We start from the raw sequence: 57,671 nt of genomic DNA on the forward strand, positions 1-57,671 counted from the left end.
CCGCCCTAAACATTCTTGCGCTTGGGCATAAGCGTCTAGCAGTAGGAATCCCCTTGCTTTAGCTAGGGGAAGATGTCAATGAAATACATCAATCAGATTATCCAGCGCATCCGGTTTGCTGTTTTGTTTTTGCATATCTGGAGGATTTGCATTATCCGGAACCAGGATTTCTTCTCCGGGCAAGTCGTCAAAGTCGCTTTCCGGTGCGCGCACTGGGGCAGCAGGTGCCGGACGGTACAATGGACGAGCCAAAGGTGGAGAGGAGCGATCTGTCTGGACGGGTTCACCTATAGTAATCGTCTGGTTACGATTGGCTGGTGCTTTGGCATTTTTGTCAAAATGTACCCAGGCTGCGGGTGTACCTTTTAAGGCATTGCCCATAAAGTTGGTCCAGATTGGCAAGGCAGCAACACCACCGTATTCCCGACGGCCTAGTGTAGTTGGTTGGTCAAAACCAACCCATGCTACAGTCACCAGTTTGCCATTAAACCCTGCAAACCAGGCATCTTTGGCATCATTGGTGGTTCCTGTTTTACCGCCAATATCATCACGGCCAATTCTGAGTGCGGCACGTCCGGTACCATGCTGAATCACATCACGCAGAATATTGGCCATGTCATATGCCGAGCTTGATTTCAAGATACGCTGTGCCTGACGGTACTGGCTCTTCGTTTCATCCAGCTCAAGTTGGGCCAGCTGTTTTTCTTCTGGCAGCGTCTGATTGGTGACATTAATCACTTCATCATCAGGGGTCACGGGTTCTGCAGATGCAGTTTCTTCATCATTTTGATTGATGCAGGAAATACACGCATATTCCGGATTGCTTTGATAAATCACTTTGCCATAGGCATCTTCAATACGGTCAATAAAATGTGGCTGAATGCGGTAACCGCCATTGGCGAAAGTGGCATAGCCTGTAGCCATTTGAATAGGAAGAACTTGTGGTGTACCTAAGGCAATCGTGTAATTTCGCGGGATCTGATTTTCATGCAAACCAAAATCCATCAGTAATTGTCGGGTACGCTCGATGCCCACCGTTTGCAGCAGGCGAACCGATACCGTATTTCGCGATAAATACAAGGCACGACGTAATGGAATTATGCCAAGATAACGACCATCGGAATTTTTTGGTGACCATTTGCCAATGGTGATCGGACTGTCATTGACCATGCTATAGGGGGTCATACCACGTTCAAGTGCCAATGCATAAACAAAGGGTTTAATTGTCGAACCGGGTTGACGCCAGCCTTGTAAAGCACGGTTGAATTTGGACTGATAAAAATTGTATCCACCAACAATTGCTTCAATTGCACCATTGTTCGGGTTTAATGCAATCAGCTGGCCTTGTGCTTTAGGAATCTGTACCAGTGCCCAAGAGGTTTTATTGTCATTCGGACGTAAGCGGATAATATCGTTTATTTTTACGATTTGTGCAGCTGTACGCGGAGCAGGACCAATGCTATTGGCATTTCGATAGGGAGCAGCCCAAGACATGCCTGACCAGGGCACAGTCACTGTAGAGCCATCTTGCATCAAAGCTTCAAAAGAGTTTTTCTCGACTTTAACCACCTTGGCAGGATAGGTATTTGCATAAGGGATGAAATCGTTCAGTGGTTTGTCATGTGCCTCGGCACCTCTCCAGCCGTGTCGGCGGTCATAGGCTTCGAGACCTTCCTGTACAGACTGTTCTGCGAAGGCCTGACGCTGGCTATTGATCGTGGTATAAACTTTATAGCCAGAATCAATTGCTTGTTCACCAAACTTTTCCACCAATTCTGAACGGACCATTTCACCGACATAGGGATATTTGTTATTGATGCCGCGGTCTGGCATATCGAGGTTAACCGGTTCAGCAATGGCCTGTTTATACTGAGTCTGATTGATATAACCCAACTGCAGCATACGACCCAGAATCCAGTTGCGGCGTTCTAAGGCACGGCTAGGATTGACGACAGGATTGTATTTTGAGGGTGCTTTAGGTAGGCCAGCAATCATGGCCATTTGAGCAATACTGAGCTGATCCAGATTTTTGTTGTAGTAAATTTTTGCAGCAGCAGCAATCCCGTAGGCATTTTTACCCAAGAAGATTTTATTTACGTATAAGGTAAGAATTTCTTCTTTGGTCAGGTTTTGTTCAATTTTGCGTGCCAGAAAAATTTCAGTCAGTTTGCGTTTTAATGTACGTTCAGGGGTTAAATAATAGTTTTTTGCCACTTGCATGGTAATGGTGGAACCACCAGTTTGCACATTGGAGCCGGTGATGGTTTCACTCACCGCACGACCTAAACCTTTAAAACTGATGCCGCTATGTTCAAAGAACGATGAATCTTCTGCAGCAAGAAAAGCAGAGATAAAAGGTTTGGGAATCTGTTTGTATTCCACCGGGACAGATAACTTTCCGCCATACTCGGCAATCAGCTCATTATCTGCACTATATACTTGTAAAGGTTTTAATAATGGCGCCTTTTTTAAGGTGGTCATTTTAGGCAGGGATGGGGCAATATAGAGATACATACCATAAAATCCCATTGGAATTGAGACCAAAACTATAATTATGATCAAAAAAAATGGATGAACATGGCCCGAACAAGATAGCTTTTTCATAACAAGTAAGTTTTAATAAGAGCTAATGGCAAACTAATTGGCGGTCAGTATAGCCTTTACACATACAGATTGTTAGATGAGTTATTGTATCTGTATAAAATTATAGACCATCACTGATTAGTAAGTTACTTTTATTGGGGATAAAAAAATAATAGGAATTATATTGTGCTCAGGTTATATCGTAAGCCGAATAAGGGATTAATAGGAGTAGATATTAGTTCTACTTCTGTTAAATTGTTAGAACTTTCTGTTAAGAGCGGTAACAGGTATTGGGTAGAAAGCTATGCGCTGATTCCTTTGCCTGAAGGTAGTGTTGTTGAAAAAAATATTTTAAATCCAGAAGCAGTGGGTGATGCGCTAGAGCGAGCACTCAATCTTGCCAATACTCAATGTACAGCTGCAGCGCTCGCAGTCCCAACTTCACTGGTCATTACCAAAACCATTGAAATGGATGCGGATATGACGGATGACGAACGTGAAGTCCAGATTCGCATGGATGCCGAGCAATATATTCCCTTTCCTCTGGACGAAGCCAGTCTGGATTTTGAAGTATTGCCGGATCGTTTAGCCAATCCGAATCGGGTGAATGTGCTTTTAGTTGCAACGCGTCTTGAAAATGTAGAAGCACGTGCTGAAGTGCTGGAACTGGCTAACCTGACACCAAAAATTGCCGATGTTGAAAGTTTTGCGCTAGAAAATGCTTATAAAGTATTTTCCGATACTTTACCAATAGGTGTGAATACGGTGGGTATTTTGGATATTGGTCATACCATGACGACCTTATCTGTCATGCAAAATAATAAAGTGATTTATACTAGAGAACAGGTGTTTGGCGGTAAACAGCTGACTCAAGAAATTCAAAATCGTTATGGTCTGTCTTTTGAAGAAGCGGGCCGTGCCAAGAAAACCCGTTCATTGCCCGATGACTATGATGTTGAAGTCTTAGAGCCGTTCTTGGAAGCTGTAGTTCAGCAAGCAGCAAGATCACTGCAGTTCTTCTTCTCGTCTTCACAGTTCAATGAGATTGACCACATTTTATTGGCGGGGGGGAATGCGAATATTCCAGGACTCGCGAAATTACTACAACAAAAACTGGGTTATCGCGTCACGATTGCCAACCCATTTTTGCAAATGGGGTTTTCTCCACAAATCGATATTAAAAAAATAGAGAATGATGCTTCCTCGCTCATGGTGGCATGTGGTCTGGCATTGAGGAGTTTTGATTAATGGCAAGAATTAACTTGCTCCCTTGGCGTGATGAGCTGAGAGAGAAACGGAAAAAAGAATTTATAGCAATTTGTATTGGGGCGGCATTCGTTGGCGCTTTGGCGGTTACATCCTCATGGTTTTATTATGACCATAAACTTGAAGACCAGGAACAGGCCAATCAGCTGATTACCAGCACCAATCAAAATCTTGATGTGCAATTAAAATCTCTGGAAGGTTTGGAAGCGCAGCGTAATGCTATTATTGAGCGTATGAAACTGATTCAAGGCTTGCAAGGGCAACGTCCGATTGCGGTGCGTCTGATTGACGAACTGGTTCGTGTTACGCCAGCTAATTTGTACATTACCAAATTTGTGCGTACAGGCGATAAATTCACCATTGAAGGCAGAGCTGAAAGTCCAAATACCGTGGCAGAGTTTTTGCGTAATTTAGAAGCATCTGCCTGGTATCGCAACGCTTTCATGAATTCTTTTTTAGCAGTTGAAGAACAAAAAGATAAAGCGCCAAGTTCCGTGATTCCGCGTATTGAAGAGGGCTATGGTTCATTTGTGGTGACTGCCGACCTGGATGAAATCGCCCAGCCTGCTGCACCAGAAACACAACAACAAGCACCATCCAATACAGCTAATTCAACCGTGGAGGCAGCCAAATGAGTCTCGATGAATTTGATGAATTAAATCCAAATGAAGCTGTAGTACGTAAAAAGAAAATGACGCTGGATAAGTTTCTTCAGCAGTTCAATACCTTAGATCCAAATAATTATGGTGGTTGGCCCTTATCAGTCAAAATCACCTGCTGGATTGCAATTGTGCTGGCGATTGGGATTCTGGGTTATTTTTTAACAATTAAAGGTAAATTGGAAGATATTTCCAATGCTGCTGCTCAAGAGCAAAACCTGCTTAACGAGTTTCGTGAAAAAGATTCTAAACTTCGCAATTTGCAGTTGTTGCAAGCACAGTTACAGGAAATGGAAGCGAATTTTAATCAGCAATTGGAACAATTGCCTAAAGAAACTGAAATTCCAGGACTGGTCGAGGATATCAACGTCACTGGTGTAAATTCTGGTCTGAAATTCAAAAATATCCGTTTAGAAAATGAAATAAAACAAGAGTTCTTTATTGAACAGCCAATTGCGATTGAGGCAACCGGTGATTATCATGCTTTTGGTTCTTTTGTAAGCGGGATTGCTGCACTGCCACGTATTGTGACTTTGCATGATTTTGAGATTACCGCCTCGGAAAATAAAGAGAAAAAATCTGATATTCCTCAGGTGAATTATAACGTTAAAGCAAAAACATACCGTTATATCGGTGCTGCGGATGCTCAAGCGACAGAAACGCAAGCTGTGAATGCAAATTCAACTGCTACGGCTGGAGGGAAATAGTAATGAAAATGCAAAAAATCTCTCTAAGCTTGATGTTGGGTTTATTGTTGGTGGGCTGTGATTCACGTATTGATGCCGTGAATGAGGAAATGGCCAATATTCGCAACCAGCCGCCATTGCCGATTGAACCTGCACCGGTTTTTCCACCTGTACCGACATTTGATTATGCTGCACACCAGCTTAAAAGTCCTTTTTTACCGAGTTCACTGGCTGCTGAATTAAAAATTATGTCAGGAAAACGTGTCTATCCTAATTTATCACGTCAACTGCAACCTTTAGAAAGCTATGCAATTGAATCCTTGAATATGAAGGGAAGTATGCGTAGCCAGTCTGGACAGATCTTGGCATTGATTCAAACCCCGGATGGTGAAATTGAGCGGATACAGCGCGGCAGTTATATGGGCATGAATCATGGTCGTGTGGTCAATATCACGCCTACACAGATTGATCTCGTGGAAATTGTTCCAGATGGGCGAGAAGGATACGTGGAGCGTCCAAGAAGTCTAGTATTAATTGGACCGGCGCCTTAAGTTTAAAAGGAATAAAAATGAATAATAGGTTTAAAGATTTTATATTTGGGGATGGCAATACAATGAACCATTTGTTTCGTCAATTTTCTATGGGTGCTGTTGCGATTGCGATCATGCAGGTTGCAAATGCACAGGTGAGTATGACCAATATTGTACCGATGCAGATTGCAGGCCAAGGTACAGAAATTCGTGTCATGTTTAATGGTTTGCCGCCACAACCTCAGGCTTACCAGCTAGAGCAGCCTTCACGTCTAATTCTTGATTTTGATAAAGCCCAACAAAATTTAAAACAAAATAGCATTCCCGTTGCAACGAAAGAAGCAACTTCCATCGATGTGAGTTCTGATGCCCAACGTTCACGTTTAACCGTGAATTTGGCTGAAGCGGGTGCCTTTACCACGCGTGTTGAAGGCAATACTTTTATTTTAAAAATTAATTCTGCGGCTGCTAATGCATTTGCCTCTCAGCAAGTGGTTGCCCAAAAAGCTGCGCAAGGTATTTCTAATATTGGTTTCCAGCGCGGTAGTCAGGGTGAAGGTCAAATTGTTGTGGATTTATTGGGGAGCAATACTCCGGTAGATGTACAGCAACAGGGCAGTAAAGTCGTAGTGCGAACTCTGGGTAATAAAGTTCCTGCACACTTGGCGCGTCGTTTAAATGTCAATGATTTCGCAACTCCAGTATCTACGGTTGATGCTACCAATAATGGTGGCAATGGCGTGATTACGATTCAAACTTCTGGCAGCTATGAATATATGGCTTATCAGACGGATAACAAACTGACTATCAGCTTAAAACGTCCTGAAGATAAAAACCCATTAAAACCTAAGGCAGCCAGTGCTTATACAGGTAAAAAGATTTCATTAGATTTTCAGGATATTGAAGTACGTCGTGTACTGCAATTGCTGGCAGATTTCACTGGCATCAATATGGTGGCTGCGGATAGTGTTCAAGGCAATATTACCCTGCGTTTAAAAGATGTACCATGGGATCAGGCTTTAGATATTATTTTAAAAACCAAAAATCTGGATAAGCGCCGTAACGGAAATGTCATCTGGATTGCGCCGGTATCAGAGCTAATTAAGGCGGAAGAAGAAGAAGCCAAAGCACTGGCTCAAAGTGTGAAATTGGCGCCAATACAAACAGAGTATATGCAACTCAGCTATGCAAAGGTTGCTGATATTCAAAAGTTGATTACCCAAACAAAATCATCGAATAATAGTAATTCTGGTAGTGACAATAATAATTCTAGTGAAACCCTATTAAGTTCACGTGGTTCAGTTTCGGCTGATGTACGTACCAATACCCTAATTGTTAATGATACGGCTCAACATATTGATAAAATACGAAAAATGGTTGATTTGCTCGATATTCCGGTCAAGCAAGTCATGGTTGAAGCGCGTATTGTTCGTGCTTCCACAGAGTTTAGTAAAGAGATGGGGGTGAAGTGGGGTATATTGTCGCAAGGCATTAATCAAAATAATGATTTGCTGGTCGGAGGTAGTGATACAACTTTATGGGATTTAAAAACACCTAGTGATGACGGTAAATATACCATTCAACGTCCACAGAACTTAAATGTGGATTTAGGTGTCACCAGTCAAGGTGCGAGTCGTATTGCTTTTGGTTTAATCAGTTTGTCTGATTTTATGCTGGATTTGGAGCTCTCAGCCTTACAAGCAGATGGTTATGGGGAAGTGATTTCCACACCTAAAGTCCTAACTGCAGACAAGCAGATGGCTAAAGTTTCATCTGGTACACAAATTCCATATCAATCATCGCAAGGTGGCGGTGCAAATGCAGTTTCAACAACTGAATTTATTGATGCGACTTTAAGTTTGGATGTGACCCCAAGTATAACACCTGACGGTAAAGTTCAAATGCTACTCAACATTACTAGCGATACTCCAGGAAACCCAACACCTACCGGTCAATTGACGATTAATAAAAATCAAATCAATACCAATGTCTTGGTTGATAATGGAGAAACTGTGGTACTTGGTGGTATTTTTGAACAAGAGACGCGTAATGCTCAAACCAAAGTACCATTCTTGGGTGATATTCCTTACGTAGGCCGTTTATTCCGTAAAGATGTGAAGTCGGATAACAAGCGAGAGCTATTGATTTTTGTTACACCACGAATTGTTAATGACAGTGTTTCAAGAAATCATTAATATATTTTAAATTTAGCAAAATAAATAGGTGACTCCTTGCCAAGCAATGAGTTTGAAACCCTACCAAATGTCTATTTGGTAGGGCCAATGGGGGCTGGGAAAACAACTGTTGGTCGTCATTTAGCGGAACTGTTGGGACGAGAGTTTCTTGATAGTGATCAGGAAATTGAGCGTAAAACAGGTGCGACAATCCCTTGGATCTTTGAAAAAGAAGGTGAAAAGGGATTTCGTAACCGTGAAACAATGGTGATTGATGAACTCACAGCCCGTTCACACTTGGTTGTTGCAACCGGTGGTGGAGCAGTAACCCAGCCACTTAATCGCGAATTCTTAAAACAACGCGGAATTGTTGTTTACCTCTATACTCCTGTCGAAATCCAATTACAGCGCACTTATCGGGATAAGAACCGTCCTTTACTGCAAGTTGAAAATCCTGAACAAAAATTACGTGATTTATTAGCAGTTCGTGATCCTTTATATCGTGAAATTGCAGATTATATTATTGAGACAAATCAGGGTGCTGCTCGAGATTTAGCGCAAAAAATCTTACAAATGATTGTTTCTGAAGAAACAAAACTAGTCTAATTAACGGTTTTAATTTCATGCAAACTTTACATGTTGAACTCGGTGATCGCCGTTATCCTATCTTTATTGGCAGTGATTTGGATCCTCAATCATTGCTTGAGCCGTATATTCGCGGAAAACAGGTCATGCTGGTCACCAATACCACGGTTGCGCCTTTGTATCTGAAACATTATGTGACTGCAATCGAGCATTTGGGAAAAACAGTCGCAACATGTATTTTGCCGGATGGTGAGCAATATAAAAATATTGAACACCTGAACCTGATTTTTGATGCCTTATTGGAAGCGGGTTTTAACCGTGATGCCACAGTACTTGCTCTGGGCGGTGGCGTGATTGGGGATATGGCAGGTTTTGCATCTGCCTGTTTTCAGCGTGGCGTTTATTTTATTCAGGTGCCGACAACCCTGTTGTCGCAAGTGGATTCCAGTGTCGGTGGGAAAACAGGGATCAATCATCCACTCGGTAAAAACATGATCGGGGCTTTTCAGCAACCTCAGGTTGTACTTGCTGATATGTCGCAGCTATCGACCTTACCCGACCGTGAATTATCTGCAGGTCTGGCAGAAGTAATTAAATATGCCTTGCTGGGAGACCGTAATTTTCTGGTCTGGCTTGAACAAAATATGGATGGTCTGGTTGCGCGAGATGCGCAATTGCTAGCCGAAGCTGTTTATCGTTCCTGTGCCCATAAAGCACGCATTGTGGCGAATGATGAAAAAGAACAGGGCGAACGTGCCTTATTGAATTTAGGTCATACTTTTGGTCATGCAATTGAATCCTACCTGGGTTATGGGGTCTGGCTGCATGGCGAAGCTGTGGCTACCGGTATGGTGATGGCGGCTGATTTGTCACAACGTATGGGCTGGATTTCACTGGAAGATCTGGAACGTACAAAAAAAATCATTCAACGTGCACATTTGCCAGTAAAATGCCCAGCTATTCCACTGCAAGAATTTCTTGGCTATATGGCACATGATAAAAAAGTGCTGAATGGGCAATTACGTTTGGTCCTGATGAAATCGCTCGGGCAGGCTGTGATCAGCAAAGAATTTGATGTGGAATTGATGAAACAGGCGATTTTAGCGAATCAAGAAAAGGCATAAATCATGGCAACCTTCCGGACACAATGGCAACGTATTCAAAACTATATCTGGCTGGTGTGTGGGGTGGTGTGCCTGTTTGCAGCACTGATCTTTTGGGCGATTACCGACAGTGATGCTTTGGTTGAGGTAGAAAAGTCTGCTGAAACTGAATCTGAACTGCAAATTCAGCCGGAAAAGGTTGCTGCGACCAGCCTGCTGGGTGCGCTTCAGGAAGAGGTGCGCCCTTTGCAAATGACTACACGTGTGGTGACTACAGGAAGTTATGAGCCAGAATTTCGTGGCAGCAAATTTATTAATGATAATAAAAATGCAAGTACCATCGAATTGTTTCGCACAACTAAAGATGATGTGATTCGAAGCTTTCTGAAAAAACAGGCGAATCGCAACAACTTTTTTTATATTCGTTTGAGTGGCGAGAACCAGATTGAACAATATGTACTTCTTTATGGTATCTATCGAAATAAAGATGAAGCTCAACGTGTATTAGAACAATTAGCGCTACAATTTCCCAAGACTGTTCAGCCCAAAGTGCAGGATATTGAAAATTATGTTTCTTTAGTCAATGACATGGGCGCAGATGAAATGGGCAGCAATCATAAGTTGTATGCAGTCAATCTCAAATCAGTCCCTTTGCCAAAAGTGGATGAAAGTTTGCTGGTTTTGCCGAAGCCTAAGCCGGCTGCAGCTGAGACTGATCCTAAAAATGCAACCACGACCACCACCGTAACCCGGCGTGATGAACAGGGTAATGTGGTAGATATCCAGCAGTCACATTCAGGTGCGGATATTGCACCGAAACAAGGCGGAAACAAGATTCCGGAAAAAGAAATTAATGACCCATTTAATTAAAAATATAGTTCTAAAATAGAGCAATTTGAGTTATAAAATTATTTATATGCACAAATATAGTGCGAAATATGTTTCTTGAAAATTAATCTAAAGTTAATGAAATTTTAATATTTCTATATTTAAAACATTTAGCACTCTAATTTTTAAATTGGCATATTTTTTGCTTTATTGGTGCATGAATTGAGTTGATGTCCCTGTTTTGGCGCGAAAAGATTCAATGAGTGTGCGAAATTGTCAAATTTACCTGCTTTAAAAGAGTGCGTAAACGAAGCAAAACATTTTTGCAATTCATCCATGTACAAAGATCAAAATCAGACTATCTTAGACAGGATGAAGAAGTTTTGCTCAACATTGATCTTGATGTGAGTGAATTGGACTAAATCGCAAAGAAGTTATTTGATTGTTAGATGCCCGTTTTATGGGCCATGTTGAAAGAAGGGTACGCTATGCACATGCCATCGCCTAATACTGTAGCTCCCGCTCAAGGTTTATACCAACCGGATGAGTTTAAAGATAACTGTGGTTTCGGTTTAATCGCCCATATGCAGGGTGATGCAAGCCATGATCTCGTTAAAACCGCTATGCACAGCCTTAGCTGCATGACCCACCGTGGTGGTATTGCCGCAGATGGTAAGACAGGGGATGGTTGTGGCCTGCTTTTGGCAATGCCGAAAAAATTCTTCCGTGAAGAAGCCAAAAAACTCAGTGATATCACTTTAAGTGAAATTTTTGCTGTCGGTACGGTATTTTTAAATCTAGATCCGGCGATTGCTGCACATTCTAAACAAGTGCTGGCTAAAGAGATTGAATCTGAAGGCCTTACAGTTTTAGCCTGGCGTGTTATCCCAACCAATAATGATGCGCTTGGTGAAATTGCAATGCAGTCTTTACCTGCATTCGAACAGATTATTGTCAATTGCCCGATGGGTGTGACTGAGGTTGAGTTTAACCGCAAATTGTTCCTGGCACGCCGTCGTGCAGAACAGCAGTTAAGCAATGATCCATCATTCTACGTGACGACTTTGTGTTCTACAGTGATTAGCTATAAAGGCTTGATGATGCCTGAAGCGATTGCTGATTTTTACACCGATTTGGCAGATGAACGCCTGGAATCCCATATTGTGGTGTTCCATCAACGTTTCTCGACCAACACATTACCACGTTGGCCTTTGGCACAGCCGTTCCGTTATCTTGCGCATAATGGTGAAATCAACACCATTACCGCAAACCGTAACTGGGCCATGGCACGTACACCAAAATTCGAAAACCCGTTATTGCCAGGTTTAACCGACCTTAATCCGATTGTGAACCGTACCGGTTCAGACTCTTCAAGTCTGGATAACATGCTTGAGATTCTGGTCGGTGGTGGCATGGACCTGTTCCGTGCACTGCGTATGCTGGTTCCACCAGCTTGGCAAAATGTTGAAACTTTAGATGCTGACCTGCGTGCATTCTATGAATTCAACTCTAAGCATATGGAAGCCTGGGATGGTCCTGCTGGCCTGGTTATCCAGGATGGTCGTCATGCCATCTGTATGCTGGATCGTAATGGTTTACGTCCGGCACGTTGGGTCATTACTAAAAATGGTTACATTACCCTTGCATCAGAAATTGGTGTGTGGGGCTATGAACCTGAAGATGTGATTTCTAAAGGTCGTGTAGGACCGGGCCAGATTTTGGTGATTGATACCTTCACTGGCAAATTGCTGGATACCAAAGATGTCAGCAATCATTTGAAAAAAATGCGTCCTTACCGTGAATGGTTGCGTGAAAATTCTGTACGTGTACAAGGTAGCCCAGAACTTGAAGAATATTTATGTGATCAAGGCTTAAAAGGCGACGAGCTAAAAGCTTCACAAAAAATGTTCCTGGTGACTTTTGAAGAGCGTGACCAACTGCTTCGTCCAATCGCAGAAAGCGGTCAGGAAGCTGTGGGTTCAATGGGTGATGATACGCCAATGGCAGTGTTATCTCGCCAGGTACGCCATGTATCAGATTACTTCCGTCAGCAATTTGCGCAGGTGACCAACCCGCCAATCGATCCACTGCGTGAATCGATTGTGATGTCGCTGGAGACCTGTTTTGGTCGTGAACAAAATGTATTCGAGCAAAGCCCTGAGCATGCTGATCGCCTGATTGTCTCAAGTCCTGTGCTGTCAAATTCCAAAATGCATCAAATTCGTACCCTTGGGCGTCCAGGTTATGAAATTGCTGACATTGATTTGAACTATGCAGAAACTGAAGGTTTGGAAGCTGCCATCACACGTATTTGTGAAGAGGCTGCTCAAGCCATTCGCGATGGTAAAACTTTATTGGTGCTTTCAGATAAGAAAATCCGTCAAGGTTTCTTGCCAGCCAATGCACTCATGGCAACAGGTGCGGTGCATCACCACCTGATCAATGTTGGCCTGCGTACCGATGCCAACATTATCGTTGAAACCGGTCTGGCGCGTGATCCGCATCAATTTGCAGTCATCTTGGGCTTTGGTGCAACTGCAATCTACCCTTACCTGGCTTATGACGTCATCAATGACCTGATTGCCAAAGGTGAATTGTTGGGTGACCCGATTCATGCACAGGCGAACTTCCGTAAAGGGATTGAGAAAGGCTTGTTGAAAGTCCTGTCTAAAATGGGTATTTCGACTGTTGCCTCTTACCGTGGTGGCCAGTTATTTGAAGCCGTTGGTCTATCTGAAGAAGTGGTCAATAAATGCTTCACAGGTGTACCAAGCCGTATTAAGGGTGCAACCTTTGCCGATCTTGAAAATGACCTGAAAAAACTGGCTGATACTGCGTGGAAATCGCGTAAGCCAATCGATCAGGGCGGCATGCTGAAATTCGTATTCGACAAGGAATATCATGCCTTTAACCCGGATGTGATCAATGCTCTGCATAAATCGGTTCGTTCAGGTGAATACGCTGATTTTAAAGAATATGCTGAATTGGTGAACAACCGTCCGGTTGCAACCATTCGTGACTTGTTGAAACTTAAAACTGATAATTCAATTCCACTGGATCAAGTGGAATCTGTAGAAGATATTCTGCCGCGTTTCGACTCTGCCGGGATGTCTTTGGGTGCCTTGTCTCCTGAAGCGCACGAAGCGATTGCGATTGCCATGAATACCATTGGTGGTCGTTCCAACTCTGGTGAGGGCGGTGAAGATCCAGCGCGTTATGGCACCATCCGTAACTCGAAAATCAAACAGATTGCTTCAGGCCGTTTTGGTGTAACACCTGCTTATCTGACTTCTGCAGAAGTATTGCAAATTAAAGTGGCACAAGGTGCAAAACCGGGTGAAGGCGGTCAGTTACCGGGTGGTAAAGTGAATGGCTTGATTGCACGTTTACGTTACTCTGTACCGGGTGTAACCCTGATTTCACCTCCACCGCACCATGACATCTACTCGATTGAAGATTTGTCACAGTTGATCTTTGACTTGAAACAGGTCAACCCTCAAGCGATGGTGTCTGTGAAACTGGTCTCTGAACCGGGTGTAGGAACCATTGCTGCCGGTGTTGCAAAAGCTTATGCCGATTTCATTACCATTTCCGGCTATGATGGCGGTACAGCAGCTTCTCCATTATCTTCAATTCACCATGCCGGTTCGCCGTGGGAATTGGGTCTAAGCGAGGCACATCAAGCGCTTCGTGTGAATGATCTGCGTGGCAAAGTCCGTGTACAAACCGATGGTGGTTTGAAAACAGGTCTGGATGTGGTGAAAGCGGCAATTTTAGGTGCAGAAAGCTTCGGTTTTGGTTCAACACCAATGATCGCGCTTGGTTGTAAATACCTGCGTATCTGTCACCTGAATAACTGTGCGACCGGTGTGGCAACTCAGCAGGATCATTTACGTCAGGAACACTATATTGGTGAGCCTGAAATGTTGATCAACTTCTTCCACTTCATTGCGGAAGAAACTCGTGAATGGCTGGCAGCACTAGGTGTTGCAAGCTTGAAAGACTTGATTGGCCGTACTGACTTACTAGAAATGTTGCCGGGTGAAACTGAAAAACATGCTCACCTAGACTTAAGTGCATTGCTTGAATCCCATCCTGCAGCGGAAGGCAAGGCGCAATATTGCCAGGTTCAAGGCAATGCACCATTTGACAAAGGTGTTCTGGCTGAGAAGATGGTGGCAGAAATGTTGCCAGCGATTGAAGCAGGTGTCAGCGGTGAATATAGCTTCACGATTGGTAACTGTGACCGTTCAATCGGCGCGCGTATCTCTGGTGAAATCGCACGCCGCTATGGCAACCTCAGCATGGAAGCGCATCCTGTTAAAGTCAATTTGACTGGTACTGCGGGTCAGTCTTTAGGTGTATGGAATGCTGGCGGTTTACATATTAAACTTGAAGGTGATGCCAACGATTATGTGGGTAAAGGTATGGCGGGCGGTCGTGTGTCTATCTTCCCACCTAAAGGTTCACCGTTCCAGACTCAAGAAACAGCGATCATTGGTAACACCTGCTTATATGGCGCGACTGGCGGTAAACTGTTTGCTGCAGGTACAGCGGGTGAGCGTTTTGCAGTACGTAACTCAGGTGCGTTTGCTGTGATCGAAGGTGCTGGCGACCACTGCTGTGAATATATGACTGGCGGTATTGTGACTGTACTGGGTAAAGTGGGTCACAACTTCGGTGCAGGTATGACCGGTGGTTTTGCTTATGTACTTGATTTGGATAACGACTTCGTTGACCATTACAACCATGAGTTAATTGAGCTCAACCGTATTTCTACAGAGGTGATGGAAGAACATCAAGAATTCTTGCTTCGCATTCTGGATGAACATATTGCTGAGACAGGTAGTGCTTGGGCGTACAAGATCCGCAATGAGTTTGATTATTACAGCCGTAAATTCTGGCTTGTAAAACCAAAAGCTGCTAATTTGCAAACGCTTTTGAAAACAACCAAAGCTGATCCACAATAATTCCACTACTTGCAGATATATAGGCAGGTGTAGCAGCTAAATAAACCGGCTACACCTACCCACGGAGAGAGACATGGCAGAGCGCCTAAACAATGACTTTCAATTCCTGGATGTCCCACGCCAAGAGCCAGAGAAAAAAGATCTAACTGTCCGCAAAGCAGAGTTTGTGGAAATTTATAAACCGTTTACAGCGGAAATTGCGGCCAACCAGACGCATCGCTGTTTAGGTTGTGGTAACCCTTATTGTGAATGGAAATGTCCAGTACATAACTACATTCCAAACTGGTTAAAATTAATTGCTGAAGGTCGTATTTTCCAGGCAGCTGAATTGTGCCATCAAACCAATACACTGCCTGAAGTGTGTGGTCGTGTTTGTCCGCAAGACCGTTTGTGTGAAGGGGCTTGTACCTTGAACGACGGTTTTGGTGCAGTGACCATTGGTAATGCAGAAAAATACATTAATGATACCGCTTTTGCTCTGGGCTGGCGTCCAGACATGTCACACGTGAAGTGGACAGATAAAAAAGTTGCCATCATCGGTGCGGGTCCTGCGGGTCTGGGCTGTGCGGACATTCTGGTACGTAACGGTGTTAAACCGGTGGTATTCGATAAACGTCCTGAAATTGGCGGTTTGCTGACGTTTGGTATTCCTGAATTCAAGATGGAAAAAGATGTGATGAAACGTCGCCGTGAAATTTTCACCGGCATGGGTGTTGAATTCCGTCTCAATACTGAAATTGGTACTGATGTTACCATTGATCAGCTGCTTGCAGACTACGATGCCGTGTTTATGGGTATGGGGACATACACGTACATGAAAGGTGGTTTTGCCGGTGAAGATCTGGATGGTGTTTATGATGCACTGGATTTTCTGATTGCCAACGTTAACCGTTGCCAAGGCTGGGAAAAAGATCCTGCTGAATACATCAGTGTAGAAGGCCAAAAAGTGATTGTACTTGGCGGTGGTGATACAGCGATGGATTGTAACCGTACTTCTATCCGTCAAGGTGCTGAATCAGTGATTTGTGCTTACCGCCGTGATGAAGAAAATATGCCAGGTTCTCGCCGTGAAGTGAAAAATGCACGCGAAGAAGGTGTGGAATTCCAGTTTAATCGTCAGCCAATCGAAATTGTTGGTGAAAATGGCAAAGTGACAGGCGTTAAGTTTGTAACTACACAATTGGGTGAGCCAGACAGCCGTGGTCGTCGTAGCCCTGAACCTGTACCGGGTTCTGAGGAAATCTTGCCTGCTGACGCAGTTCTTTTAGCATTCGGTTTCCGTACCAGTCCTGCTGATTGGTTTAATGATGTGAAAATTAATCTAGATGGTTCAGGCCGTGTAGTTGCGCCAGAACAGCAAGAGTTTAAATTCCAGACTTCAAATCCGAAAATCTTTGCTGGCGGCGATATGGTGCGTGGTTCCGACCTAGTGGTGACTGCAATCTGGGAAGGTCGTCAGGCTGCTGAAGGTATTCTTGATTATCTGGATGTTTAACCTTTAATTAAACATGAATAAAAAACCCGCTTCGGCGGGTTTTTTATTGCAGGAAATAAGATAAATATGAATAAATAAATTAAACAAAACTGCAGCTAAATATGTTTACAATAAAAATATTTAAACAAATACAAATAAATAATAGAGGAATAGCACAATGAATTTTATGAAAAAAACCGCAGCGACAGTGGTACTGGCAAGCACGTTAACCTTAACTGGCTGTGGCTATAATACTTTACAGGTGAAGGATGAGGCGGTTACCGCTTCCTGGGCGGAAGTACAGAACCAGTATCAACGCCGTGCCGATTTGGTGCCCAATCTGGTCAATGTGGTAAAAGGTTATGCCAAGCATGAAGAGCGGGTATTGACTGAAGTCACTCAGGCACGTGCTAACGTGGCAGGTTTAAAAGTGGATAAACAAGTGCTGGAAGATTCGGCTTTATTCCAGAAATATCAGCAAGCTCAGGCACAGATGACCAGTGCATTATCACGCTTAATTGCCATTTCAGAAAATTATCCTGACTTAAAGGCGAACGAGCAGTTCCGTGATTTACAGGTGCAGCTGGAAGGGACTGAAAACCGCATTGCGGTTGCACGTAATCGTTATATTGCCTCAGTTCAAGACTTTAATGCCTATTCACGGCAGTTCCCGCAAGTGATGACGGCTAAAGTTATCGGTATGAATCCGAAACCGAATTTCAGTGCAGAACAGGGTGCACAAACAGCGCCTAAGGTTTCATTTGATTAATCGGGTAGCTGCATAAAAAAGGATGTGCTGATGTCTGCTCCAGAAAATAAAAGTACTCTCGCTCTCATTGTGCAACTGCTAGTTTTGTGTTGTGCAATATTGTCCAGTTCATTCGCTTTAAGTGAGGTAGCAACAGCCACGGATAATGAAGATGCCGTGATTGTAGGGAAGGTCATTCAGGAGCAGCAACAAGCCAATCAAAACCAGCAAAAACCTTCATTACAGACACCTGTTCAGCAGCCGAAAATTGCTAATGATATGGCCGAAGATGAGTCTATCCGTGGACTGCCGACTTTAAATGAGCCGGTTGTGGATCAGGCTAATTTACTTAGTGCGGGTGAAAAGCAGGAGATCAGTCAGAGGATTATCAAGCTGCATGAACAGGGCAAGGCTCAAATTGGTGTGGTGATTGTTCCAACGACGGGACAGGAAGATATTTTTGATTTCGCCATGCGGGTGGCTGAGAAGTGGCAACTTGGATCTGCAAAACAGGATAATGGACTACTCATGGGGATTGCGGTGAATGACCGACGTATCCAGATTTTAACCGGCTATGGTCTGGAAGGTGTACTGCCTGATATTGTCGTAAGCCGAATCATTCTTAATCAAATGACCCCTTATTTTAAACAGGCTCAATATGCACAAGGTATTGATGCCGGTTTGGCGGAAATTGAACGGATTTTAAATATGGATCCTGAAGTTGCCGCCAATGCAGCGCAGGAACAGAAAGAACGTCAGGAAAAAGCCTTGCATGAACAGCAGGCCAAAGAGAAAACCTTGAGTACTGCCTTGTTTATTTTAATCGCCGGGATTATTGGTTCATTTATTGTCGGTAAACCGCTAAGTGCTTCTACGGCAGCTGTCGCGGGTACGGTGGCTGGGCTGGTCAATGGGGCTGGCTTGGTTACCAGTTTATTGATTGGCGGTGGGATTTTCTTTTTACTCATTACTGCAATTGCGCAAACCATTTTTCAGCTGGTACTTTCATCTGCGGGTCGTGGCGGTGGTGGAGGACGAGGAGGTGGTTTTGGTGGCGGTGGATTTAGTGGTGGCAGTGGCGGCTTTGGCGGAGGAGGAGCATCAGGATCATGGTAACAACAACAGATACGACAGAGATTGTCACACAAGCTAAAACAGCAGAAGTGAATCAGCCAAGTTTTAAGCGTTGGCTAAAGCATTTTTTATATATGCCTGCAACTAAACGATACTTTTCCAAACAGGATCAGGCGGCGATTTCTCAGGCAGTCGCTGAGGCTGAGTATGATCATGTGGGTGAAATTCAGGTGGTGATTGAAGGTCATCTGCCTGTAAAGCAGGCCTATTTCCAAAATACCCGTATGCGTGCCCGCCAGCTGTTTGCAGAACTTGGGGTATGGGATACTGAATATAATAGTGGTGTGTTGCTCTATATCAATTTATGCGAGCGTAAAGTTGAAATTGTCATTGATCGGGGGATTCAAAAATCTACAGAACAAGCCGTTTGGGATGAAATTTGCCAAAAGATCATTGCTCAACTGGTTCAGAAACAATTTAGGATGGCTGTATTAACAGGGGTGATAAGTATAGGTGAAGTACTCAACCAGTTTTATACCCACTCACTCAAAGAACAAAATAATGAATTGGGGAATGCACCTATTGTTCTAGGATAGAAAATAAGTGGATTAGTGACACAAAATGTCACTTTTTTACTAAAAAAAACATTAAAACCACATTGTAACAATTTTATTTTTTTAAAGTGCTGTTTTTTATGTTAATTTTATTATAATCAGTTTTGGCACAATTAGTGCTAAATATAAATAAGCTAAATTAGCTTACAAAGCTTATAAAAAATTAACAAAACATTTGTGGAGAATGTTATGAACGCTCAAAAAGGTTTTACTCTTATTGAATTAATGATCGTTGTAGCGATTATCGGTATTTTGGCTGCAATTGCGATTCCTGCATATAGTGATTATATTGCTCGCTCACAAGCTTCAGAAGGTATTTCATTAGCTGGCGGTTTAAAAACAGCTTCTGCTGATAACCGTCAAAATGGTACATGTGGTGCAGATTCAATTGGTGGTAAATATGCAACTGTTACGCTTGTTCCTACTATCAATGCAACGAAGGGTTGTGATGTTAATGTGAAATACCACGCAGGTATTTCGGACAAAATTGCTGGCGAGACTTTGGCGTTAAGCATTCAATCTAATGGCGTAATTGGAATCAAGACTCCTAATGCTAACCTTACTAAATATCTTCCTAAATCTTTAGCAGCAGCTCAATAATATTGAATAAAAAAAAGCGGTCTTCGGGTCGCTTTTTTTACGCTTGTAATTTTTTTTAAATATATGAGTAATTAATGGTTACTAGAAAGTGGGGTGTTAGCTTTAGCCTAATCTCTTTGTTGATTCTTACAAGTTTAGTCTATTTGCCTGGATTAAAAGGGGGTTTTCTTTTTGATGATTTCAGTAATTTAGGACAAATGGATTTATATGGAGATATGAGTCATTGGGAAAATGCAAAAAAATTCATCATGAATGGTATTGCAGGGCCAACAGGTCGTCCAATTGCTCTGTTGACTTATGTTCCGCAAGCAGAAGCATGGCTGATTCGGGATGCTTATCCATTTAAAGTTGTTAATTTAATTATTCATTTAATCTGTGGGGTCTTACTGTACTTTGCAACACGTTTAGTTTTGGTGGCTTATGGTGAATTAAAAAGCAATAAAATACGATATGTTGCAATTGTAATAGCAGGTCTGTGGATGCTGCATCCATTGATGTTGTCGACAACCTTGTATGTCATCCAACGTATGGCTCAACTACCACTTTTATTTACGCTTTTAGCGATCATTGGGTATTTAAAAGGGCGTAGCTATATCAATATTCATAATATTCGTGCTTATTTATGCATGTCATTGTCTATAGGTTTAGGCACATTGTGCGCAACGTTCAGTAAAGAAAATGGAGCCTTACTTCCATTATTAATATTGGTCATCGAATTTTGTAACCCTGTTAAAGAAAATAGACCTTTGTGGCAATGGCGTGCCATTTTTCTCTGGCTGCCTTCCGTTATTATTATGATTGCTTTAATGAAGCATATCAATTTTTCAGATAATCTTTGGCCAAATAGAAATTTTAATCAAGCTGAGCGATTGCTTACGGAATGTAGAGTTGTTGTTAACTATTTAATGCAATTATATATTCCAAGAATAGAAGGTTATGGTTTATTTCAAGATGGGTATTTAGTTTCTAAAAATTTAACCACACCTATTACAACTTTATATTCCTTAATATTCCTGACTGTTCTTTTTATTGGTGCTCTAATTGTTAGAAAAAAGACACCTTTAATCAGTATGGCTATTTTATTCTTTTTTGCAGCACATCTCATGGAGTCAACGGTCATAGGTTTAGAGCTGTACTTTGAACATCGTAATTATGTCGCAGCGATTTTTATCTTTTTACCATTGGCTTTAGGGTTGTATTGGTTATCAAATCATATTAAACCAATTCTGATTATTTTCTTAACAGTATTAATATTGGCTTTCCTCAGTTTCCTGACTTTTCAGCGGGCTGTATTATGGTCAGATAATATCAAGTTAATGCTTTATTGGGCACAAAATAGTCCGAACTCTGCTAGAGCACAAAGTGTACAGGCAGCAATTTTATCTAAGGAAGGTCAAACAGATCAGGCTAAAAACACGCTAGAAAGAGCCATTAAGCAAATACCGAATGATGGAATGCTGATTTATCAGTTATTACAATTAAAAATTGTAGACCAATCAGTTAAAAAAGAAGATTTCTTATCTACTTTGAGTGCGATTAAGTACCATAAAGCTAATCCTCAAGCTATTATCGGATTACGTGATTTAGTTGATGAGAGTGTTAAAAATTCAAGTGTTATAGGGAGATATGAAGTTGAATTACTTGAAATTATTGATGAAGCTTTAAGAAATCCAACTTATGGCATAAATCCAGATTTTAATAAACTTGCTTATTTTTTCAAAGGGCAAATCGCCGTTGCTGCACATAATCCTGAAGAAGCTTATAAATATTATCTAATGTCCTTGCAAGCATCTACAGATGTTGAAGATGGTTTGAATATGGTTGTTGTAATGGGTAATGCGGGTTATTTGCCACAAGCATTAAAACTATTAGATGAAACCGAAGTGGTTTATGATAAGCAACCTGAGAATACTTTAAAAAAATCAAGAATTTATTATGATGAGACTATAAATCAGACAAGACATGATATGTTAACTGATTTAAATGCTGGATTAAGTAAGGTGGCATCATGAAAGTTAGTGTGGTATTGCCTGCTAAAAATGAATCTGCAGCAATTGAACAAACAATTAAAAAAATTAAGCAACTGAATATAGCTGATGAAATTATTGTAATAAATGATGGTTCTACTGATGCAACACAACAGGTCGCAGAACAGGCAGGTGCAAAAGTTATCTCACATCCGTATTCGAAAGGGAACGGTGCTGCAATTAAGACAGGGGCACGTAACGCTTCAGGTGATGTCATTGTATTTATGGATGCTGATGGCCAGCATGATCCGCAAGATATCCCTCGCTTACTGGAAAAAATTGAGCAAGGCTATGACTTAGTCGTAGGAGCTAGACAAAAAGGCTCACAAGCCAGTGTTGGTCGTGGTATTGCCAATACACTCTACAACAATCTTGCAACGTATATGACTGAACAAAAAGTAGAAGATCTCACCTCTGGTTTTCGTGCTGTCCGCGCAGACAAATTCCGTGAGTTTTTATATTTATTACCAAATGGATTTTCATACCCAACCACCAGTACTATGGCCTTTTTCCGTGCAGGTTACTCAGTGACTTATGTGCCAATACATGCAGCAAAACGTATAGGTAAAAGCCACATTCAACCTTTAAAAGACGGGGTACGCTTCTTTCTAATTATATTTAAAATTGCAACATTATTTTCTCCTTTAAAGATGTTTCTCCCAATAGCGGTTCTTTTGTTTATGATGGCTACAGGTTGGTATGGCTACACTTTGTATGAATATGGCCGTTTTACGAATATGAGTGCTTTATTGTATACCGGCAGTATTATGGTGTTTTTAATGGGGCTCATTTCAGAGCAAATTACTGCTTTAATGTATAAAAAAGATGAGTGAGATAAGTATTGTTTAATTTGCTTAAAGGAATTTGGTCGATTCTAACCCCTTTAGATAAACGTAAATTATTTTATGTTTCGATAATTGTTATTATTATGACATTTATTGAGTCTGTTGGTGTAGTTTCAATAATGCCATTTTTAGCTGCTTTAGCTAGCCCTGAAAGTATAGAAACTAATCTTTTACTTAAAAAACTTTATATATTATTAAATGCAAAAGATCAAAGAACATTTATAGTAATATTAGGTCTTATTTCTTTAGGAATAGTGGTTTTATCTGCAATATTCAAAATTATTACACAATATTATTTAAATAGATTTTCAAATTTACAGCGTCATTATTTTTCAAGTAGATTGTTAAAGATTTATTTGCAACAAGATTATAGTTTCTTTATACAAAGAAATAGTTCAGAACTTACTAAAAAAATTTTAGCAGATGTCGATCAAGTAGTCTGGGGTATCATTCAGCCATTACTTACCATCGTTTCTTATACATTAGTGTTAATCGCGATGGTGTCTTTAATTATTGTTTATGATCCAATTATGGCATTAACAATAGCCGTGGTCTTATTTGCTTTTTATAGTTTGATGTACCTATTCATTCGTAAATTTATGGCTAAAATTAGCAGTGAATTTTCAAAGGCGAATTATGAAAGGTACCAAAGTTGTCAGGAAGTCTTTGGTGGTATTAAAGATGTAATGATTAATAATGTACAAAATTATTATTTTAAAAGGTTTGATGAAAACTCAAGAATATACGCAAGGCATTTAGCTTCACAAAACTTATTGGGTCAAATTCCTCTACATATAATTGAAACTATTGGTTATGGATGCTTAATCCTTCTCGCTATATTTTTAGTATTAGACAATAATCCTATTACAGATATATTGCCTGTAATAGGTCTTTATGGTGTAGCAGCATATAGAATGCTGCCAGCAGCACAGAACATTTTTCGATCTATAAATTCAATTAAATTTTCTGCACACATTTTAAATGAAGTTGTGGCTGAATTTAAGCTTAATAACAAAGAGAAAAAGTCGAATTTAAGCCAATCTAAATTGGATTTTAAACATAAAATTCGATTAGCTGAAGTAAGTTTTTCGTACCAAGGTGATCAATCTAAACCAGTATTAAGCCATTTTAATTTAGAGTTAGAAAAAAATTCTAGTTTGGGTATTGTTGGCAAGAGTGGTTCTGGCAAGAGTACTTTAATGGATGTGATGTTAGGATTACTCACACCAACATCTGGAAGTATATGGATTGATGAGATAGAACTCACTGAGCGCAATCTTCATGACTGGCAGAACATTGTGAGTTATGTACCTCAATTTATTTATTTGGCGGATACTACGATTGCTGAAAATATTGCATTTGGGATGGAAAAATCTGAAATTGATTATGATTTGGTTCGGAAATCAGCTGAATTAGCTCAGATTCATGACTTTATAGAGAATGAGTTACCAAATGGGTATGAAACAAAAATTGGTGAAAGAGGAATTTTGCTTTCTGGTGGACAGAGACAGCGTATTGGTATTGCACGGGCGTTGTATAAACAGCCAGAAGTATTGTTTATGGATGAGGCGACCAGTGCTTTAGATATTGAAACTGAATATGAAGTTAATAAATCGATAAAATATTTGAGTGGTAAAATAACAGTAATCTTTATATCACATAGACTAAGTGTTTTTGAAGGTTTTGATAAAGTAATACAGTTGGATCAATTTAATGAGTCGTAATATTATTTTTGTATGTGATCATCTTCATGGGGGAGGTGCTGAGCGTATAAATATTGAGATAGCAAGAAAATTTTTAAAAAACGGATTTAAAGTAAGCTTTATATTATTGGATGGTTCAAAATTCGGTTTTGAGGATTTGGAAAAATTTGATATATATGATTTGAATATTAAATTCAAAGGTAGCTTATTTAGAGAAAAAGGAAAAAAAATTTGTCCATCTAAAATTGAATATATAAAAAAAATAGAGCAGGATTTACATCCTGAACTTATAATATTTAGTTTTGCTTTTGCTTATTGGCTTAAAAAATATTTTTCTTCATCTAATAAATGGCTTTGGGTACATAGTGAACTTACATTTTTTAATGCTAGGAAGCGTTCTAGTAATATTTTTTCATATTTAAATGAAATAAGAAGAATTTATATTGAAAAGAAATGCTTCTATAGAATTTTTAATAATGAAAAAATTCTTGTTGTAAATACAGATTTAATTAATTTTTATTGTGAATATAGTAACCCTAAAGAAATACATTTTTTGCCTAATGGTGTGAATGTTGAAAATATCGATGTTGTTGAAATAAAAAGAAAAGAATTTGCAATAATTTATGTTGGGAGACTGAGTGAGGAAAAAAGAATTGATGTTGCTATTAATGCTTTTATTGATAGTAATATTGAAGGAGTGATGGCTATAGTGGGTGATGGTCCATTAAAGAATGATTTGATGAATTTTGTTCGAAATAAAGGTTTAGAGGATAAAGTTTTATTTCTTGGTTGGAGAAATGATCCTGAGAATTTCATAAAAAAAAGCCATATGTTAGTATTGACTTCTAGAACTGAAGGATATGGTTTAGTTGTATCTGAAGCTATATGTTTGGGGATACCTGTGGTGGCTTATAATACTTCATCTGGTGTTGAATATCAGCTTTCAGTTGGTGAGTTAAATAAGGGTTTAGTTAAATTAAATGATTATTCTGATTTAGTTTATAAATTAAAGAGTGTATACGCTGATCCTTATAAAATTACAGCTCAAGATAAAAATAGACTATCACTGGAAAACACTTTCTTGAGACTTATTGATATAACTGGGATCGATTGAATATTTTTTATTTATTAGATATTGGTGTAAATATCTGTTTTAGTGCTAATTTATTTATTGGTATAATTATTTTATACGGTTAATCATTAATGTTTTAAGTTGTATTTTAATTGAATTTTAAAATATTTATGGAGGTAGGATTGAAGATTTATTTAATTTCTCTTGAGGAAGATGTAGAACGTCGTACTAAATTGTTAAATAATTTTCCAGTGAATTATAAGAAAATGGAATGGATAAAAGCAGTTAATGGTAAAAAATTAAATGCTAAAGATTATTTTTCATATGTGCAAGAATATTTTTCCTCTCATCAAAAAGTAATCACTCCAGGTGAAGTTGGATGTACCTTGAGTCATATTAAGGCATTAGAAGCATTCTTGAGCACGGAAGAACAGTTTTGCTTAATTTTAGAAGATGATGTACAAGGGCAAGATAAAGATATAGAAAAATTAACAGTATTTTTTTCCAATACTAATTTAAGGGGAGTTTTTTTACTGCGAGATCAAAATAATTTTGGATATGAAAAATATATATTTGGTAAAAAGAGGTCAGATTTTTATGAAATTCCAAAATTTTCAATTAAATTTATGTTTGGTGCTTGTTCTTATATTGTTGATCGTGAGTCAGCTAGAGCTATTTTAAGTCACCATGATCTAAATTTTGAAATAGCAGATTTATGGTATAAAATTTTAGATAATTCAAAAACAAATTTTTATTATTCTCCTATATTTATTCACCCTAAAGATTTATCTGATAGCAATATTGAAGATGAACGTGCAAATTTTTATATTAATGAAAAAAACTTTTTTAAGCGTGTCTATAAGCAAGGTGTATTTTGGAAAATAAGTAATCGTATTAGTAATGACTTCTGTTCTTTCATACTTTTTTTAAAAGGATATAAGCATATTCATAGGGACGGAACTAAATGAGTATTCTCATTAGTGTAATTATACCAAGTGCGGGCCGACGTCCAGATTTATTAAAAAAATCGATTCAAAGTGCATTAATTAATGAGCAAGGGATAAAAACAGAGATTATAGTAGTTTTAAATGGTAAAGATGGAATGACATTTGATTTATCAAATTCTTTTCAACATCCATTATTAACCTATCATAAAATAGAAGAAGGAAATGTTTGTAAAGCGAGAAACTTTGGCTTATCGGTAGCTCAAGGTCAATTAATCCGCTTTTTGGATGATGATGACTATTTGCATAAAGATGTAGCAAAAAAACAGTATCACGATTTTTTATTGAACATTGATTTGGATTTAAGTTTATTTTCATTAGATATTGAGGATACAAAAGGAAACCTTATAAAAAGAGTGAATCCTAGTGTTGGTAGTTATAGTTTTTTTGAATATGCTTTAAATCCGAAAATAGCTTTGCCATTTGCTTTTGTTTATAGAAAAAAATTAATTGAAAATGTAGATTGGGATATAGAGTGTAGAATTCCAGAAGATGAAGACTGGTTAAGAAGAGTCGCTACACAAGGAAAGATTAATTTTATGTGTAGTGATCAAAGTGTGGGTGTTTGGTATCAACATGATGGGGAAAGATTATCTCAGACTTTAGCTAGTCAAGACTTTTGTTATAATAAATATGTTTCTATTATGAATTTATACTTTTCTAATCCTGTAGAAAAATATCATTCTAAAATGGCGGAAGCTCTTTGGGAATGTGTGCACGATGGTTTTTATTTCTCCCCATTCTTTTGGAGTAAGATTGCTTTAAAAGCACGGTCTATAGATTCTAAATCAAAACCTAAAGATCTATTATTCCAAAAAACACCTGACTTTATTCATCCTTTATTTATTGAATGGTTTATGCTCCCTAAAAGATGGTTACTACATAAGTTTCGACTTCTGAAATTTTTTCTTGGTATTTCTTCTTTTATTCGTAAAATTTGAGTTAAAAAATGAAAAATATAACTGCTGTTGTAGTTACTTATAATCGTAAAAAATTGCTTTTAAATTGTATTTCAGCATTATTGGAACAATCTTTAAAGTTATCGAAAATTATTATTATTGATAATGCTTCTACTGATGGCACAATTGAATATTTAGAAAAAAACCAATTACTTGATAACCCAAAGCTAGTTTTATTAAAACAAACCGAAAATACAGGTGGAGCTGGAGGATTTTCTACAGGTATGAAATATGCATTTGAGCATGGTACAGACTATGTTTGGATGATGGATGATGATGCGGTTCCCCACCAAGATGCTTTAGAGCAATTGATGAAACATGCTACACCACATCATATCTATGGATCACTTGCTGTAAATGGTGAGGATACTGCATGGACTACTACTTTATTGCCAGAATCTCAAATTATTGATGCTAAAAATTTAGTTCCTGAAATATCAGAAGTACAATCATTGCCTTTTTTAGGGTATTTAACAAGTAAAGAAATATTTGAAAGGCTAGGCTTACCAGATACTTCCTATTTTATCGCTGCTGATGATGTTGAATATTGTTTAAGAGCACAACGAGCAGGTTTTAAAACATATATCTGTGGTCAAAGTTTTATTGAGCACCCTAAATCAGATCGTTATCCTTTTAATTTATTTGGAAAAAAACTAATTTGTTTGAAATTAGTTCCTTGGAAGAGATATTACGATACAAGAAATAGACTTCTTATTGCTCGTAAATATTACGGTATAAAAGCATTTACACAGACGTTCCCTGCTTCTTTCGCTCGTTTATTTGCAGCACTTTTGAATGAGCCCAATAAGCTTATGCAGATTAAAGCATTCTTCGCAGGGGTATATGATGCTGTGTTCAAAAAGACGGGCAAAAGACATGACTATTGGAATTTATAATTGATGAATATTTTAGTGATTGGCGCAGGTTTTGCAGGTTCAGTATGTGCACGTGAACTGGCAGAAGCAGGGCATCAAATATTAGTAGTCGATCGACGAGATCATATTGCAGGTAATGCATTTGATGTAAAAGATGAGCACGGTATTTTAATTCATCAGTATGGGCCCCATATTTTTCATACAAACAGTGAAAGAATATTTAATTACCTTTCTCAATATACAGAATGGTATCAATACGAGCATCGGGTTCGTGGTGTGGTGAATGGCAAAGAATATCCGTTCCCAATTAACCGAGATACTTTAAATCAGTTGTATGATTTAGATTTAACAGAAGAACAAGCAGCAGAATTCTTTGAAAAAGTACGTGAGCCAAAAGAAAAAGTACTCACAAGTGAAGATGTAGTACTTAATTCAGTAGGTCGTGATTTGTATGAAAAATTCTTTTTAAACTACACAAAAAAACAGTGGGGCTTAGATCCATCACAATTAAAAGCGGGTGTTGCTGCACGTATTCCAACACGTACAAATTCAGATGATCGCTATTTCACAGATACTTATCAAGCGATGCCTTTGAATGGTTACACGGCGATGTTTGAAAACATGCTTAATCATCCAAAGATTCAGATACGTCTTTCTACTGAGTTTAAAGAAGTATTAGCTGAAAACTCTGAATTTGATCATATCGTTTATACTGGTCCAATTGATGCATTTTATGATTTTAAATTCGGACATTTACCATATCGTTCATTACGTTTTGAACATGATCATTTGAATGATATTGAACAATATCAGAGTGTGGGGACGATAAATTATCCTAATGATTATGAATTTACACGTATTACTGAGTTTAAGCATTTAACTGGACAAAAGCATAGTTCGACTTCAATTGTTCGTGAATATCCGATACCTGAAGGAGAGCCATACTATCCAATTCCTCGAGATGAAAATGAGAAATTTTTTAAGCAGTATCAAGCATTAGCAAATGCTGAAGAAAAGGTAACATTTGTTGGGCGACTTGCGGAATATCGTTATTACAATATGGATCAAGTGGTTGGTGCTGCTTTAAATGCAGTAGATAAAATTTTGGGGAAATAAGTTGAAAATAGCATTCTTATGTAAGCGACAATATATGTCTAAAGATGTGATTCTGGATAAATATGCGCGTTTATATGAGATTCCTAATCAATTGGCATTATTAGGACATCAGGTAGAATGTTTTTGTTTAAGTTATCAATCACATGATGAAGGCAAATGGGATGAGTCAAATGAATTAAAATCATTGATTTGGCGTTCAAAAAGTTATAAAGGATTTAAAAAAGCTGGTTTATTATCTTATCCTTTTGTTCTTTTACAACAATTAAAGAAATTCCAGCCAGACATCATTATTGCTGCCTCTGATATTCCCCATATTGTGTGGGGGGCTTGGTGTTCTAAAAAATTTAATGTACCTTTTGTTGCAGATCTTTATGATAACTTTGAAGGTTTTGGACAAGCCAGCATACCTGGGATGAAAAGCTTATTGCGAAAAGCAGTCTGTAAAGCTCATTTAATTACCACTACAAGTCAGCCATTAGCAAATTTAGTTTCTAAAGAATATCACGCCAAAGGCATTGTGTTGTCCATGCCAAGTACAATCGATACTGAAATTTTTGGTTCTAAAGATAAAGTTACAGCACGAAAACAACTCGGCTTACCAATAGATAGGCTATATATTGGAACAGCGGGTGGTTTATATAGAGACAAGGGTGTTCAGGTAATTTATGAAGCTTGGGAAAAGATTAAATCAGAATTGCCAAATGTGGACTTAGTTATTGCAGGACCTTATGAAAAGGAATATCCACCGCCTGTAGGTGATAGAGTTCATTATCTGGGAGCATTACCACATCATCAAGTGGCCACTCTTTTTCAGGCTTTAGATGTCGGTATTATTTCAATCTTGGATACCCCTTTTGGTCGTTATTGTTTTCCCCAAAAAGCTTATGAAATGCTTGCTTGCCATTTACCTGTGGTGGTGGCTAATATTGGTGAGATGAACTATTTATTTAAAGATATGCCTCAAACATTATTTGAAGCAGGTAATGCAGAAGATTTAACTTTAAAACTCGACCAACAATTAAACACACCACGGCACACACGAATTGAGATTAAAGATTGGGAAACCATTATCAAAGATATTGAACCCCTCATCACTTCACTAAAATTGCGACCTTAAGCTTTCATCTCAAAAAATTATTGTGTGCTTGTTGCCAAAATTTTTGCATAAGCACTGGCTACGCTGTCCCACTCTATAAGTGCTAACGCATTTTTTCGAATACGTACTGCTCGCTCAGTAGCAAGGGTTGGTTTATCTAAAGCTGTGGAAATTGCCGCGATTAATTCTTGTTTATTATGTGGATTAACTGCAATGTGTTTGATGTCTTCGCCTAATAAATCTTCAATTCCTGCTACATGACCGACCACAGCGGGGCATCCGCAGCCAATAGCTTCCATAAGAGCAACAGGTAATCCCTCTTGATCACCATTATCTGCCCGTACAAAAGGAGCAACAAAAAGGGTAGCCTGCCGATACAGATCGGGAAGCTTGTCTTGTGATAATGCACCTAAAAATTTGACATTTTTTTCAAGCTTTAACTGTTGTACCTGTTCTTTCAAATTTGCTTCTTCTGGACCAAAACCAATAATCTTTAATAATAATTCTGGATGGGTTCCCACTAAAATGGCTAAAGCATCCAATAAAAAATTGAGTCCTTTTTTAGGCACGAGTCGTCCTACAAAAAGTAGTTCATTTTTATGGCGTTGTATATCAGATTTAGGTGTGAAGCGATTTTGCAAATCAACCCCCATCGGAATGACTTTAAGTATTTTAGGTTGTATTGAAATTTGCTCTAAGTATTCTTTCATTGCCTGACTGACAACGGTCATTGCCGTTGCATCCTCTGCAACTTTCTTTTTTACCTTCGTTAAAATATTACCTTGTAAACCAAATAAATCCCCCCCATGTGAAGTCACCACATAAGGGAGATTGAATTTTTTGCAAAATCGGCTTGCAATCCAACCTTGAGGAATCAACCAATGTGCATGAATAATATCAACCTTTTGTGTACTCAAAATTTTTTTGACTGCAAGATATTGCCCGATTAGAAAACTGGGAACGAGTAGCCATTTCCACCAAAACGCTTTTAAATTATTGACGATACCGCCATTATTGACTAGCGATTGTAATTTTTTAGGGGCATATTTATATCGAACTACATGGACATCATCAAGTAATCCATTTGGATCTGCATCTATAGCATCAGGTACAAGTGCAATCACATTAAAATGTGATGTAAGCCTTTTACATAATTCATGTATAAATCCTGGCTCATGATCGTTTACCCAACGTGGATAAGTTGATGCTAAAACTAATACTGTTTTTTTTTGACTCATAAAGAAAAGCCTAGAGAATCGAGTAATGCGCTAAATTTTAGATATTTTCGTCCGCAATTTTTTTAATCTATCTAAAAATTTAATCCTATTCAAGATATTCTACATGATAAAAATTTATAATAAATAGAAAGTATTATGCTTACAGTTTCTTTTAGATCAGCCAAATGCATCTCTCTTGCACTCCATTGGACAATCTAAGCTATTATAACGATATTCTATTTTCACTGATTTAATCATGAAATTCCTCCTCCTTCTCTTAGCCAGTGTGTTTATCTCACTGGCTTGGCTTCTGCCTATCCATTACCGCCCTTGGGTTACCTATACGGGTGAACTGTTTGCTTTTTTATCGCTATTTACTTTGGCTGCCATTTATTTAAAAGACAAAATTAAATTGCCAGTCATTAGTTTACCGCTATTGATTCTCGCAGTTATTCCCCTGGTTCAGTATGGGGCTGGTGAGCTCTTTTTCTTGGATAAAGCTTTGACCAGTACCCTCTTTGTCTTTGGATTTTGGCTGAGCATGGTGGTTGGCTATAACTTATCGAGCGAGAAAACAGACCGGACAAGCATTTTTACCGGACTCAGCTATGTGTTTCTTATGGCTGGAACAGCGACAGGTGTGATTGCTATCTGCCAATGGACAAATTTAGATGCCCATTTGCCCGGTATGATTAATATACAAGGTAATACACGTCCCTACGCAAACTTTGCCCAACCGAATAATATGGCAACTTTTTTGATGATGTCATTACTGGCATGTTTGTATCTCTATGAAAAGAAGAATCTACAAACCAAATGGTTGGTTGCTTGTGGATTGCTTATATTGATGGGTGTTGCTTTAAGTCAGTCACGAACTTCTTGGGTGGCTTGCTTATGTATTTTGGTCTACTTGGCTTATCAGCAATATCGTGGCTTTATTCGGCTCAAGTGGTATTGGATCATCAGTTGGTTGAGTTTATTTGTCGGATTGATTGTTGTAGCACCTATATTGAGTCAACTTCTTGCTCAAGTCACAGATGCACATATTGTTCAAAGCCGTGATGTGGTACAGCGAGCTACAGGAGATATGTCGCGTTTAGCCATTTGGCAGCAAATGCTGCATGCCATTGCTGACCGTCCATGGTTTGGCTATGGCTGGAACCAAACCAGTGTTGCTTATACTTTGGTCAGTGATCATGTTCAGGGGCCAGTATGGATTCGTAGCGCACATAACTTTATTCTCGATTTTATCCTGTGGAACGGTCTCATTATCGGACTGCCTTTTCTGGCCTACTTTGGTTATTGGGGTTATCAGCTAAATAAGCAGGTCAATTCAGTTGAATCCGTGATCGGGATTTTAATGGTAGGTGCAGTATTGATTCACGCCATGCTGGAATTTCCACAGTACTATGCGTATTTCCTGCTTCCGGTGGGTTTCATTATTGGTCTGGTTCAATCGCAACAGGCTGATACCAAAATCCTGACCCTTTCACCCAATTATATGCGTGTTGCTTACGGGTTATTTTTCTTGCTGTTGATTCTGATCGTGCGAGATTATGCGGTGATGGTTCCTAAGCTCAATCAAACGCTACGCTATGAAAAAACACCGGAAAAGATTACCAATCAAGATCAGGTTTATTTGCTGGAAGAATTTAACCGGCGTATAGACTGGATTCGTATGAATCCCTATAGTAAGGTGAGTGCACAACAGCTCGAGGAAATTAGGGAGATGGTGCTTAATTATCCGACCACCTATGATTTATACAAGTATGCCAAGATCCTGGCTTTTAATGGTTATGAGCAGGAAGCCAAGCATCAGCTCTGGTTGTTAAAAAAATTACGTAAAGTTGATCTGGATTACGCATCATTGGCCCAGCCTGTTGCCAAGAAGTAAAATTTAAAAAAGCGAATCTGATAAATAACACAGCCAGTCAATCGACTGGCTGTGTTAAAATTAAATCTGGCTTTGAATATAGTTTTCGATGCCCACTTTCTCGACTAGATCAAGTTGCGTGGTGGTCCAATCCAGATATTCCTCTTCTTTTTCCAGGATTTCCTGAACCAGATCGCGAGTTACATAATCCATTTCCTGTTCAGCCAAGCTGACCGCTTTTTGCAGGGCCTCAATATTTTCGTTGACTTTGCGTACATCGCAATTCAGGACTTCAACTGTATGCTGGCCGATGTACAACTTGCCTAAATTTTGTAAATTAGGCAGGCCTTCAAGGAATAAAATACGTTCAATAATTTTATCGGCATCTTTCATTTGTTGAATCGATTCTTTGTATTCTGCTGAACCCAGCTTTTCAATTCCCCAGTCATTGAACATACGTGAGTGCAGGAAATACTGGTTAATGGCCGTCAACTGGTGATAAAGCACCTGATTTAACTGGTTAATGACATCACGATTGCCTTTCATTGTAAGTTCTCCATCAACAATTTCTGCCTTCACCGTATGTCAGGCAATCAAAAAATATTATTTCAATTATCTTAAACAACAAGCTACACAATGGCGAGTAATTTATTGAACAGCAAATGAAAATCGCAATCAAGAATGATAATGGGCGCTATGTTATACAGTGTGCATAAAAAACCCGCCTATAGTCATAAGCGGGAGAGGATAAAATGATCTTTTGATCATTCAGTTTGTTATTAGGGTAATCGGGTTTTAAGCCGCTACGGAGATACGAGCTGCAATTTCTGAAAGTTCTTCACTAATGATGGAACGTGCTTCAGGTGCACAACGACCACAACAGGTACCTAAATCAAGCAGGTCACGAATTTCACGATAGCTTTCCGCGCCATTTGCGACAGCATCTTTAATATCTTGATCGGTAATACCACGACATAAGCATACGTACATTTGAACTCGCCACACAAGAGTGAAATGGGATAAGTAATATTATTGATAATTATTATCGTTTGTCAATGAAATTCATTTGAAATATTATTTATTGTGATTGAGTTTTCAAATAAAAAAACACCACTTGATCGGTGGTGTTTTGTACAATTTTATAACTGATTGAAAATTATTTATTAATAATTACAATACCATCCATTTCCACCAAAGCCCCTTTAGGCAAGCTGGCTACACCTAATGCTGCACGGGCAGGGTAAGGTTGGGCAAAATATTCACCCATAATCTGGTTAACCAGTTGGAAATGGGAAAGATCGGTCAGGAAAATATTCAGTTTGGCGATATCTGCCAATGAGCCACCGGCTGCTTCACAGACTGCTTTTAAGTTATCAAATACGCGGCGAATTTGCGCTTCAATGCCTTCAACCAGTTCCATACTATAAGGATCTAAACCAATTTGACCTGAAAGGTATAGGGTATTTTCAACTAAAATTGCTTGAGAATATGTACCAATGGCTGCAGGTGCATTTTCAGTATGGATTACTTGGCGGGACATCGATTTCTCCTTGTATCATCTCTATGCATCATAGCGTAAATTGTTCAATAAGAGTTGCTTATGTTTGAATTAACTGGCTTTGGATGCTTCGGCAATATTAATAGGCTGGGCTAAGCGGCTAATGCGTGGAAAACCGAAGTGCATACGTAAATCACGAATAATCTGCGCAATTTGCTTACGGTTATGCACCACAATATGCACGTAGGTTTTATCTTCATGGCCATGAACCATTTCTACACCGGTTTTTTCTTTCCGACATTGATAAATTAGGTCAGAAATCTGTTCATCATTCATCAGCATGTCAATACTTAAATAAGCAGTGAAACTGATGTCATCGACATCTTCAGATGTCCAGTGCAAGGGCATAATATTTTCTGGATGCATATGTTGTTCATGCAACAGGTTATGACAACGTGCACGATGCACAATTAAACCACGACGTGAGAGATGTCCCTGAATGGGGTCACCAAGCACAGGGTTGCAACAATGGGCATATTTGACATCTACACCTTCAGTGCCTTGAATAAGACGGGTAGATGACTGGTTATCCAGGCTTTGTCCTTGTGCAAACAGGTGGTTAGCCACTAATTGCGGTAACAGGTCACCCACGGCAATCTGTTCAAATAAGTGTTCCTTAGATTCGATATGTCGCCATTGCAATATATCAATCCAGTCTGCTTCGGTTAAATCTTTGATGGAGCGATTAAACAGCTTCAGCGCACGGTTCAGCGCTTGCTGCCCCACCAGTTGTTGTTCTTCAATATCTTGATCACGCAAAATATTTTGGATGGCACGACGTGCTTTTTGGGTATTAATGAAGCTGAGCCAGTCTGGATTTGGTGTCGCCAGAACATCAGTAATAATCTCGATGACTTGCCCACTCACCAGTGGTGTTGAAAGAGGCCGGGTTTCCCCATTAATTTTTGCCCCGACAGCATGGTTACCTAAAAACAGGCTGGCTGAATAGGCAAAATCGACGGCTGTAGCCCCTTGTGGAAGTTCGTGCAAATGGCCATGTGGGGTATACACCCAGATTTTTTCCTGATGTAAATAATCCAGGAGATCACTAAAAGTGGTTTTGGCACATTCGCCATCCACCAATACATTCAGGTTCTGCATGGAAGCTTGAATGGCTGAGCGGCAGGCTTGCGGTGCATTTTCACCCAATACGACGCCGAAACGGGCGGCCTTACGCATCAGCTCGGTCTGAATAGTCAGAGAGAGCGTGGTTTTCTCGCCTTTTAAACGCATCATTAAAGACTGGTTGCCACCCGGTAATGGACGGCGGATATGATCTTCATAGTGCAGAATCTGGAAATTTTCACGCAGGATTTCTGCCAGGCGGTCACAGTCGGCAATGCTTTGCAGAATAATTTCAAAAGCATGGCTGTGGGTGAGCTCCTGCAGATCAATATCGTTTTTGACGAAATGACGCAGCAATTCAATATTGTTATTTTTCTTTTTAATACGGCCGCTAATCTGGTGCTGTTGCAGCAGTTCAGTCAGGTTTTTTTCCCAGATGCTCTGATATTCACAACGTTTAGGCTTGGTTTGTAATAAGGCATCCTGAACATTGTTAAACATATCCAGATCAAGATTTTGATAGCACAAATGTTCCAGATTGTCGGCCATCTCATTCATGCCGACAATACGTGCCATAGGTACAAAAATATCAAAGGTTTCCTGAGCAATACGTGCCCGTTTATCGGGGCGCAACGAACCTAAAGTGGTCATGTTGTGATAACGGTCAGCCAGTTTGATAATAATGACACGCGGGTCTTGTAGAGTAGCTTGCAGAATTTTACGGAAAGATGCAGCTTTATTATATTCTTTATCGCTGGAATGACTGAGTTTGGTCACGCCATCAACCAGCTCGGCCACCGTGCGGCCAAATTTTTCAGTAATATCTTCTTTGTTGAAATCGGTATCTTCAATCACGTCATGTAGCAAGGCAGCCATCAGGGTTTCCGCATCTAGACGCATATGCGAAAGAATGCTGCTGACTGCAATTGGATGCAGGATATAGGGTTCGCCACTTTTACGGGTGATGCCGTCATGGGCAATATCGGCATAATCGCAGGCCACAAGCACGCGCTCGACATCACTTGCACTTAAGTAAGCATCGATAATAATTTTGAGCTGTTGTTTGGCTTGGCTGACCTGTGGGCCTGGCATATAACACCTTTACTACTTCAGTTTTTACAATTTAAATCGCTAGAGCTCTAATGAAAAGCATATTGCATGACTTGTCAATTTTTTCGTCTAAAAAAGCAAAAAGATAAATCCTAAATCAGTTATCTTTAATCTTATGTTATAACGGTTATTCAGCCAATATTAAAGTTGTGCAATAAAAAAAGCCTAGTTAAAACTAGGCTTTTTTACGATATTTTTTCTTATTGGAAAGAAAAGCCATCTAAATTCAAATTGTTTGCAGACAGTGCAAGGTCAAGGCTAGAGGTTTGATAGTCTTGATCACGTTGTTTCAGGATATCTTTAGAAACATGACCTACTGCAATTTCACGTAAAGCAACCACAGTTGGTTTGTCGTTATCCCACTCTACAGTTGGTTCAATGCCTTGACGTGCCAATTGACGCGCGCGTTTGCTTGCCACTAGTACAAGCTCAAAGCGGTTGTCTACATGGTCTAAACAATCTTCAACGGTTACGCGTGCCATAAGAATTCTCGTTTGAATATTAAATTTGAACAGACTCGGCAGTATAAAATGCTTTGCCTGCAGACTCAAGTTTTAATCACGGTTCAACAGGAGTAATTAATTTTTCAATCAATTCCTGATGACGGGTTGCCTGCTGTGAAATCACTAAACGATTGGCAATAATCACACATTCAAGATCATGCAGTGCCTTATTAAAGTCATCATTAATAATGACATAATCAAAGTTTGTATACTGCTGCATATCTTCAACTGCACAGCCCAAGCGACGCTCAATTACTTCAACGGAGTCAGTGCCACGGTTAGATAGACGCTGGCGCAAATCAAACTGGCTCGGCGGTAAAATAAAAATTTGTTTGGATTCAGGAAAAAGTTTGCGGACTTGATCTGCACCTTGCCAGTCAATTTCAAGTAAAACATCATGTCCTTTGGCCAGCTGCTGTTTTACAGTCGCTTGAGCCGTACCGTAATAATTGCCAAACACTTCTGCATATTCAATAAAACCGCCTTGCTCAACCAAGGCAATAAAATCTTCTTTTGTTGAAAAATGATAATGGATACCGTCAAGCTCACCGGGACGTTGGCCACGCGTGGTGTGAGAGACAGAAACGTGCAGATTGGTCACACGGTCGAGAAGGGCTTTAACGAGGGATGTTTTGCCTGTTCCAGATGCAGCAGAAACGACAAACAAGAGACCCGACATGATATTTTTCCTGATATGATAAAATATCTTCTCTATTTTAGAGCAGACTAAGGTCAAACTAAATAGCTGATCGTAGTTTGTTTGCATTTATTTCAAATTATTCCGCTCAACTTCGGGTGAACATTGAGGATCTTATGGAAATTGTATTGGCCAATCCACGTGGTTTTTGTGCAGGTGTCGACCGAGCAATTGCGATCGTCAACCGGGCACTGGAATGCTTTAATCCGCCTATTTATGTGCGTCATGAAGTGGTGCATAATAAGTTTGTGGTGGATGATTTACGTCAGCGCGGTGCAATTTTTGTTGATGAACTGGATGAAGTTCCCGATGACAATATCGTGATCTTTAGTGCACATGGTGTGTCGAAAGCGGTACAAATTGAGGCGGAGCGTCGTGGTTTAAAAGTCTTTGATGCCACCTGTCCGCTGGTCACCAAGGTGCATATAGAAGTGACCAAATATGCGCGTGAGGGGACGGAAGCTATTTTAATTGGTCATGAAGGTCACCCCGAAGTGGAAGGCACCATGGGACAATATGACAAGAAAAATGGTGGTGAAATCTATTTGGTTGAAGATGAGCAGGATGTAGCAGCTTTAAAAATACATCATCCTGAAAAAGTGGCTTTTGTCACTCAGACCACATTGTCCATTGATGATACAGCCAAAGTGATTGATGCTTTACGTACAAAATTCCCTCATATTCAGGGACCGCGTAAGGATGATATCTGTTATGCCACGCAAAACCGTCAAGATGCAGTACGTGATTTGGCAACTCAATGTGATGTGGTTTTGGTCGTCGGATCTCCTAATTCATCAAATTCAAACCGTTTGCGTGAGTTGGCGGAGCGTATGGGGAAACATGCTTATTTGGTGGATAATGCCGATCAGCTTGATCAGGCCTGGTTTGATGAAAGTACCAAAATTGGGGTAACTGCTGGTGCATCGGCGCCCGAGATTTTAATCAAACAAGTGATTCAGCGTTTACAGGACTGGGGCGCCAAAGCACCAGAAGAACTGGCAGGGCGTGAAGAGAACATTACCTTTAGTTTGCCGAAAGAGTTACGTATTCCTGTAACTCAAGCCTAAAGTGCGAAATAGATAACAATCTATTTCTCTTTTTAAAAAAAAAGCAGATGACTGGCATGTAACAGTCATCTGCTTTTTTATGCCTTTTATCTTTATTTGTGTAAGTTTTGTAATTTAGTCCGATATTATTTTTTCTAAGGTGAATTTTTGTTGCCTTGGGGAAAGTATGAATAAAAATAAAGGATTCACTTTAATTGAGTTAATGATAACGATAGCCATACTCGCAATTATTGCAACGATGGCTGTGCCTTCTTTTACCCAAACAATTCGAAAAAACCAACTGATAAGAGATACACGTGATTTTGTAGATTTGTTGGCAGAAACAAGGTCTGAGGCAATTTTTAAACAAGGTGAACGGGTTTTGGCCGTGGATAACAGTGTTTCAACATTCTATAAAAGGTGGGTACCAAATCATGTGACGAAAGACAGTGGTGATGCCAGCGTCACTTTCAATCGTTTAGGGCAATCCAAAATAACAACCAATGGTCAGTGTTTTGTATTTAAACATAATCATGATGCAGCTTTGAAAGCGTATGTCTATGTGCAAAAAGGTGGAACGGTAGTTTATAACAAAGTGGCAACAAGTTGCCCAACCTGAGAATAAGGAATAATTACAAATGAAAAATACTCAAAAAGGGGTTGGGCTCGTAGAGGTGCTGGTTGCACTGGTGCTTTTAAGCATTGCTGTGTTAGGTTTTGTAGCATTGCAAATAAGGGCTATGGGGGCTAGTGCAGAGGCTGGAATGAATGTTCAAGCTTCTAATATTGCTAGAGATTTAGCAGAAAGGATGCGTGTGAATCGGAGTGGGTTGGTCGGTTATGTTGACAATAATGAAGCTGATAACTGTGCGACAAGTTTTTGTGATGCTACAAAAATGGCGAACTACGATTTTAGACAAGTGAAAACAAGAGCAACTAATTTGGGCATGAGTATAAATGTCCTAAATTGCCAGGGTTCTACTCTGGTTCGCAAATGCATCTATGTTGCCTGGGAGGGTACAACGGCAACAAATGGTACGGGAAGTCCAAACTGTACCAATGGCACTGCTTATGTCCCAAATGCCAAATGTATCATTATGGAAGTATATAACTATGGCTCATAAGCACTATACCTCGGGCTTTACTCTGATTGAATTAATGGTTGCTTTAACTTTAGGTTTGCTTATCGTTGCAGCGGGTTTGGCTGTATTTTTAAGTAGTTCGCGTTCTTTGGGATTACAGTCAGGAATGAGCGAATTACAACAAAATGCTAATTTTGGTTTATCTTTGGTCGCACATGATTTGCGTCATACCAATTTGAATACTGTATCTGCACAAAAAATAAATAATATTGTAAATGGTTCAGGGATTATTTTTAAAAAGGAAAATTTGCCTGCAGCATTACAAACAATCACCAATTTGGAAACTGAATTGGTCAGTTTACAAGACAAAGATACTGATAATACTACAGGTAAAAGTGACCGTTTAACTATTCAATATAGCCCTGAAACCGAAAGCATTATTAACTGTGAGGGAGCAACAGTAGGAAGTGCTGCTGTACCTGCTTCAAATTTGGTAATTATGCAGCGTTATTATTTGGCTGCTAGTCCACAGCAAATTACAGGTGAACCAACGGCTTACTCATTATATTGTGATGCTGGTTCATATCCTAAAAGTGCGGCAACCGTAATTTCTGGCTTAGGTGTCCATGGTTCCAATAATGCTCAGCAAATGATGCAGCGCGTAGATGCATTTAAAATACGTTTAGGGGTGAAAAATCCTTCTGGTCAATTCCGTTATATGACTATCGATGAGTACATCGATGAAATGGATGGCATTCGTAATGCATGTGCGACACCAATTGTTGAAGATACCTGTGCAAAAACTTATCTACAAGTAACGTCAATGGAAGTTGGTATTTTATCTCGTTCGACAGGGACGATTGGAGCTGATGCAAGTTTAAATACCCAAACTACTTTTAATCTTGCAGGTGCGAATGTAGCTTTGGATGGTAGCTTTGGAAAAGACATCATTAATAAAAAATATTTACGTCAAGCCGTGAATCAGGTTGTAGCAATTCGGAATACATTGGGGGCATCACAATGAAACAACAACAAGGTGCAACGCTTATTACGGTTTTGATTGTATTGGTGCTTGTGACATTACTGGGCACAATTGCTGTGAAATCTGGAATTTTAGGACTGAAAATTGCAACTAATAGTCAGGTGAATGCTTTATTGATGGGGAATTCTGACTCTGCTTTATTTAATATCGAGAACCCCGATCAAGTGGCAAGGCAGTTGGCATTAGATGGCATGTTTGCTTATTTCAACTCTTCAGCAAATGCTAATGATGAATTGGTATTTTGTTATCGTGCATCGGAAAATTCTTTTTTTAAATTATCTAAAGCTAGCGCGATTACAGCGGATGGATTAACGACCAAGATTGGTGTTGATGGCTTTTGTAAAGCCAATCAATTCGCAATGGGGCGTTCTGCAGTGCTCTCACAAGTATATTTAACCAAAAATATTACAACATCCACACCATTCGGTGGCGCGCCCAAAGGAACAAGTCTTGGGCAAAGCAATGTACCTGTAACAACAAATAATCTCGGGGCAACTGTCATTTCAGTCTTACCAAGTTTTTCGGGTGCAACTGCTGGCGAAATAGAATCCTGTTTCAAGCAGCGTGCTTCGGCAGTAGGGGCGTGTTTTGAGGGGTTAGGTATTCCCTATAACATGCAGCATTCAGACTATACCGTTGGCGGTCAGCCGAAGTTGACATCGTAAAGAAAGAGAATTTAAAGATGAAAAAAATAAATCAAAGAAATATGCTTTCAGCATCGGTATCAATGATGATGACCTTGGCTATTTGTCATAGTGTATCTGTACAAGCCAGTGATATTGAAATTTATAAAACAGGTTTTACTCCAAATCCAGTAGTAATGTTTGCACTAGATAACTCAGGGTCAATGTCTGTAAATGGTCGTCGTAGTGCTTTTGATTTAAAAGATTCTATGCAGGCAGTATTGTTAGGTGAGGGGAGTATTCAGCCCGCACGGAATATCAAGGCAGGATTATCTACTTTTGAAAGTCCACCATGGTATCCAATAAAAAATGGTTCTATAGAACTCTATAAGACTACAGTTCATCCTGCGACTGCTGAAGTAGACTCAGATACAACAATTCGGGTACCTCGTCGTGATGCAGGTTATATTGCTAGTCCAGCACAAATGCTTGATGACCGAATTGTTTATCCTTTTACTCGTAAGGACTTATTTCCATCTAATGGTGATGTTATTTTTAAAGAGGGTAACAATCAACCTGTAAAAACAAATGGTGAAGTTACGATTGATGCGGATAATAAAAAAGTCTACATTCGCTTTCAAGTAGATGTACCTCGAGGTGCGACAATTAATTCTGCTTATTTAGAGCTACGAAATTCTACTGATTATGGTTCAAATAAATTAAAGGTTCGTGTTGCAAAACATAATGATTTGTATGCAGCGAATCCACAGATTACTTCTTTGCAGACTTTTGCCCCTGGGGCAACCAGTAAAGCTGTAGTAAGTAGTGTGAGTAACGATTATTTAACTAAAATTTTTACAAATGCTACTACACAAAGAGCAATTGATATATATAAGAATTCATATAAGAATGACAATATTGGTAATCCTATGTATGTTTATTCCATGAGTGTTAAAAGCGAGATGGAAAACTTAATTAGGGATAATACGAATTGGTGTGGCATGGGCGATATCATTTTTGAATTGTCTCGGGACAATAGTAAAAATTATAAATTTTATGCTGATCGAGAAGATCGAATGAATCCGCATTTATATATTGACTGGACATTGAGTGATAACACAATACGTAATAATAACTGTATGTTCACCGATACCAAGCGTTCAATGGCACAAAGAATAACAAATTTAGGCGATGTTGGCGCAGTTGGTACAATGCTAGCTCGGCAATCTATGAATTTACAGGTGCAAAGGCTTCTAACAGATACAGCTACTCCATCTAACGCACTTTATGCTGAAACTGTGGCTTATATGCTGGGCAATAGTACCAAGCCATTAACCAATTCAAGTCCGGCGAACACCTCTATTGATGCTGCTCTTAGTGGGTTAACTACAGGTTTTAATAGTACTATTAAATATATTAGTCCAATTAAAAGTGTAAGTGATTATTTAGCAAATTCTACGAATATAAACAATGCTGCTGCCTACCTAAAAGAACAGCAATGTGGTCAGCATGGAATTTATTTTTTAACAGATGGTGAGGCGGAATTTAATGTAAGAGGTGCTACTAATACCAATGATAACTTATTTGCTTCGTCCATGGGGTGGAGTTCAATTTCTTGTAATAGTTTTGATACGTGTGCACAAACGATGGCGAGAGGGCTGTTAAAAGCCTCAGGATATACAGCGAATAATAGAAGTCTTAAAATTAAAACCTCTACTGTTGGATTTAACTATTCGGGGTCTTCATTATCAAGTTGGGCAGCGGCAGGTGGTGGTCAATATACAGCAGTAAATTCGAGTGGTTCAGGTGGTGCAAAACAAGGTATTGTGAATAGTATTAGTGCTTTTCTAGATGATATTTTTAATACTGATATTCCAGAACAGGTTGTGACAGGATCACCAACTTTACCACAAGACTCATTAAATCCGTTACGTGTTCAGCCTTATGGTTATTATGCTGCATTTACCCCTAGACCACAGGATTCTAGTCAGCTTTGGGCAGGTAATCTGAATAAATACCATGTCGTGAGTGGAGAACTCTACAATATTGCCAAAAACACCCGTTTAATTAACACTGATGGCTCACTGAATACAAATGCTCATGGTATTTGGACTAATGGTATGCGAGGGCAATTACCTTTAGGTTTGAGTACTAATGCAAAAAGTGAAACAGTTGCAAACCGTACTATTTATACCAATCGACAAATTACAGGCACCGCTGCCCCATTTGGGGTTAGTGAGCTTAATTCACTAAAAAAAGTGAATGTGGAAAGTTTATTTGGCACGGGTACAACAGCTCTATTTGCCAATGACCCAGATAAAAATTATTGGCTCAATTTACTGGGTTACAATGTAGGTGCAACTGAAACAGATATTACTTTAGAAAGTCTTGCTACGAATCCTGAACTTCGTCAGGTTGGTGCCGTGATGCATTCGACTCCAATTTTATTGACACAGAGTGGTGAAATTACTGTTAGCTCAACAGGAGTATTAGATACAACAAACCGTGATGACTATTTACTCTTTGGTAGTACTCAGGGTTTACTGCATGTAGTTGATGCTGACACAGGAGTAGAGAAATTTGCTTTTGCACCCCATGAAATGATGCAAAATCAGAAAGCAGCATTCTTGTCTGAGACTAGTAGTACACAAGGCTCATCAAATTTGTTTTATGGTATAGATGCACCATGGACAGCATATACCCAATATGTGTCAAAAGCAGATGGGACATTAACTGTTAAGAGTTCTGATCGTACCAGTGATGGTAGTACTAATACTGATCTTGCTCTCAAAGGTTTGCAATGGGTATATGGTGGTCTGCGTATGGGGGGGCGTAGCTACTACGCATTAGATTTATCAGATCTAGATAAACCAAGTTTAAAATTTCATATTAATCCCGATGCAGCAGTGACTGCTACTGGAGCAGCAGATACTAATAATGCACTAAGCTATATGGGGCAAAGTTGGTCTAAACCAACGATTGCTTATGTTAAATTTGGTGGTGTTAAAAAACTAGTCATGTTTGTGGGTGGCGGATATGATTCAGGTTATGAAAGCACAAATTATAATCAAAGTACCACGACAGGTAGCGGGGCGGGTGTCTATATGTTTGATGCCAATACCGGTAATTTGCTTTGGTGGAGCAGTGCCAATGCTACGGCAGCTAAAGGTGCTGAAGCATATACTGATGCCAGCGCATCTGCGATTAACATGAAATATAGTGTGGTCAGTCAGATTAATGCGATTGATCGTGATAATGATGGACTTATTGATAACTTATATTTTGGTGATTTAGGTGGCCAGGCCTTTCGGGTCGATATAAATAATGCTGCCACGGGTATTGATGTGAGCGCTAAAAAAGGCAATTTTGTTAAACGAGTTGTGCGTTTATATAACGCTCATGTCAGTGGAGGTTTAAGTCCACGCTTCTACGAGATGCCAAGTTTCTCTGTGCATGAGGGCGTAGATGGTATATTTGGTGCGGTTGCTTTAAGTTCAGGCAATCGTAGTTCACCATTGGCAAGTGAAACTAATAGTGCTAACGATGCAGTGTATGTGATTTATGATAATGATGTCGCGCGTAACGATTTATATAGTGATATAACATTGAGAACCCCCACCTCGGCAGATGCAGGTGATGCTTTAGATACAATGATACTTGCAAGTGGTGTAGCACAAAAAACAGAAGCGACTTACAACCGTGGCTGGAAATACCAATATGCAACAACACCCGGTCGTTATAAAGGAATGAATGAAATTTTTGCAGTAGATGGCATACTTTATGTCAACGTGTACGATCGAGATGGCACAGGCATTGGTAGTACATGTACTGGTGGTGTGAATGGTGACTCCTATGTGTATCAGTTCTGTTTACCTACTGGAAAATGCACTGATAACTTCTATGCAACCGGACAAACTGCACCTAATCGAGTGAAAATCGGCGGTGGAATTTTAGGAACAGGTTTGGGGCAAGGTGGTGGTAACAGTGATCTGCAACGTCTAACAGTCAATCGACCTACGACACAGGATTGTACAACTACGGCAAATAAAAATAAGCCAGAATGTCAACAATTTAACACAACTGTAAAACTTAGACAGTTGCGTTGGTATGAAAGTCGATAGGGGGAATCATGAATAAAATACGTGCATTTACCCTGATTGAGCTGATGATTGTGGTCGCGATTATTGCAATTTTTGCAGCAATTGCATTTCCTTCATATCAACAATATATGGAACGACAGGACCTGGCAATTGCACGGCAGGAAGCATTACGCATTGCTGCTGAACTGGAGAGGTTTAAAGCAAAAAATTTTAGTTATAAAGGTTTTGATGCCAGTTATTTGTATAGTTATACAGGAACTGATGCTGAGGGAAATCCGACAACAGCAAGTTATTATGACGCTGCAACAGGACAATTATTGTTGCCAATAGGTTCAACTGCTTCAACAGCGAAATATACCTTAACGCTAGCCAATAATGGCACGGGATATAAACCTTTGACTTTTGCCAAAGATTCAGATGGTAATGAAACAGCGGCTTCTGCCAGTGTTAATGGTCTGAGTTGGGTGATGTCGTTACAGCGGGCTAAAGATACTTCAGGCGAGCCAAAACAGCCACGAAACTATGATTTATTGTTGAATAGTGCTGGGGTGCGCTGTATGACAAAAGTGAAAGATGTTGTTACAAGTTATACGGGCTGTGGCGGGTATGGCGAGGTATGGTAATGAATAAAAATAAAGGATTTACCCTAATCGAGTTAATGATTGTCGTAGCAATAATTGCTGTTTTGGCAGCGATTGCTTACCCATCTTATACTCAATATAAAATTCGTACTAACCGTGCTGATGTACAAAGTGAAATGATGAATATTGCACAGCGCTTACAAAGTTATTACGTGATCAATCATAATTATACGAGCGCAAGCTTAGATAATGGAACGACCAGCAAGGACTATCCAATATCTAATCCTGTGTATAGAATTAACCTTGTTCCGAATGGTCAAAGCTATACATTAACTGCAACCCCCATATCCACTTCATCACAAGCAGGAGATGGTATTATTTGTTTAAATAATCAAGGACAAAAATTCTGGGCCAAAGGTGCAACAGCTTGTGTAATTTCAGCAACTTCTACTTGGGATGGTCACTAATCCAAATTCAAAATTGTGGATAAATAATTTTTGAGCTTTCATTCGGGGCAAACTTCACGTAAAATACTGCCCTCTATGAAAGGGGTTTGAAATGTATCGGTGGTCGGTGCAGGGATAATCCGTAAAAACTATAAGGTTCTATCATGGTTGTTATTCGTCTTGCACGCGGTGGTGCTAAAAAACGTCCGTTCTATCAAATCATTGTGACTGATAGCCGTAATGCACGTGACGGTCGTTTCATCGAACGTATCGGTTTCTTCAACCCTACAGCTCAAGGTAAAGCAGAAAAACTTCGTTTAGATGCTGACCGTTTTGCTCACTGGGTAGCACAAGGTGCTCAACCTTCTGAACGTGTTGCTTCTTTAGCTGCTCAAGCTAAGAAAGCTGCAGTTGCTGCATAATTTTTTATAAATTAGGTAGTTGCCCATGACACCAACACAGAATGTTCCCGAAGATCGTATTCAGATTGGACAGTTACGTTCAGCATATGGATTAAATGGGTGGCTCTGGGTCTATTCCAATACAGAACCCATGAGCAACATCTTTGACTATCTGCCCTGGTACATTGAGACCAAGGCGGGTTGGCAAATTGTCGATGTAAAACGTTGGAAACCACATGGCAAAGGCCTGGTTGTGTCGCTAAAAGGTGTGAGTGATCGCACTGGCGCAGACGAACTGGTTGGCTCCAATGTCTGGATTTCAAAATCGCAGCTTCCACAAGCAGGTATGGATGAGTATTACTGGACAGATTTGAAAGGCTTAACAGTGTTAGGTTTGGATGACGCTGAACAGGAAGTCAATCTCGGTAAAATCCATGAAATGTTTGAGACGGGTGCCAATGATGTCATGGTGGTTCACGCAACACCAGACAGTATTGATGCTGAAGAGCGTATGATTCCGTGGCATAAAGATGTGGTACAGCGAGTTGATCTTGAAGCTGGTCGTATCTACGTGAATTGGGGCGTAGATTATTAATCCTTTAAGGATGAACGCAGCAGGAAAATAGAGGAGTCTGCGATGTTTTTTGCAGTCATTACGCTTTTTCCTGAAATGTTTGAAGCGATTACAGCCTACGGTATCAGCGGGCGTGCGGCAAAACGTGAAATAGTACAAGTCACTTGTATTAATCCTCGCGATTATGCTGAGGGCAACTACAAAAGAGTGGATGAACGTCCATTTGGTGGTGGTCCCGGTATGGTGATGATGGCAGAGCCTTTGGCTAAAGCAATCAGCCATGCCAAAGAGCTTGCAAGGCAAGCAGGATGTGTTCAGGTTCCCGTGGTGTATATGTCGCCACAAGGAAAAACCTTAAACGAACCTGCAGTACAGCAATTTGTCGAATATGACGGATTGATTGTGTTGTGTGGACGTTATGAAGGCGTTGATGAACGTTTGATCCAGCATTATGTTGATCAGGAATGGTCAATTGGAGATTACGTCTTGTCGGGCGGTGAACTGCCTGCGATGGTTTTATTGGACAGTATTATCCGGAGACTTCCGGGTGCCATGTCAGATGAACAATCTCACGTGCAAGATTCATTTGTGGATGGTCTTTTAGATTGCCCACAATATACTAAGCCAGACCATTTTGAAGGTTTGGATGTGCCTGAAGTACTTAAATCCGGGCATCATGCAAATATTGAAAAATGGCGGTTTTTGCAGCGCTATCAACGCACCTTGGAACGCCGGCCTGAGCTGGTTGAAAAGGTAGAGTTGACCAAGCAGCAAAAAAAATGGCTCAAAGATTCGCAAGAACAGAGTAAATAAGCTCAGTTTACGCAAACATACGACAAGCATGTCGCTTGAAGTATTTAATAGGCTCTTTATGCATTGAAGCGGTCAAGCATGAAGGGAAAGTCAATCGGGCCTATGCGCTTTAGCCTCTAGTCCCAGTGGATATCAGACCTCTTCTGACCCACATTATTGGAGATACCCCATGAGCGGTAAGCATCCTTTAGTACAAGCTGTTGAAAATGCTCAGCTTAAACAAGACATCCCAGCTTTTGCACCAGGTGACACAGTAGTTGTCCAAGTAAAAGTAAAAGAAGGCGACCGTGAACGTCTACAAGCGTTCGAAGGCGTTGTAATCGCTAAGAAAAACCGTGGCTTGAACTCTGCATTCACAGTACGTAAAATTTCTAGCGGTGTTGGTGTTGAGCGTGTATTCCAAACTCACTCACCAATCGTTGCTGGTATCGAAGTGAAACGTCGTGGTGATGTTCGTCGTGCTAAACTTTACTACCTACGTGAATTGTCTGGTAAAGCTGCACGTATTCGTGAAAAATTACCAGCTCGTAAAACTAAAGCTTAATTTTAAGTTTTATACGAGTAAAAAAATGCGCCTGTTGGCGCATTTTTTATGTCTGAAATTTGAGTGGTTATAAGCCTTGCTGTTTTAAACGGTTGGCATGCTGACGGTAAACATCTACCGGATCCGGTGCAAATAAAGATTTCAGACCAAATACTTGATTGACTTCATCTAAATGGTTCCAGTTATAGTTATCGCGGATGGTTTTACCAAACTTGGCACTGCAACGTGACACCAGGCCATCATTTTCTTTACCGCCATCAATCAGCCAGCTGGTTACTTCTAAGGCTGAATCCGGATCAAGTACATTGGTCACAGTGCTGGTACCTGTAAAGGAGTAGTTGTATATGCCGTTGTCAAGAAGTTTACCTTCCCCACATGGTGTGGTGGGCAGACCGATAGGGAATTTGGCATTAAATTGTGCAGCGCCTGTACGGGTTAAACTTGTTCCTCCTGCAAGTGAATCATGCGGAAAACTCTTCGGGTCAAGCCCTTGTGCCCAGGTAATTGCTTTGGAAACAAAATTGATGATACCCACCAGTGGACCTTCTATAGCTGTACCTTCAGCAGATAAAATTAGGTCTGCCACAGGCGAGCCTGTATTTGGAGAACCTACACCTGTCATGGAGGCGACTTTGTCTGGCATTGCTCCGCCCACATAGCGAATAGTTGGACCGCCATGCGAATGGCCAATCAGATTGACTTTCTCTGCCCCGGTTAATGCCAGAATCTCTTCGACTTGTTGTACCAGTTGTTCGCCACGAATTCCAGACGAGTTAAATGGCGATACACGGGTGGCCCAGACATTGGCGCCATTTCGTGCCAAGTCGGGCAAAATCTGATACCAGTAATCCAGACCAAACTGGTCTGTACCTACGGTAATGAAACCTGCCATACCGTGACTAAAAACAATCGGATATTTGGTTTTTGCATAAGTTGAGACCGCTTTAGCGGTCACTTGTGAGGTGTTGGATGCCTGAGCAGTACCCAATAGTGTGCCGGTGAGTAAACCAGCGAGTAATAGTCCGTATTTCATAAAAAATCCTCATTTTTTTTGTTTTATGTATCCCTGCATATGCTAAATCCGGGGTGCTAAATACCAGACTCAGCACATGATTTAAAAGTTGCAGCTCTGACCCAATCGTTAAGTAAGATCATGAACAATATAAGAAAATATATAATAGTATGATTTCTGATGCGTCTAGCTATTATAAACCTTGCAGTTTGAGACGGTTGGCGTGTTGTCTGAACAGGGCAACCGGATCAGGAGCAAACAGTCCTTTCAGGCCAAACATCATATTCGCCAGATCGGTATGGTTCAGATTGTAATTATCACGAATGACCTGACCAATATGCGAACTGCAACGGGCCACCATGCCATCATTGTCTTTGTTGCCATAAGACAGTGGACCGAGTTGCATCAGAATGCTATCAATGTCCAGAAGATTAGTAGTTTGAGCTGTACCGCCCCAAGAATAGTAGTAAATACTCTTATCGACTTTTGCACCGCTCTGGTTACAGTCTGAAGCCAAGGCAGCAGTCGGGAAGCGTTTATTAAAGTTTGCAGATTCAACTTCAGTCAGAGACTTCATTGAAGCATCAAAGTTCACCGGAATGTCCGGATTGGCTTGAGCCCAAGTCAGTAGTGGTCCAATAATGTATTTGCCCAAAATATTGAACGCTGTGCGGCTAACCGTATTGCTTTGAATATCATCGGCGACCTTGGAGCCGCGATAGGTTCCGCCCACGCCGGTGACTGATGCCACATATCGTGGTTCTACCGCTGCGACATATTGTACGGTTGGGCCGCCATGACTGTGACCAATCAGGTTCACTTTATCCTTTCCCGTAATTGCGAGTACTTCTTCGACTTGAGCAATTAGCTGTTCACCACGGAACTCGGTGGTATTGGCAGGGGAGAGCTGTGCGGCAAAAACAGTTGAACCATTGCGTGCCATATCAGGCAAAATCTGGTACCAGTAATCAATATTGAAACTGTCATCGCCAATGCGTGACCAGCCTAACCAGCCATGGGTCATGACAATCGGATACCGGGTCTTTGCATAGTCAGATTTGACCGTTTCTTGAATTTGCAAAATTCCTTTTGCTGCCTGTGTTTCAGTTGCCAGACCCGGTATCAGGGTCATCATGACAGCAAGCATGGTCGTTTTTTTACTTTTTAAAGTTTTCATCAACTTTTTCCTTAAATATTTTTGTTTTTATTCATATCAGTACAGCCATAAGTTGATTAATCTCATCTTCTTATTGGCTTACAGTGCGATTAATCGCCATACGGTAATTTTCCTCCCTGATCATGGATGGTTTCAAAAGTCCCGACTCGAAGTTGTTGTTGTGGTTTATTAAAATGCTGGGTACGTAATTTTTGCACGGCTTGCTGCTTGGCTTCGTCACTCATGCCGCTTTTCATGATGCTGTCCCGTTCATCCAGATACTGATTGACCTTAACTTTCCAGTCATTGCGTTGCTCATCTAAAGCCTCTAAACGTTGAGTGGCTTCAGGACCAACCAGATTCATGCGCATCTGATGAATATCTTGCACTGAACCACCACGGGCTTTAATGTCTGCCGTAAGTTTACGCAGGTCCTCCAGTTTATTGAGCTGTTCGAGGTTTGCTTTCCAGTCTTCAGGTAACTGGTTAAAAAGATCTTTTAGTTTTTGTGCTTTTTGTGCTTCGGTCAAGCTCTTGTCTGCCAGAACGGTCATGCGATTGAGAGTGTATTCATGATAGGTATCTTCAATGCCAAATAGGCCTTCAATTTCGTAATCAGAGAACAACTGTTTACGCAGATTTTTCATATTGGCAAAAATACTTTGATAATATTGAGGATCTTCCTTGTCGATATTAGGGGGCTGCAAATCGCCCAGTTTTTCCCGGTAATTGATATAGCGATTCCATAAATCAATAATTTGCCCTAGAGCAGGCTCCTTATAGTTTTGCTGTATATAAGTTTTAAAATCATATTTAATTTGTTTAAGATCTTTTTCGCCATACTGGGTAATGAAATATTCAAAACAGTTGCGGGTCTGCTCATTTACGATTAAACGATTGGCATTGTCCAGGCGTAACTGACAGTTCACTTCAGTGTCTTGCTGGCTAGGACTGACGAAAGCTCGACTCTGATCTGTAGGGGCTGGCATAGATGATGTTAAGAGATGATTCTGCACCTCAGCCCTTTGAGCGGTTTCTGTTTGTTCTGCTGTGGATTGGGAAGGTGCTAGCCAAAATAACAGCACAGCCAAGCACACTATAATAACAAGCAAAATAATCCATAATTTATGATGTTTATGCATGTCCTATGCAACCTTCTTTATTGTGTTTTTTTAAGGTTCTAAAATTGAATTCAATTTGCCATAAAGAAAGTGAATAAAACGTAGAAAAGTTGTAAAAAATGACAAGCGGTTGTTAACATAGCAGCCGTTTGAACTTGTTTGATTTTCACTATGAAAAAAACGTCACCTAAAATTCAACGCCGCCACATCAGCGGCGTATTTTTACTGAATAAGCCTTTGGGTATCAGTTCAAATGCGGCCTTGCAAAAAGTACGCTGGTTGTATCGGGCACAAAAGGCCGGACATACCGGAGCGCTAGATCCACTGGCCTCAGGTTTATTGCCCATCTGTTTGGGTGAGGCAACCAAATTTTCCCACTATTTGCTTGATTCGACCAAGCGTTACCAGACTACCATTCATTTGGGGCACAGTACCACCACTGGCGATGTCGAAGGTGAAGTGCTGTTGGAACAGGCTGTGCCTGCGCTGACGGAAGAAAAAATCAAACAGGTTCTGGAAAAATTTGTCGGCGATATTCAGCAAGTGCCGCCGATGTATTCCGCTTTAAAAAAGGAAGGCCGTCCGCTGTATGAGTTGGCGCGTAAAGGGATAGAAATTGAACGGGAAGCGCGTCCGATTCATATTTATGCCATCGAATTACTCTCTTTTACCGAAAATAGTATTAGCCTGGATGTGACCTGTTCTAAAGGTACTTACATTCGTGTATTGGGTGAAGATATTGCCCAGGCCTTGGGAACCTTTGGTCATCTGACTTATTTGCACCGGATTAAAACCGGTCATTTTGACTTGATTCCTGAATACACCATCGAGTATCTGGAAAGTTTGACTGAGCAAGAGCGTGAGGCTTTGTTGTTGCCTGCCTATGCACCGGTCGATCATTTCCCTAAAGTTCAGGCACCTGAAGGACGTGCTGAATATTTTAGCCGTGGTATGGAAAGTAATATTGAGCATGCAGCTGAAGCTCAGGTGCTGGTGTTCGATGGTGAAAAATGTTTAGGTCTGGCTGAAATCACTGACCGTAAGCGTCTGGTTCCGAAACGCGTATTAAATCTCGAGTAATTGTTGAAATAAATGTATGGAAATTGAAATTATCTTAAGCCTTCTGTTTTTTGCATTTTTTGCCGGTGCGATTGATGCAGCAGTAGGAGGTGGCGGGTTGATTCAAATTCCGGCCATTATGAATGCCATGCCGCAACTGTCGCCGGCAACGGTATTTGGGACCAACAAACTGTCATCGATCTGCGGTACGGCATCGGCAGCCTATTCATTTGTGCGAAAGGTCAAATTGCGCTGGAAGCTGCTGGCGATTATTGCCAGTTGTGCATTTGTCAGCTCTTTTGCCGGGGCGGCCTGTGTCAGCATGATTCCCAAAGAAGTGCTGCGTCCTTTTGTACTGGTGATGCTGATTGTAATTGCCATTTATACCTTTATGAAAAAGCAGTTTGGGCAAGTGCATGTACGGCAGGAACTGACACCGAAAATATTGCTGCTGGCTGCTGCGGGTAGCCTCGCGATTGGTTTTTATGACGGCATTTTTGGTCCGGGTACCGGTAGCTTCTTTATCTTCTTTTTTATCCGTTACTTACAGGCTGACTTTTTGCATGCTTCAGCATTGTCTAAGGTCGCCAATTTAACCACCAATCTGGCGGCACTGAGCTTTTTTGCGCCGACCGGTCATGTCCTGTTTGGCTTGGGGTTGATGATGGCTGCCGCCAATGTAGTCGGTTCAATAGTCGGTGTGCGGGCTGCATTGAAATATGGCAGCGGCTTTATTCGGATTCTGTTTTTAATTTTGGTCAGTATCCTGATTATTCGTTTGGGATATCAGACCTTTTTTCCATAAATCATTCTCGACATTAAAATTTTTCATACAAATTCTCCTTATAAAAGTTCCTGAATATTTGCTCATTCCACTCTATGCTGGATTAAAGGCATGATAAAAACAGGAGAAAAATTACATGATGACCATTTTCGAAGCATTAAGGGAAAGTCATGAAATCCAGCGTGATCTTTCAGAAAGATTACTGCAAACTTCTGGGGATTCACCAGAACGCCATGAATTATTCCAACAACTAAAGAATGAATTATTTGCACATGAAACGGCTGAAGATCGTTATTTTTATATTCCACTCATGATGACAGATTCTGGACTGAATATTACCCGGCATGCCTTGGCCGAACATCATGAAATGGATGAGATGATTGAAGAGCTGAGTGAAATAGATTTCAGCAATCCCGGCTGGATTGCGTTAGCCAAAAAGCTTTCTGAAAAGGTGCATCATCATCTGAAAGAAGAAGAACACGGTTTTTTTCAACAGGCTGGAAAAATTCTGGAAGAGGAACAGAAAATAGCTTTAGCAGTGCAGTACAAGAATGAATATCGGCGTTATAAAGAAATGAAAAAAGATATGCTGGTAAAAAACTAAAATTTAAATTCAAAATTGCAGGATAAAAAAGATGGCATTAGTGTCATCTTTTTTTTGCAATTAACGATTTCAAGACTCGACTTTCTGGCTGGCTCGGAATGTCACGCCAACCGATGCCAGCATGACACATAGCAGGGCAATCCACTGTAACCATCCTATTTTTTCTCCAAGCAAAAGCAGTCCCGTGAGTGCAGCCAGAGCAGGAGAAAGGCTGGATAAGGTGCCATAACTCAGTTTGCTTAAATGCTTCAATGCTTGCAGGTCGAGGGCATAAGGAATGGCAGTGGCCAGTACTGCGATTGCCAACGCTTTGCCCCAGTACTGGGTCTCAACCAATGCAGCTGCATTGTGGTAGAGTCCAATCGGTAATAGCGTCAATGCAGACAAACTGATAGCAATGGTTAAAGCGTGCATACCAATATTCTGATGCACCACCTTTTGACCAAAATAAATATAAAATGCCCAGCATAGCCCGGCACCGAGAGCACAAGCTGCAGCGAAAATCGAAAAATTCGCACTCTGTGTCTGCCCCCATGGCACCATCAAGGCAATGCCTAAAATGGCCATTCCCACCCAGATATAGTCACTGCGCTGCTTAATCGACAGCAAAGCCAGTCCTAATGGGCCGATGAATTCCAGACCCACCGCAATGCCTTGAGGCAGTTTCCCCAGCGACATATAAAACAGGATATTCATGAATCCAAGTGCTGCGCTATAACACAGTAAATCGCGCCATTTTAAAAAAGACAGCCGCGACAAAATTTTCCAGGAACGGAACATGACCCCAATAATGATCGCAGCAAAACACAGCCTTAAAATCGTCACGGTCAATGGGTCAAGCACCAAGAACAATTGTTTGGCAAATGATGCACTGATTTGATAAGAGATCATGGACAGAACCATGAACACTACGGCAAGAAGTTGAGAGTTTGGCATGAGACACGCAGTTGGATGGTCCGTCGAATCGACCATGTTTCAGGTGCGCACAGTATAGCGGTTCATGCTGAATTTTTAAGTTTTTACTGGAGGAAAATTTAAATTCATAATTTTAAATTCAGAACTTTGAATTTAAAATTATCGGTGGATGCAGGATGGTTTTATCGATTTGAATTTAAATGATCCATTTTTTAATTTGTCTGCAATTTTGTTTTTTGCAAGTAGATCAGGGTAATCAGCAAGAGCGGCGATGCTTGCACAGCAGGAGCGATTTTAAAATTGGGTATAAACTAAATTGGCTTGTTCAAACAGCATGAGATAGATAAAACGCCAGATTTTAAAAATTTTGAAAAATAAAAAACCACAGCATGAATGCTGTGGTTTTTTTTTAAATTTTAAATTAGAACAATACGCGAACGCGGATTGTGCCTTCAACTTCGTGAAGTGTATCGAGTGCTTCTTTAGATGCAGTTGCATCAACGTCCATCACCAGATAACCGACATCACCTTTAGTCATCAATGACTGACCAGAGATGTTGATGCCGTGTTCAGCAAACAGGTTGTTGATTTTAGACAGCACGCCAGGAATGTTTTTGTGAATGTGAAGTAAACGGTGTTTACCTTCAGTCAATGGCAATGCGATTTCAGGGAAGTTCACCGCAGAAAGCGTCATACCTTTATCTGAGTACGCTACAAATTTCTCTGCCACTTCAAGACCGATGTTGGCTTGCGCTTCCATGGTTGAACCACCCACGTGAGGTGTTAAAATCACGTTGTCTAGGCCACGAAGTGGAGAAACAAATTCTTCACCGTTGGCTTTAGGCTCTTTAGGGAATACGTCCACTGCAGCACCTGCAATGTGACCAGATTTAATCGCATCAGCAAGATCTTCAATGATCACACAAGTACCACGTGCAGCATTGATGAAGATCGAACCTTCTTTCATTTGTGCAAACTGGTCTTTGCCAAAGAAGTTACGTGTAGATGGAACGTCCGGAACGTGTAGAGATACCACGTCTGCATTTGCAAGCAATTCGCCCATGCTACCGACTTGGCGTGCATTACCCATAGGAAGTTTGGTTACAACATCATAATAAATGACATTCATACCCATGCTTTCAGCAAGTACTGAA

At 40.3% G+C, this 57,671-nt stretch carries 53 protein-coding genes (2 of these 53 cut by a window edge); 40 read left to right on the plus strand and 13 right to left on the minus strand.

Annotated elements, in window-relative coordinates:
- On the plus strand, positions 1-62 hold the 3' portion of the coding sequence (locus tag GTU69_RS04485; protein ID WP_166168579.1) for an RNA-guided endonuclease TnpB family protein. 1,000 nt of this gene lie to the left of the window's left edge; only the last 62 of its 1,062 coding nucleotides appear in the window; its start codon lies off the left edge, out of view; its stop codon occupies positions 60-62.
- Positions 63-75: 13 nt separating this feature from the next.
- On the opposite strand, the gene ponA is transcribed toward GTU69_RS04485, so the two are convergent.
- A complete protein-coding gene (ponA, locus tag GTU69_RS04490; RefSeq protein ID WP_166168582.1) occupies positions 76-2,604 on the minus strand; it encodes a penicillin-binding protein PBP1a in 2,529 nt (842 codons plus the stop codon).
- 165 nt (positions 2,605-2,769) lie between these two features.
- Here ponA and GTU69_RS04495 point away from each other — a divergent pair, with 165 nt between their 5' ends.
- The 23 genes from GTU69_RS04495 (at position 2,770) to GTU69_RS04605 (ending at position 30,612) form a co-directional block, all read left to right on the plus strand.
- Positions 2,770-3,831 (plus strand): pilus assembly protein PilM, encoded by a 1,062-nt coding sequence (locus GTU69_RS04495; RefSeq protein WP_086197208.1) that lies wholly within the window; start codon positions 2,770-2,772, stop codon positions 3,829-3,831.
- Complete coding sequence (locus GTU69_RS04500; RefSeq protein WP_166168585.1) at positions 3,831-4,484, plus strand: PilN domain-containing protein; 654 nt, start codon at positions 3,831-3,833, stop codon at positions 4,482-4,484. Before GTU69_RS04495 ends, GTU69_RS04500 begins: the two co-directional genes overlap by 1 nt.
- Positions 4,481-5,215 (plus strand): type 4a pilus biogenesis protein PilO, encoded by a 735-nt coding sequence (locus GTU69_RS04505; RefSeq protein WP_166168588.1) that lies wholly within the window; start codon positions 4,481-4,483, stop codon positions 5,213-5,215. The genes GTU69_RS04500 and GTU69_RS04505 overlap by 4 nt, the downstream gene beginning before the upstream one ends.
- A 2-nt stretch (positions 5,216-5,217) precedes the next feature.
- On the plus strand, positions 5,218-5,745 hold the full coding sequence (locus tag GTU69_RS04510) for a pilus assembly protein PilP (protein WP_166168591.1): 528 nt from the start codon (positions 5,218-5,220) through the stop codon (positions 5,743-5,745).
- Positions 5,746-5,807: 62 nt separating this feature from the next.
- Positions 5,808-7,919, plus strand: a complete 2,112-nt coding sequence (locus GTU69_RS04515) for a type IV pilus secretin PilQ family protein (protein ID WP_171521996.1) — start codon at positions 5,808-5,810, stop codon at positions 7,917-7,919.
- A 36-nt stretch (positions 7,920-7,955) separates the two neighbouring features.
- Positions 7,956-8,504, plus strand: coding sequence for a shikimate kinase AroK (aroK, locus tag GTU69_RS04520; RefSeq protein ID WP_166168596.1), 549 nt, complete (start codon positions 7,956-7,958; stop codon positions 8,502-8,504).
- Positions 8,505-8,521: 17 nt separating this feature from the next.
- Positions 8,522-9,607, plus strand: a complete 1,086-nt coding sequence (aroB, locus tag GTU69_RS04525; protein WP_166168598.1) for a 3-dehydroquinate synthase — start codon at positions 8,522-8,524, stop codon at positions 9,605-9,607.
- A gap of 3 nt (positions 9,608-9,610) precedes the next feature.
- A complete protein-coding gene (locus tag GTU69_RS04530; protein ID WP_166168600.1) occupies positions 9,611-10,456 on the plus strand; it encodes a hypothetical protein in 846 nt (281 codons plus the stop codon).
- 452 nt (positions 10,457-10,908) lie between these two features.
- Positions 10,909-15,384, plus strand: coding sequence for a glutamate synthase large subunit (gene gltB, locus GTU69_RS04535; RefSeq protein ID WP_171521998.1), 4,476 nt, complete (start codon positions 10,909-10,911; stop codon positions 15,382-15,384).
- A gap of 73 nt (positions 15,385-15,457) precedes the next feature.
- Positions 15,458-16,879 (plus strand): FAD-dependent oxidoreductase, encoded by a 1,422-nt coding sequence (locus GTU69_RS04540; RefSeq protein WP_086197199.1) that lies wholly within the window; start codon positions 15,458-15,460, stop codon positions 16,877-16,879.
- A 157-nt stretch (positions 16,880-17,036) separates the two neighbouring features.
- Positions 17,037-17,627: a LemA family protein gene (locus GTU69_RS04545; RefSeq protein WP_166168602.1), complete on the plus strand. Its 591-nt coding sequence runs from the start codon at positions 17,037-17,039 to the stop codon at positions 17,625-17,627.
- Positions 17,628-17,657: 30 nt separating this feature from the next.
- Complete coding sequence (locus GTU69_RS04550; protein WP_166168604.1) at positions 17,658-18,722, plus strand: TPM domain-containing protein; 1,065 nt, start codon at positions 17,658-17,660, stop codon at positions 18,720-18,722.
- The gene (locus tag GTU69_RS04555; RefSeq protein WP_166168605.1) at positions 18,716-19,276 is read left to right on the plus strand and encodes a TPM domain-containing protein; all 561 of its coding nucleotides are present in this window, start codon (positions 18,716-18,718) and stop codon (positions 19,274-19,276) included. The genes GTU69_RS04550 and GTU69_RS04555 overlap by 7 nt, the downstream gene beginning before the upstream one ends.
- Positions 19,277-19,483: 207 nt before the next feature.
- The gene (locus GTU69_RS04560; protein ID WP_166168606.1) at positions 19,484-19,894 is read left to right on the plus strand and encodes a prepilin-type N-terminal cleavage/methylation domain-containing protein; all 411 of its coding nucleotides are present in this window, start codon (positions 19,484-19,486) and stop codon (positions 19,892-19,894) included.
- 74 nt (positions 19,895-19,968) lie between these two features.
- Positions 19,969-21,906: a hypothetical protein gene (locus tag GTU69_RS04565; protein ID WP_166168607.1), complete on the plus strand. Its 1,938-nt coding sequence runs from the start codon at positions 19,969-19,971 to the stop codon at positions 21,904-21,906.
- Positions 21,903-22,754: a glycosyltransferase family 2 protein gene (locus GTU69_RS04570; RefSeq protein ID WP_166168608.1), complete on the plus strand. Its 852-nt coding sequence runs from the start codon at positions 21,903-21,905 to the stop codon at positions 22,752-22,754. Before GTU69_RS04565 ends, GTU69_RS04570 begins: the two co-directional genes overlap by 4 nt.
- Before the next feature lie 8 nt (positions 22,755-22,762).
- Positions 22,763-24,490 carry an ABC transporter ATP-binding protein gene (locus GTU69_RS04575; RefSeq protein ID WP_166168609.1) on the plus strand — a complete coding sequence of 576 codons (1,728 nt, stop codon included), beginning with the start codon at positions 22,763-22,765 and terminating at the stop codon, positions 24,488-24,490.
- Positions 24,480-25,583 (plus strand): glycosyltransferase, encoded by a 1,104-nt coding sequence (locus GTU69_RS04580; protein WP_166168610.1) that lies wholly within the window; start codon positions 24,480-24,482, stop codon positions 25,581-25,583. Before GTU69_RS04575 ends, GTU69_RS04580 begins: the two co-directional genes overlap by 11 nt.
- Before the next feature lie 140 nt (positions 25,584-25,723).
- Complete coding sequence (locus GTU69_RS04585) at positions 25,724-26,509, plus strand: glycosyltransferase family 25 protein (protein ID WP_166168611.1); 786 nt, start codon at positions 25,724-25,726, stop codon at positions 26,507-26,509.
- Complete coding sequence (locus GTU69_RS04590) at positions 26,506-27,486, plus strand: glycosyltransferase family A protein (protein WP_166168612.1); 981 nt, start codon at positions 26,506-26,508, stop codon at positions 27,484-27,486. The genes GTU69_RS04585 and GTU69_RS04590 overlap by 4 nt, the downstream gene beginning before the upstream one ends.
- 8 nt (positions 27,487-27,494) lie before the next feature.
- Positions 27,495-28,400: a glycosyltransferase family 2 protein gene (locus tag GTU69_RS04595; protein WP_166168613.1), complete on the plus strand. Its 906-nt coding sequence runs from the start codon at positions 27,495-27,497 to the stop codon at positions 28,398-28,400.
- A 3-nt stretch (positions 28,401-28,403) separates the two neighbouring features.
- Positions 28,404-29,495: a UDP-galactopyranose mutase gene (glf, locus tag GTU69_RS04600; protein WP_166168614.1), complete on the plus strand. Its 1,092-nt coding sequence runs from the start codon at positions 28,404-28,406 to the stop codon at positions 29,493-29,495.
- A gap of 34 nt (positions 29,496-29,529) precedes the next feature.
- Positions 29,530-30,612: a glycosyltransferase family 4 protein gene (locus GTU69_RS04605; RefSeq protein WP_240921587.1), complete on the plus strand. Its 1,083-nt coding sequence runs from the start codon at positions 29,530-29,532 to the stop codon at positions 30,610-30,612.
- A 17-nt stretch (positions 30,613-30,629) separates the two neighbouring features.
- Here the strand turns inward: GTU69_RS04605 and GTU69_RS04610 are convergent, their stop codons facing one another.
- A complete protein-coding gene (locus GTU69_RS04610; RefSeq protein ID WP_166168616.1) occupies positions 30,630-31,829 on the minus strand; it encodes a glycosyltransferase in 1,200 nt (399 codons plus the stop codon).
- 235 nt (positions 31,830-32,064) lie between these two features.
- On the opposite strand from GTU69_RS04610, the gene GTU69_RS04615 reads away from it, so the two are divergent.
- On the plus strand, positions 32,065-33,702 hold the full coding sequence (locus tag GTU69_RS04615; protein ID WP_166168617.1) for an O-antigen ligase family protein: 1,638 nt from the start codon (positions 32,065-32,067) through the stop codon (positions 33,700-33,702).
- Between the two features lie 60 nt (positions 33,703-33,762).
- Here the strand turns inward: GTU69_RS04615 and bfr are convergent, their stop codons facing one another.
- The 6 genes from bfr to gmk all read right to left on the minus strand — a co-directional run bounded on the left by bfr (position 33,763) and on the right by gmk (position 38,596).
- Positions 33,763-34,227, minus strand: coding sequence for a bacterioferritin (gene bfr, locus GTU69_RS04620; RefSeq protein ID WP_166168618.1), 465 nt, complete (start codon positions 34,225-34,227; stop codon positions 33,763-33,765).
- 249 nt (positions 34,228-34,476) lie between these two features.
- Entirely contained in the window at positions 34,477-34,671 is a 195-nt protein-coding gene (locus GTU69_RS04625; protein WP_166168619.1) for a bacterioferritin-associated ferredoxin, read from the minus strand.
- 166 nt (positions 34,672-34,837) lie between these two features.
- Positions 34,838-35,221 carry a RidA family protein gene (locus GTU69_RS04630; RefSeq protein ID WP_166168620.1) on the minus strand — a complete coding sequence of 128 codons (384 nt, stop codon included), beginning with the start codon at positions 35,219-35,221 and terminating at the stop codon, positions 34,838-34,840.
- A gap of 69 nt (positions 35,222-35,290) precedes the next feature.
- On the minus strand, positions 35,291-37,396 hold the full coding sequence (locus GTU69_RS04635; RefSeq protein ID WP_166168621.1) for an HD domain-containing protein: 2,106 nt from the start codon (positions 37,394-37,396) through the stop codon (positions 35,291-35,293).
- A gap of 218 nt (positions 37,397-37,614) precedes the next feature.
- The gene (gene rpoZ, locus GTU69_RS04640) at positions 37,615-37,896 is read right to left on the minus strand and encodes a DNA-directed RNA polymerase subunit omega (RefSeq protein WP_004896248.1); all 282 of its coding nucleotides are present in this window, start codon (positions 37,894-37,896) and stop codon (positions 37,615-37,617) included.
- 76 nt (positions 37,897-37,972) lie between these two features.
- Positions 37,973-38,596 carry a guanylate kinase gene (gene gmk, locus GTU69_RS04645; protein WP_086197186.1) on the minus strand — a complete coding sequence of 208 codons (624 nt, stop codon included), beginning with the start codon at positions 38,594-38,596 and terminating at the stop codon, positions 37,973-37,975.
- Positions 38,597-38,730: 134 nt separating this feature from the next.
- Between gmk and ispH the strand changes: the two genes are divergently transcribed.
- From ispH to rplS, 12 genes are all read left to right on the plus strand, one after another.
- The gene (gene ispH / locus GTU69_RS04650; protein WP_166168622.1) at positions 38,731-39,681 is read left to right on the plus strand and encodes a 4-hydroxy-3-methylbut-2-enyl diphosphate reductase; all 951 of its coding nucleotides are present in this window, start codon (positions 38,731-38,733) and stop codon (positions 39,679-39,681) included.
- A 166-nt stretch (positions 39,682-39,847) separates the two neighbouring features.
- Positions 39,848-40,279: a prepilin-type N-terminal cleavage/methylation domain-containing protein gene (locus GTU69_RS04655; protein WP_166168623.1), complete on the plus strand. Its 432-nt coding sequence runs from the start codon at positions 39,848-39,850 to the stop codon at positions 40,277-40,279.
- Between the two features lie 19 nt (positions 40,280-40,298).
- A complete protein-coding gene (gene pilV, locus GTU69_RS04660) occupies positions 40,299-40,784 on the plus strand; it encodes a type IV pilus modification protein PilV (protein ID WP_166168624.1) in 486 nt (161 codons plus the stop codon).
- The gene (locus tag GTU69_RS04665) at positions 40,774-41,766 is read left to right on the plus strand and encodes a PilW family protein (protein ID WP_166168625.1); all 993 of its coding nucleotides are present in this window, start codon (positions 40,774-40,776) and stop codon (positions 41,764-41,766) included. Before pilV ends, GTU69_RS04665 begins: the two co-directional genes overlap by 11 nt.
- Complete coding sequence (locus GTU69_RS04670) at positions 41,763-42,449, plus strand: pilus assembly protein PilX (protein ID WP_166168626.1); 687 nt, start codon at positions 41,763-41,765, stop codon at positions 42,447-42,449. The genes GTU69_RS04665 and GTU69_RS04670 overlap by 4 nt, the downstream gene beginning before the upstream one ends.
- Before the next feature lie 17 nt (positions 42,450-42,466).
- On the plus strand, positions 42,467-46,528 hold the full coding sequence (locus GTU69_RS04675; RefSeq protein ID WP_240921588.1) for a PilC/PilY family type IV pilus protein: 4,062 nt from the start codon (positions 42,467-42,469) through the stop codon (positions 46,526-46,528).
- An 8-nt stretch (positions 46,529-46,536) separates the two neighbouring features.
- Positions 46,537-47,130 carry a prepilin-type N-terminal cleavage/methylation domain-containing protein gene (locus GTU69_RS04680; RefSeq protein ID WP_166168627.1) on the plus strand — a complete coding sequence of 198 codons (594 nt, stop codon included), beginning with the start codon at positions 46,537-46,539 and terminating at the stop codon, positions 47,128-47,130.
- Entirely contained in the window at positions 47,130-47,555 is a 426-nt protein-coding gene (locus GTU69_RS04685; RefSeq protein ID WP_166168628.1) for a type IV pilin protein, read from the plus strand. Before GTU69_RS04680 ends, GTU69_RS04685 begins: the two co-directional genes overlap by 1 nt.
- Positions 47,556-47,698: 143 nt before the next feature.
- Positions 47,699-47,956, plus strand: a complete 258-nt coding sequence (gene rpsP / locus GTU69_RS04690; RefSeq protein WP_086197177.1) for a 30S ribosomal protein S16 — start codon at positions 47,699-47,701, stop codon at positions 47,954-47,956.
- Positions 47,957-47,981: 25 nt separating this feature from the next.
- The gene (gene rimM, locus GTU69_RS04695; protein WP_166168629.1) at positions 47,982-48,530 is read left to right on the plus strand and encodes a ribosome maturation factor RimM; all 549 of its coding nucleotides are present in this window, start codon (positions 47,982-47,984) and stop codon (positions 48,528-48,530) included.
- 42 nt (positions 48,531-48,572) lie between these two features.
- Positions 48,573-49,322, plus strand: a complete 750-nt coding sequence (gene trmD, locus GTU69_RS04700; protein ID WP_166168631.1) for a tRNA (guanosine(37)-N1)-methyltransferase TrmD — start codon at positions 48,573-48,575, stop codon at positions 49,320-49,322.
- A gap of 169 nt (positions 49,323-49,491) precedes the next feature.
- On the plus strand, positions 49,492-49,866 hold the full coding sequence (gene rplS / locus GTU69_RS04705; RefSeq protein WP_086197174.1) for a 50S ribosomal protein L19: 375 nt from the start codon (positions 49,492-49,494) through the stop codon (positions 49,864-49,866).
- 67 nt (positions 49,867-49,933) lie between these two features.
- Here rplS and GTU69_RS04710 read toward each other — a convergent pair whose 3' ends face one another.
- The 3 genes from GTU69_RS04710 to GTU69_RS04720 form a co-directional block, all read right to left on the minus strand.
- Positions 49,934-50,899 carry a triacylglycerol lipase gene (locus GTU69_RS04710; RefSeq protein ID WP_166168633.1) on the minus strand — a complete coding sequence of 322 codons (966 nt, stop codon included), beginning with the start codon at positions 50,897-50,899 and terminating at the stop codon, positions 49,934-49,936.
- A gap of 172 nt (positions 50,900-51,071) precedes the next feature.
- Positions 51,072-52,013 carry a triacylglycerol lipase gene (locus GTU69_RS04715; protein ID WP_240921591.1) on the minus strand — a complete coding sequence of 314 codons (942 nt, stop codon included), beginning with the start codon at positions 52,011-52,013 and terminating at the stop codon, positions 51,072-51,074.
- Positions 52,014-52,144: 131 nt separating this feature from the next.
- The gene (locus GTU69_RS04720; RefSeq protein ID WP_166168637.1) at positions 52,145-53,176 is read right to left on the minus strand and encodes a lipase secretion chaperone; all 1,032 of its coding nucleotides are present in this window, start codon (positions 53,174-53,176) and stop codon (positions 52,145-52,147) included.
- A 150-nt stretch (positions 53,177-53,326) separates the two neighbouring features.
- On the opposite strand from GTU69_RS04720, the gene truB reads away from it, so the two are divergent.
- From truB to GTU69_RS04735, 3 genes are all read left to right on the plus strand, one after another.
- Entirely contained in the window at positions 53,327-54,235 is a 909-nt protein-coding gene (gene truB / locus GTU69_RS04725) for a tRNA pseudouridine(55) synthase TruB (protein WP_166168639.1), read from the plus strand.
- A 16-nt stretch (positions 54,236-54,251) separates the two neighbouring features.
- The gene (locus GTU69_RS04730) at positions 54,252-55,019 is read left to right on the plus strand and encodes a TSUP family transporter (RefSeq protein ID WP_166168641.1); all 768 of its coding nucleotides are present in this window, start codon (positions 54,252-54,254) and stop codon (positions 55,017-55,019) included.
- 115 nt (positions 55,020-55,134) lie between these two features.
- Positions 55,135-55,602 carry a hemerythrin domain-containing protein gene (locus tag GTU69_RS04735; RefSeq protein ID WP_166168643.1) on the plus strand — a complete coding sequence of 156 codons (468 nt, stop codon included), beginning with the start codon at positions 55,135-55,137 and terminating at the stop codon, positions 55,600-55,602.
- A gap of 69 nt (positions 55,603-55,671) precedes the next feature.
- Here the strand turns inward: GTU69_RS04735 and GTU69_RS04740 are convergent, their stop codons facing one another.
- Together GTU69_RS04740 and serA are read right to left on the minus strand one after the other, a co-directional pair.
- Positions 55,672-56,538, minus strand: coding sequence for an EamA family transporter (locus tag GTU69_RS04740; protein WP_166168782.1), 867 nt, complete (start codon positions 56,536-56,538; stop codon positions 55,672-55,674).
- Between the two features lie 400 nt (positions 56,539-56,938).
- Positions 56,939-57,671 carry the 3' portion of a phosphoglycerate dehydrogenase gene (gene serA, locus GTU69_RS04745; protein ID WP_086195823.1) on the minus strand. Its footprint extends 500 nt past the window's final position, so the window shows 733 of its 1,233 coding nt (coding positions 501-1,233); its start codon lies beyond the right edge, outside the window — the gene reads right to left on this strand; it ends in the stop codon at positions 56,939-56,941.

It is taken from the genome of Acinetobacter sp. SA01, assembly GCF_011319235.1.
Taxonomy (GTDB): domain Bacteria; phylum Pseudomonadota; class Gammaproteobacteria; order Pseudomonadales; family Moraxellaceae; genus Acinetobacter.

Coding starts and splice junctions, on each gene's coding strand:
- GTU69_RS04665 (WP_166168625.1), top strand. CDS start 40,774: ATGGCTCATAAGCACTATACCTCGGGCTTTACTCTGATTGAATTAATG.
- pilV (WP_166168624.1), top strand. CDS start 40,299: ATGAAAAATACTCAAAAAGGGGTTGGGCTCGTAGAGGTGCTGGTTGCA.
- truB (WP_166168639.1), top strand. CDS start 53,327: ATGAAAAAAACGTCACCTAAAATTCAACGCCGCCACATCAGCGGCGTA.
- GTU69_RS04540 (WP_086197199.1), top strand. CDS start 15,458: ATGGCAGAGCGCCTAAACAATGACTTTCAATTCCTGGATGTCCCACGC.
- GTU69_RS04630 (WP_166168620.1), bottom strand. CDS start 35,221: ATGTCCCGCCAAGTAATCCATACTGAAAATGCACCTGCAGCCATTGGT.
- GTU69_RS04580 (WP_166168610.1), top strand. CDS start 24,480: ATGAGTCGTAATATTATTTTTGTATGTGATCATCTTCATGGGGGAGGT.
- GTU69_RS04565 (WP_166168607.1), top strand. CDS start 19,969: ATGGTTACTAGAAAGTGGGGTGTTAGCTTTAGCCTAATCTCTTTGTTG.
- GTU69_RS04505 (WP_166168588.1), top strand. CDS start 4,481: ATGAGTCTCGATGAATTTGATGAATTAAATCCAAATGAAGCTGTAGTA.
- bfr (WP_166168618.1), bottom strand. CDS start 34,227: ATGAAAGGCAATCGTGATGTCATTAACCAGTTAAATCAGGTGCTTTAT.
- GTU69_RS04615 (WP_166168617.1), top strand. CDS start 32,065: ATGAAATTCCTCCTCCTTCTCTTAGCCAGTGTGTTTATCTCACTGGCT.
- rpoZ (WP_004896248.1), bottom strand. CDS start 37,896: ATGGCACGCGTAACCGTTGAAGATTGTTTAGACCATGTAGACAACCGC.
- GTU69_RS04545 (WP_166168602.1), top strand. CDS start 17,037: ATGAATTTTATGAAAAAAACCGCAGCGACAGTGGTACTGGCAAGCACG.
- GTU69_RS04710 (WP_166168633.1), bottom strand. CDS start 50,899: ATGAAATACGGACTATTACTCGCTGGTTTACTCACCGGCACACTATTG.
- GTU69_RS04500 (WP_166168585.1), top strand. CDS start 3,831: ATGGCAAGAATTAACTTGCTCCCTTGGCGTGATGAGCTGAGAGAGAAA.
- GTU69_RS04515 (WP_171521996.1), top strand. CDS start 5,808: ATGAACCATTTGTTTCGTCAATTTTCTATGGGTGCTGTTGCGATTGCG.
- GTU69_RS04530 (WP_166168600.1), top strand. CDS start 9,611: ATGGCAACCTTCCGGACACAATGGCAACGTATTCAAAACTATATCTGG.
- GTU69_RS04655 (WP_166168623.1), top strand. CDS start 39,848: ATGAATAAAAATAAAGGATTCACTTTAATTGAGTTAATGATAACGATA.
- GTU69_RS04510 (WP_166168591.1), top strand. CDS start 5,218: ATGAAAATGCAAAAAATCTCTCTAAGCTTGATGTTGGGTTTATTGTTG.
- GTU69_RS04680 (WP_166168627.1), top strand. CDS start 46,537: ATGAATAAAATACGTGCATTTACCCTGATTGAGCTGATGATTGTGGTC.
- GTU69_RS04570 (WP_166168608.1), top strand. CDS start 21,903: ATGAAAGTTAGTGTGGTATTGCCTGCTAAAAATGAATCTGCAGCAATT.
- gmk (WP_086197186.1), bottom strand. CDS start 38,596: ATGTCGGGTCTCTTGTTTGTCGTTTCTGCTGCATCTGGAACAGGCAAA.
- GTU69_RS04685 (WP_166168628.1), top strand. CDS start 47,130: ATGAATAAAAATAAAGGATTTACCCTAATCGAGTTAATGATTGTCGTA.
- GTU69_RS04670 (WP_166168626.1), top strand. CDS start 41,763: ATGAAACAACAACAAGGTGCAACGCTTATTACGGTTTTGATTGTATTG.
- rplS (WP_086197174.1), top strand. CDS start 49,492: ATGAGCGGTAAGCATCCTTTAGTACAAGCTGTTGAAAATGCTCAGCTT.
- GTU69_RS04720 (WP_166168637.1), bottom strand. CDS start 53,176: ATGCATAAACATCATAAATTATGGATTATTTTGCTTGTTATTATAGTG.
- gltB (WP_171521998.1), top strand. CDS start 10,909: ATGCCATCGCCTAATACTGTAGCTCCCGCTCAAGGTTTATACCAACCG.
- GTU69_RS04635 (WP_166168621.1), bottom strand. CDS start 37,396: ATGCCAGGCCCACAGGTCAGCCAAGCCAAACAACAGCTCAAAATTATT.
- GTU69_RS04625 (WP_166168619.1), bottom strand. CDS start 34,671: ATGTACGTATGCTTATGTCGTGGTATTACCGATCAAGATATTAAAGAT.
- GTU69_RS04555 (WP_166168605.1), top strand. CDS start 18,716: ATGGTAACAACAACAGATACGACAGAGATTGTCACACAAGCTAAAACA.
- GTU69_RS04560 (WP_166168606.1), top strand. CDS start 19,484: ATGAACGCTCAAAAAGGTTTTACTCTTATTGAATTAATGATCGTTGTA.
- GTU69_RS04610 (WP_166168616.1), bottom strand. CDS start 31,829: ATGAGTCAAAAAAAAACAGTATTAGTTTTAGCATCAACTTATCCACGT.
- rpsP (WP_086197177.1), top strand. CDS start 47,699: ATGGTTGTTATTCGTCTTGCACGCGGTGGTGCTAAAAAACGTCCGTTC.
- GTU69_RS04590 (WP_166168612.1), top strand. CDS start 26,506: ATGAGTATTCTCATTAGTGTAATTATACCAAGTGCGGGCCGACGTCCA.
- glf (WP_166168614.1), top strand. CDS start 28,404: ATGAATATTTTAGTGATTGGCGCAGGTTTTGCAGGTTCAGTATGTGCA.
- trmD (WP_166168631.1), top strand. CDS start 48,573: ATGTTTTTTGCAGTCATTACGCTTTTTCCTGAAATGTTTGAAGCGATT.
- rimM (WP_166168629.1), top strand. CDS start 47,982: ATGACACCAACACAGAATGTTCCCGAAGATCGTATTCAGATTGGACAG.
- GTU69_RS04605 (WP_240921587.1), top strand. CDS start 29,530: ATGTCTAAAGATGTGATTCTGGATAAATATGCGCGTTTATATGAGATT.
- ponA (WP_166168582.1), bottom strand. CDS start 2,604: ATGAAAAAGCTATCTTGTTCGGGCCATGTTCATCCATTTTTTTTGATC.
- ispH (WP_166168622.1), top strand. CDS start 38,731: ATGGAAATTGTATTGGCCAATCCACGTGGTTTTTGTGCAGGTGTCGAC.
- GTU69_RS04675 (WP_240921588.1), top strand. CDS start 42,467: ATGAAAAAAATAAATCAAAGAAATATGCTTTCAGCATCGGTATCAATG.
- GTU69_RS04735 (WP_166168643.1), top strand. CDS start 55,135: ATGATGACCATTTTCGAAGCATTAAGGGAAAGTCATGAAATCCAGCGT.
- aroB (WP_166168598.1), top strand. CDS start 8,522: ATGCAAACTTTACATGTTGAACTCGGTGATCGCCGTTATCCTATCTTT.
- GTU69_RS04740 (WP_166168782.1), bottom strand. CDS start 56,538: ATGCCAAACTCTCAACTTCTTGCCGTAGTGTTCATGGTTCTGTCCATG.
- GTU69_RS04715 (WP_240921591.1), bottom strand. CDS start 52,013: ATGATGACCCTGATACCGGGTCTGGCAACTGAAACACAGGCAGCAAAA.
- GTU69_RS04550 (WP_166168604.1), top strand. CDS start 17,658: ATGTCTGCTCCAGAAAATAAAAGTACTCTCGCTCTCATTGTGCAACTG.
- GTU69_RS04730 (WP_166168641.1), top strand. CDS start 54,252: ATGGAAATTGAAATTATCTTAAGCCTTCTGTTTTTTGCATTTTTTGCC.
- GTU69_RS04595 (WP_166168613.1), top strand. CDS start 27,495: ATGAAAAATATAACTGCTGTTGTAGTTACTTATAATCGTAAAAAATTG.